At 33.7% G+C, this 57,671-nt stretch carries 49 protein-coding genes (1 of these 49 cut by a window edge); 24 read left to right on the plus strand and 25 right to left on the minus strand.

Annotated features, from left to right (window positions below; translation table 11 throughout):
- Both dnaE and C8N26_RS00995 read left to right on the plus strand, forming a co-directional pair.
- Positions 1 to 1,425, plus strand: partial view of a DNA polymerase III subunit alpha gene (gene dnaE, locus C8N26_RS00990; RefSeq protein WP_120185654.1) — the final stretch only. Its footprint begins 2,949 nt before the window's first position; 1,425 of the gene's 4,374 nt are visible here — the last part of the coding sequence; its start codon lies off the left edge, out of view; the stop codon is at positions 1,423 to 1,425.
- A gap of 6 nt (positions 1,426 to 1,431) precedes the next feature.
- Positions 1,432 to 1,788, plus strand: coding sequence for a hypothetical protein (locus C8N26_RS00995; RefSeq protein ID WP_120185655.1), 357 nt, complete (start codon positions 1,432 to 1,434; stop codon positions 1,786 to 1,788).
- Here C8N26_RS00995 and gldA read toward each other — a convergent pair.
- From gldA to C8N26_RS01030, 8 genes are all read right to left on the minus strand, one after another.
- Positions 1,766 to 2,674, minus strand: coding sequence for a gliding motility-associated ABC transporter ATP-binding subunit GldA (gldA, locus tag C8N26_RS01000; protein WP_120185656.1), 909 nt, complete (start codon positions 2,672 to 2,674; stop codon positions 1,766 to 1,768). The two genes, C8N26_RS00995 and gldA, sit on opposite strands and share 23 nt — an antisense overlap.
- Before the next feature lie 63 nt (positions 2,675 to 2,737).
- On the minus strand, positions 2,738 to 3,229 hold the full coding sequence (locus C8N26_RS01005) for a dihydrofolate reductase (RefSeq protein ID WP_120185657.1): 492 nt from the start codon (positions 3,227 to 3,229) through the stop codon (positions 2,738 to 2,740).
- A gap of 18 nt (positions 3,230 to 3,247) precedes the next feature.
- The gene (locus C8N26_RS13445; RefSeq protein ID WP_170141612.1) at positions 3,248 to 3,424 is read right to left on the minus strand and encodes a hypothetical protein; all 177 of its coding nucleotides are present in this window, start codon (positions 3,422 to 3,424) and stop codon (positions 3,248 to 3,250) included.
- Between the two features lie 64 nt (positions 3,425 to 3,488).
- On the minus strand, positions 3,489 to 4,313 hold the full coding sequence (locus tag C8N26_RS01010; RefSeq protein ID WP_120185658.1) for a thymidylate synthase: 825 nt from the start codon (positions 4,311 to 4,313) through the stop codon (positions 3,489 to 3,491).
- Positions 4,314 to 4,449: 136 nt separating this feature from the next.
- Entirely contained in the window at positions 4,450 to 6,195 is a 1,746-nt protein-coding gene (locus C8N26_RS01015; protein WP_120185659.1) for a NupC/NupG family nucleoside CNT transporter, read from the minus strand.
- A 15-nt stretch (positions 6,196 to 6,210) separates the two neighbouring features.
- Positions 6,211 to 6,828, minus strand: coding sequence for a bifunctional nuclease family protein (locus C8N26_RS01020; protein WP_120185660.1), 618 nt, complete (start codon positions 6,826 to 6,828; stop codon positions 6,211 to 6,213).
- 148 nt (positions 6,829 to 6,976) lie between these two features.
- Positions 6,977 to 7,930 carry an electron transfer flavoprotein subunit alpha/FixB family protein gene (locus C8N26_RS01025; RefSeq protein ID WP_120185661.1) on the minus strand — a complete coding sequence of 318 codons (954 nt, stop codon included), beginning with the start codon at positions 7,928 to 7,930 and terminating at the stop codon, positions 6,977 to 6,979.
- Between the two features lie 82 nt (positions 7,931 to 8,012).
- Positions 8,013 to 8,753: an electron transfer flavoprotein subunit beta/FixA family protein gene (locus tag C8N26_RS01030; protein WP_120185662.1), complete on the minus strand. Its 741-nt coding sequence runs from the start codon at positions 8,751 to 8,753 to the stop codon at positions 8,013 to 8,015.
- Positions 8,754 to 8,966: 213 nt separating this feature from the next.
- Between C8N26_RS01030 and C8N26_RS01035 the strand changes: the two genes are divergently transcribed.
- From C8N26_RS01035 to C8N26_RS01100, 14 genes are all read left to right on the plus strand, one after another.
- Positions 8,967 to 9,947: a pyruvate dehydrogenase complex E1 component subunit beta gene (locus tag C8N26_RS01035; RefSeq protein ID WP_028891312.1), complete on the plus strand. Its 981-nt coding sequence runs from the start codon at positions 8,967 to 8,969 to the stop codon at positions 9,945 to 9,947.
- 77 nt (positions 9,948 to 10,024) lie between these two features.
- Positions 10,025 to 12,529 carry a DUF5686 family protein gene (locus tag C8N26_RS01040; protein ID WP_120185663.1) on the plus strand — a complete coding sequence of 835 codons (2,505 nt, stop codon included), beginning with the start codon at positions 10,025 to 10,027 and terminating at the stop codon, positions 12,527 to 12,529.
- Between the two features lie 102 nt (positions 12,530 to 12,631).
- Positions 12,632 to 13,159: an inorganic diphosphatase gene (locus C8N26_RS01045; protein ID WP_028891314.1), complete on the plus strand. Its 528-nt coding sequence runs from the start codon at positions 12,632 to 12,634 to the stop codon at positions 13,157 to 13,159.
- Between the two features lie 119 nt (positions 13,160 to 13,278).
- Positions 13,279 to 15,717, plus strand: a complete 2,439-nt coding sequence (locus tag C8N26_RS01050; protein ID WP_120185664.1) for a sodium-translocating pyrophosphatase — start codon at positions 13,279 to 13,281, stop codon at positions 15,715 to 15,717.
- Between the two features lie 65 nt (positions 15,718 to 15,782).
- Positions 15,783 to 17,099: an aminodeoxychorismate synthase component I gene (gene pabB / locus C8N26_RS01055; RefSeq protein WP_120185665.1), complete on the plus strand. Its 1,317-nt coding sequence runs from the start codon at positions 15,783 to 15,785 to the stop codon at positions 17,097 to 17,099.
- A 65-nt stretch (positions 17,100 to 17,164) separates the two neighbouring features.
- The gene (locus C8N26_RS01060) at positions 17,165 to 17,674 is read left to right on the plus strand and encodes a hypothetical protein (protein WP_120185666.1); all 510 of its coding nucleotides are present in this window, start codon (positions 17,165 to 17,167) and stop codon (positions 17,672 to 17,674) included.
- A complete protein-coding gene (locus C8N26_RS01065) occupies positions 17,674 to 18,495 on the plus strand; it encodes an alpha/beta hydrolase (protein WP_120185667.1) in 822 nt (273 codons plus the stop codon). The genes C8N26_RS01060 and C8N26_RS01065 overlap by 1 nt, the downstream gene beginning before the upstream one ends.
- A 22-nt stretch (positions 18,496 to 18,517) precedes the next feature.
- On the plus strand, positions 18,518 to 19,831 hold the full coding sequence (gene tilS, locus C8N26_RS01070; RefSeq protein ID WP_120185668.1) for a tRNA lysidine(34) synthetase TilS: 1,314 nt from the start codon (positions 18,518 to 18,520) through the stop codon (positions 19,829 to 19,831).
- Between the two features lie 23 nt (positions 19,832 to 19,854).
- Positions 19,855 to 21,819, plus strand: a complete 1,965-nt coding sequence (locus C8N26_RS01075) for a protein-disulfide reductase DsbD family protein (protein ID WP_028891319.1) — start codon at positions 19,855 to 19,857, stop codon at positions 21,817 to 21,819.
- Positions 21,820 to 21,893: 74 nt separating this feature from the next.
- On the plus strand, positions 21,894 to 22,478 hold the full coding sequence (locus C8N26_RS01080; protein WP_120185669.1) for a DUF4126 domain-containing protein: 585 nt from the start codon (positions 21,894 to 21,896) through the stop codon (positions 22,476 to 22,478).
- 59 nt (positions 22,479 to 22,537) lie between these two features.
- A complete protein-coding gene (locus C8N26_RS01085) occupies positions 22,538 to 24,073 on the plus strand; it encodes a YifB family Mg chelatase-like AAA ATPase (RefSeq protein WP_120185670.1) in 1,536 nt (511 codons plus the stop codon).
- 133 nt (positions 24,074 to 24,206) lie between these two features.
- Complete coding sequence (locus C8N26_RS01090) at positions 24,207 to 25,214, plus strand: TlpA family protein disulfide reductase (protein ID WP_120185671.1); 1,008 nt, start codon at positions 24,207 to 24,209, stop codon at positions 25,212 to 25,214.
- Between the two features lie 104 nt (positions 25,215 to 25,318).
- Positions 25,319 to 25,612, plus strand: coding sequence for a hypothetical protein (locus C8N26_RS01095; protein ID WP_120185672.1), 294 nt, complete (start codon positions 25,319 to 25,321; stop codon positions 25,610 to 25,612).
- A gap of 82 nt (positions 25,613 to 25,694) precedes the next feature.
- Positions 25,695 to 26,201 (plus strand): ferritin, encoded by a 507-nt coding sequence (locus C8N26_RS01100; RefSeq protein ID WP_120185673.1) that lies wholly within the window; start codon positions 25,695 to 25,697, stop codon positions 26,199 to 26,201.
- 72 nt (positions 26,202 to 26,273) lie between these two features.
- Here C8N26_RS01100 and ahcY read toward each other — a convergent pair whose 3' ends face one another.
- Entirely contained in the window at positions 26,274 to 27,590 is a 1,317-nt protein-coding gene (ahcY, locus tag C8N26_RS01105) for an adenosylhomocysteinase (protein WP_120185674.1), read from the minus strand.
- A gap of 62 nt (positions 27,591 to 27,652) precedes the next feature.
- Between ahcY and C8N26_RS01110 the strand changes: the two genes are divergently transcribed.
- The 5 genes from C8N26_RS01110 to arfB all read left to right on the plus strand — a co-directional run bounded on the left by C8N26_RS01110 (position 27,653) and on the right by arfB (position 30,598).
- Positions 27,653 to 28,279 carry a 4'-phosphopantetheinyl transferase family protein gene (locus tag C8N26_RS01110; RefSeq protein ID WP_120185675.1) on the plus strand — a complete coding sequence of 209 codons (627 nt, stop codon included), beginning with the start codon at positions 27,653 to 27,655 and terminating at the stop codon, positions 28,277 to 28,279.
- Positions 28,280 to 28,358: 79 nt separating this feature from the next.
- Positions 28,359 to 28,619 carry a hypothetical protein gene (locus C8N26_RS01115; protein WP_120185676.1) on the plus strand — a complete coding sequence of 87 codons (261 nt, stop codon included), beginning with the start codon at positions 28,359 to 28,361 and terminating at the stop codon, positions 28,617 to 28,619.
- Entirely contained in the window at positions 28,603 to 29,235 is a 633-nt protein-coding gene (pnuC, locus tag C8N26_RS01120) for a nicotinamide riboside transporter PnuC (RefSeq protein WP_120185677.1), read from the plus strand. Before C8N26_RS01115 ends, pnuC begins: the two co-directional genes overlap by 17 nt.
- Positions 29,196 to 29,849 carry an AAA family ATPase gene (locus tag C8N26_RS01125; protein WP_120185678.1) on the plus strand — a complete coding sequence of 218 codons (654 nt, stop codon included), beginning with the start codon at positions 29,196 to 29,198 and terminating at the stop codon, positions 29,847 to 29,849. The genes pnuC and C8N26_RS01125 overlap by 40 nt, the downstream gene beginning before the upstream one ends.
- 347 nt (positions 29,850 to 30,196) lie before the next feature.
- Positions 30,197 to 30,598 carry an alternative ribosome rescue aminoacyl-tRNA hydrolase ArfB gene (gene arfB, locus C8N26_RS01130; RefSeq protein ID WP_120185679.1) on the plus strand — a complete coding sequence of 134 codons (402 nt, stop codon included), beginning with the start codon at positions 30,197 to 30,199 and terminating at the stop codon, positions 30,596 to 30,598.
- 113 nt (positions 30,599 to 30,711) lie between these two features.
- Here arfB and C8N26_RS01135 read toward each other — a convergent pair whose 3' ends face one another.
- From C8N26_RS01135 to C8N26_RS01150, 4 genes are all read right to left on the minus strand, one after another.
- The gene (locus tag C8N26_RS01135; protein WP_120185680.1) at positions 30,712 to 32,448 is read right to left on the minus strand and encodes an ATP-dependent nuclease; all 1,737 of its coding nucleotides are present in this window, start codon (positions 32,446 to 32,448) and stop codon (positions 30,712 to 30,714) included.
- A 431-nt stretch (positions 32,449 to 32,879) separates the two neighbouring features.
- The gene (locus C8N26_RS01140; RefSeq protein ID WP_120185681.1) at positions 32,880 to 34,421 is read right to left on the minus strand and encodes an acyl-CoA carboxylase subunit beta; all 1,542 of its coding nucleotides are present in this window, start codon (positions 34,419 to 34,421) and stop codon (positions 32,880 to 32,882) included.
- Between the two features lie 191 nt (positions 34,422 to 34,612).
- Positions 34,613 to 36,049 carry an acetyl-CoA carboxylase biotin carboxylase subunit gene (gene accC, locus C8N26_RS01145; RefSeq protein ID WP_120185682.1) on the minus strand — a complete coding sequence of 479 codons (1,437 nt, stop codon included), beginning with the start codon at positions 36,047 to 36,049 and terminating at the stop codon, positions 34,613 to 34,615.
- A gap of 1 nt (position 36,050) precedes the next feature.
- Positions 36,051 to 36,536: an acetyl-CoA carboxylase biotin carboxyl carrier protein subunit gene (locus C8N26_RS01150; protein WP_028891340.1), complete on the minus strand. Its 486-nt coding sequence runs from the start codon at positions 36,534 to 36,536 to the stop codon at positions 36,051 to 36,053.
- A gap of 491 nt (positions 36,537 to 37,027) precedes the next feature.
- Here C8N26_RS01150 and C8N26_RS01155 point away from each other — a divergent pair, with 491 nt between their 5' ends.
- Positions 37,028 to 39,370, plus strand: a complete 2,343-nt coding sequence (locus tag C8N26_RS01155; protein ID WP_211327774.1) for a TonB-dependent receptor — start codon at positions 37,028 to 37,030, stop codon at positions 39,368 to 39,370.
- A 143-nt stretch (positions 39,371 to 39,513) separates the two neighbouring features.
- Positions 39,514 to 40,842, plus strand: coding sequence for a TlpA family protein disulfide reductase (locus C8N26_RS01160; RefSeq protein WP_120185683.1), 1,329 nt, complete (start codon positions 39,514 to 39,516; stop codon positions 40,840 to 40,842).
- A gap of 73 nt (positions 40,843 to 40,915) precedes the next feature.
- Here C8N26_RS01160 and C8N26_RS01165 read toward each other — a convergent pair whose 3' ends face one another.
- The 12 genes from C8N26_RS01165 to C8N26_RS01220 form a co-directional block, all read right to left on the minus strand.
- A complete protein-coding gene (locus tag C8N26_RS01165) occupies positions 40,916 to 41,296 on the minus strand; it encodes a rhodanese-like domain-containing protein (protein ID WP_120185684.1) in 381 nt (126 codons plus the stop codon).
- 5 nt (positions 41,297 to 41,301) lie between these two features.
- A complete protein-coding gene (locus C8N26_RS01170) occupies positions 41,302 to 42,711 on the minus strand; it encodes an MBL fold metallo-hydrolase (protein WP_120185685.1) in 1,410 nt (469 codons plus the stop codon).
- A 12-nt stretch (positions 42,712 to 42,723) separates the two neighbouring features.
- Positions 42,724 to 44,454, minus strand: coding sequence for a SulP family inorganic anion transporter (locus tag C8N26_RS01175; RefSeq protein WP_120185686.1), 1,731 nt, complete (start codon positions 44,452 to 44,454; stop codon positions 42,724 to 42,726).
- Positions 44,455 to 44,457: 3 nt separating this feature from the next.
- Positions 44,458 to 45,480, minus strand: coding sequence for a Holliday junction branch migration DNA helicase RuvB (gene ruvB, locus C8N26_RS01180; protein ID WP_120185687.1), 1,023 nt, complete (start codon positions 45,478 to 45,480; stop codon positions 44,458 to 44,460).
- A gap of 153 nt (positions 45,481 to 45,633) precedes the next feature.
- Positions 45,634 to 47,403 carry a cytochrome c oxidase subunit I gene (locus C8N26_RS01185; RefSeq protein WP_028891346.1) on the minus strand — a complete coding sequence of 590 codons (1,770 nt, stop codon included), beginning with the start codon at positions 47,401 to 47,403 and terminating at the stop codon, positions 45,634 to 45,636.
- Positions 47,404 to 47,430: 27 nt separating this feature from the next.
- Positions 47,431 to 48,438 (minus strand): cytochrome c oxidase subunit II, encoded by a 1,008-nt coding sequence (locus tag C8N26_RS01190; RefSeq protein ID WP_120185688.1) that lies wholly within the window; start codon positions 48,436 to 48,438, stop codon positions 47,431 to 47,433.
- A 35-nt stretch (positions 48,439 to 48,473) separates the two neighbouring features.
- Positions 48,474 to 50,045: a quinol:cytochrome C oxidoreductase gene (locus C8N26_RS01195; RefSeq protein WP_120185689.1), complete on the minus strand. Its 1,572-nt coding sequence runs from the start codon at positions 50,043 to 50,045 to the stop codon at positions 48,474 to 48,476.
- A gap of 22 nt (positions 50,046 to 50,067) precedes the next feature.
- A complete protein-coding gene (locus tag C8N26_RS01200) occupies positions 50,068 to 50,616 on the minus strand; it encodes a c-type cytochrome (RefSeq protein WP_211327775.1) in 549 nt (182 codons plus the stop codon).
- 9 nt (positions 50,617 to 50,625) lie between these two features.
- Entirely contained in the window at positions 50,626 to 51,153 is a 528-nt protein-coding gene (locus C8N26_RS01205) for a DUF3341 domain-containing protein (RefSeq protein WP_120185690.1), read from the minus strand.
- Positions 51,143 to 52,543, minus strand: coding sequence for an NrfD/PsrC family molybdoenzyme membrane anchor subunit (nrfD, locus tag C8N26_RS01210; protein WP_028891351.1), 1,401 nt, complete (start codon positions 52,541 to 52,543; stop codon positions 51,143 to 51,145). Before nrfD ends, C8N26_RS01205 begins: the two co-directional genes overlap by 11 nt.
- Before the next feature lie 27 nt (positions 52,544 to 52,570).
- Positions 52,571 to 55,711 carry a TAT-variant-translocated molybdopterin oxidoreductase gene (locus C8N26_RS01215; RefSeq protein WP_120185691.1) on the minus strand — a complete coding sequence of 1,047 codons (3,141 nt, stop codon included), beginning with the start codon at positions 55,709 to 55,711 and terminating at the stop codon, positions 52,571 to 52,573.
- 32 nt (positions 55,712 to 55,743) lie between these two features.
- Entirely contained in the window at positions 55,744 to 57,036 is a 1,293-nt protein-coding gene (locus tag C8N26_RS01220) for a c-type cytochrome (protein ID WP_120185692.1), read from the minus strand.
- A gap of 213 nt (positions 57,037 to 57,249) precedes the next feature.
- Here C8N26_RS01220 and C8N26_RS01225 point away from each other — a divergent pair, with 213 nt between their 5' ends.
- A complete protein-coding gene (locus C8N26_RS01225) occupies positions 57,250 to 57,612 on the plus strand; it encodes an SPOR domain-containing protein (protein WP_120185693.1) in 363 nt (120 codons plus the stop codon).
- Positions 57,613 to 57,671: the final 59 nt, after the last annotated feature.

Consider the following 57,671-nt stretch of genomic DNA (forward strand, 5'->3'; position numbering starts at 1 on the left):
CAAAAACTAGCTGATTTTACCAAAGGTGAAGCCGATGTACTTCGTAAGGCAATGGGTAAGAAACAAGCCGCAGTACTGGCAAAAATGAAACCTAAGTTTGTAAATCAAGCAAAAGCTAACGGTCATGACGAAAAAGCCTTAGAAAAGATTTGGAAAGACTGGGAAGCATTTGCATCCTATGCCTTTAACAAATCGCACTCAACTTGTTATGCGTGGATTGCCTATCAAACTGCTTATTTAAAGGCTCATTATCCTGCTGAGTATATGGCTGCAGTTCTTTCAAACAACATGAACGATATTAAATCTGTTTCATTTTTTATGGAAGAATGTAAACGAATGGGCTTAGAGGTTTTGGGGCCAGATGTAAATGAATCGTATGCTAAGTTTTCTGTAAACAAAGACGGTGCTGTTCGTTTTGGTATGGCAGCAATTAAAGGTGTTGGTGGTTCTGCCGTAAAAGCTATTATTGATGAGCGTAAAGAAAACGGACATTACTCTTCTGTTTTTGATGTAGCAAAACGCGTGGATTTACGTGTAGCAAACAAAAAAGCATTTGAAGGATTAGTATTAGCTGGCGGATTTGATTCCTTTACCAGCACACATCGTGCTCAATATTATGTAAAAGATGAAAAAGGGCAAACTTTTTTAGAGAAAGCTATCCGTTTTGGGAATAAATATCAAGAAAATCAAAACTCTTCGCAAGTATCTTTATTTGGAGAAGCTTCAGAAGTTGACTTGCCAGAACCTCAAGTTCCAGAATGTGAAACATGGGGAACTATGGAATTATTAGCTCGTGAAAAGGAAGTCGTAGGAATGTATATATCTGCTCATCCTCTAGATGATTTTAAAAATGAACTAAAGTTTTGCAACGCTAGCTTAGCACATTTTAAAAACATAGCTCAATATGAAGGTTTAGGTTTATCTTTCGCAGGAATTGTTACTGATGTTCAACATCGTGTGTCGAAAGCTGGAAAAGGATGGGCTTCTTTTATTATGGAAGATTACAATGATAGCTATGAGTTCAGAATTTTTGGAGAAGATTATTTAAAATTCAAACACTTTTTAGTTCCGAATTCATTCTTATTTATAAAAACAACGATCAAACCTGGGTGGACCAACAAAGAAGGAATTAAAGGAGAGCCTAGAATCGGGTTTAATGAGTTTTTACTATTGCATGATATCATGGACAAAATGTGTAAAAAATTGACCATTAAAATTCCGTTACAAGAAGTAAAAGAAAACACTATTAAAGAGTTACAACACTTATTTGCTACTAACAAAGGTTCTCAAAGCTTATATTTTACTATTTGGGATACTGAAGAGAAAATTGAACTAAGTTTACCAAGTAGAACGACTAAAATTAAAGTGTCTAGTGAATTTTTAAAAGCTTTAGACGAGCAATTTATTAATTACAAATTGAATTAACCATAAATGCTACCTAGCTATCAAAATAGCGTTGATTTACTAAATAATGTAGCTAATACCAAGTTATACAAAGATCTTATTATTCAACTTAACAAAGATCTTAACTTAACCGGTATTGACGTTGCTTTTTTAGAAGATTATTCACCTACACAATTAAAAGAAGCGCTTCAAAAATTGATGAAAGAATTAATTCAATATGATTTTAATTCTTATACGAACCTATTATATCGTATTGATGTTTCTGAAAGAGAAATGCAAAATATTGAGTCAACTAATATTGATGAGTATTCTGAAAATGCTACTTTCTTAATTTTAAAAAGAGTTTGGAAAAAAGTATGGTTTAAACATCAGTTTTCTGGGTAGTCAACTCTCTAAACAAGCTTTCTAAATTTTTATTTTCAGTATTTAAACCGAGGATTTTTAATCCGTTTTCTTGAGCAAAATCGAAAATTACAGGACGCATATCTTCAGTAGTCTCAAAAGTTAAAATCCAGTTGTTTTCTACAGTATTTTTAAAGGCTTTAATATTAGGTAATCGTTTAATAAACTGCTCTTCTAGTTTATAATCAAAAGTTACTCGTATAACTTGTTTCGCATCTGTTTTTAATTCTGATATCGGCTTATCAATTACTATTTCTCCTTTGTTTATTATAATGACACGATCACAAACTGCCTCTACTTCTTGCATAATATGTGTAGATAGTAAAACCGTTTTATCTTTACCTAATTCTTTGATTAATTCACGAATTTCAACCAGTTGGTTAGGATCTAACCCCGTGGTAGGTTCATCTAAAATCAATACTTCCGGATTGTGTAAAATAGCTGCTGCTAATCCAACACGTTGACGGTATCCTTTGGACAATTGATTGATTTTTTTATGTGATTCTACCGATAAACCTACTTGCTCAATTACCTCAGCAACCTTAACCTTATCAACCTTATGTAAAGATGCTTGAAATTGTAGATATTCTTTAACATACATATCTAAGTACAATGGGTTATGCTCCGGTAAATATCCTATCTTTTTTTGAGCTTCAATAGGATTTGTAATTACATTTATACCACTTACCAAAACACTTCCATTTGATGGCTGAATAAAACCTGTTAAGATTTTCATCGTAGTTGATTTCCCTGCTCCATTTGGCCCCAAAAACCCTACTATTTCTCCTTTTTTAGCTTCAAAAGAAATAGCGTTTACTGCTTTTTGTGCTCCGTAAGTTTTTGATATTTCAGTAAGTTGTATTGACATGCTTTTAGATTAATAGATTTTTAGATAAAAGATTCGGGGCTTATTTACTTTAACCTTATCCCCTTAATCTTTTCTCTTTTCGTAAGAAACGAAACTGTAATCATATTTATTTTTCTCGTCTGCTTTAAAATCTTCTCTAGCTACTTCTTTCCAAACAGTTTTATCTATCTCTGGAAAAAAAGCGTCTGCCTCAAAATTGTGATGAACAATAGTTATATCTAAACGATCTACTAAGTCTTGTTCTAAAGCTTGCTTATAAATTTGAGCTCCTCCTATGATGAATGCATTATTTCCTTTTGTAAGTTCTATTGCGTGTTCTATAGTATTCGCTATTAAACAACCATCTTTAAAATAATCATTATTTCTGGTAATAATAATAGATGTACGATTAGGTAACGGCTTACCTATACTTTCAAAGGTATTTCGTCCCATTAAAATATGATGCCCAGAAGTAATTTGTTTAAAACGTTTTAAATCGGCAGGTAAGTACCAAATTAAGTCATTATCTTTTCCTAAAGCATTATTTTTTGCAATTGCAGCAATAAGTGTAATCATAAATCTTTGTTGAAGGGTTTACATGCTTTTAACCCACTCTTTAATATATCCTGTAAGATCTCTTTTCTCTATAATCACTTCTTCAGTGCTAATATTATCTACTAAAGTATGAATAGCTTTTAATACATTTTCATCTTGAATATCTGCTATTTTTTCATAGAGAGCATCCTTTAAGGTATCGATATCTGTGGTCATTTTTTATAGATTTTAGCTGGTTTTCTACAAATTTACTAAACAAACTACAAAAAATAAAGTTAAATTATACAGCTACAATTCCTTTGATATGAGGATGCGGGTTATAATCAATCAACTCAAAATCTTCAAAAGTAAAATCTTCTATATTCTTAACCTCAGGGTTGATTTTCATTTTTGGTAACGGCCTTGGGTCACGTGATAACTGTAATTCTAATTGCTCCATATGGTTGTTATAAATATGTGCATCTCCAAAAGTATGAATAAACTCTCCAGCCTCATAACCGCAAACTTGAGCGACCATCATTGTAAACAATGCGTATGATGCAATGTTAAACGGTACTCCTAGAAAAATATCTGCACTGCGCTGATATAATTGACATGAAAGTTTACCATCAGCTACATAAAACTGAAAAAAGGCATGACAAGGAGGAAGTGCTGCTTTACCATTCGCTACGTTTTCTGCAAACGATTTAGATGTATCTGGCAACACTGACGGATTCCATGCAGACACTAACATTCTACGGCTATTAGGATTACTTTTTAAGGTTTCAATTACTTCTTTTAATTGATCTATTTCATCACTATTCCAATTGCGCCATTGATGACCATATACCGGACCTAAATCACCTTTTTCATCAGCCCATTCGTTCCAAATACGCACTCCATTTTCCTGAAGATATTTAACATTCGTGTCACCTTTAATAAACCACAATAATTCATAAATAATCGACTTTAAATGTAATTTTTTAGTCGTCACCATTGGAAAACCCTCACTTAAATCAAATCGTATTTGATAACCAAAAACACTTTTGGTTCCCGTTCCTGTTCTATCTCCTTTTTCGTTTCCGTTGTCTAAAACGTGTTGTACTAAATCTAAATACTGCTTCATCCTTCTCCGTTTAATCGTTAAACCTTTATGTTATAAAACAAAGTAAAAATAAAAAAGCATCTACACAAAATGTAGATGCTCTTTAAAATTATATTAATAAGTTATTAACTTTTTATCTGTCTCTTGCAACTCACTACTAACCTATAATCATTCCTGCTATAGTTGCCGACATTAATGAAGCAATAGTTCCTCCAATTAATGCTTTCATTCCGAATTCTGATAAGTTTTTACGCTGACCTGGAGCTAAAGAACCAATACCTCCAATTTGGATACCAATTGAAGCAAAGTTTGCGAATCCACACAACATATAAGTTGCCATAATAATAGACTTATTGTATGTTAAATGTGTTGCACTCGCTGCATTTTTTAAATCTGCTAACTGAATATAGCCTACAAACTCACTTGCTGCCAACTTAACACCTAATAACTGTCCCATTAACGCCATATCTTCTTTTGCCACACCAATTAACCACATTAATGGTGCAAAAGCATATCCTAAAATAAACTCTAAGGACAATGCCTCATATGGTGTTACACTAGCAATTAACTCATTCAAAGATGTAAACTTCCAACTGAAATACTCAATTCCATCAAAACCTCCAATTCCTCCTAAAATTCCATTAATCATTGCAATAAAAGCAATAAACACTAATAGCATAGCTGCTACGTTCATAGCTAATTGTAAACCTTCTGTTGTTCCGTTTGCAATAGCATCTAAAATATTTGAACCTATTTTTTCTGACGATACTTGTACATCTGTATTTACCTCTTCAGTTTGTGGATATAATATCTTTGAAATAATAATTGCTCCTGGTGCTGCCATAACAGATGCTGCTAACAAGTGTTTTGCATATAGCAATCGTAATGCTTCATCATCTCCTCCTAAGAAACCAATGTACGCAGCTAACACTGCTCCAGCCACAGTTGCCATTCCTCCTATCATTACTAATAAGATCTCAGAACGGTTCATCTTTTCTAAATATGCCTTAATTAATAAAGGCGCTTCTGTTTGCCCTAAAAAGATATTTCCTGCTACCGATAAACTCTCTGCTCCTGAAATTTTAAGGATTTTTGATAAAACCATCGCAAAAATCTTAACAATGAATTGAATAACACCTAGGTAAAATAAAAGTGAAGTTAATGCTGAGAAGAATATAATTGTTGGTAATACTTGAAAAGCAAAAATGAACCCGAAAGAATCCATATCAGCTACCAAACCACTGAATAAAAACTCACTTCCTGCCCTTGTAAAATCTAACACACTTACAAATAAACTTCCTACCAACTCGAATGCTTTTTGTACAAAAGGAATTTTTAATACTCCTACAGCAATCAATAATTGAAAGGCTAATCCTAATCCTACTATTTTCCAATCAATCGCTCTTCTATTAGCACTAAATAAGAAAGCTAAAATTAATAATGAAACCATTCCTAAAACTCCCCTCCACAAACTCTGAAAAGAAAAGCCTTGACTCGGAATTATTTCACTCACTTTTTGTTCAGCTTCTTCAGCTTCAATAACTGAAACTACTACTGGCTCTGTTGTAAACTTATACAACACGTTTTTCTCAGAAAGTATTAATCCGTCTTCTGCTAATTCAACCACATTGTAATACCGAACAGTATCGTTAGGTTGGTTGTAATTAAAAATTAATAAGTTGTTTTGATGAATATAGTTTCCTGAAGCTTGTAAACTATCTTTATCAACTAATGAATAGTTGAATTTTCCTTCTGACAGATTAAGAATATCTGCAGGATTTATCGTAACAATTGAATCTCCTTCAGTTGTTGTGATTGATGAGAAATTCCACTTTTTTTCAATGCTTTGACCAAAAGTTATCATCGTAACGCAAAGCATTATGAAAGTAAATAGTTTCTTCATTTTAAATAATTTTAATTAAGAACGTTTGCTGATTTCATCACGGATTTTAGCCGCCAACTCATAGTTTTCGTTTGTTACAGCTTCGTTAAGTTGTTCGTGCAATTCTTCTAGAGATAAGTGTGAATAGTAGTCTTCTTCTTTTTCGTCCTCATCTAAAGAAAACTCTATTTCATCTTCTTCATCCGACTCCAAATCTTCTTCAATAGTTAACTCTTCATCCATTTTCAGATAAATACCCGCTTTATCTAAAATATTCTCATATGTGTAAATTGGCGCTTCAAAACGAACTGCTAATGCAATAGCGTCTGATGTTCGCGTATCTATCACTTCTTCTACCCCTTCTCGCTCGCAAATTAAACTTGAATAAAACACACCATCAACCAATTTATGAATGATAACTTGTTTTATTAATATAGAAAATCTATCGGCAAATGTTTTAAATAAATCGTGGGTAAGAGGTCTTGGTGGTCGAATCTCTTTTTCTAAAGCAATGGCAATTGATTGTGCTTCAAAAGCTCCTATAATAATAGGTAGCGTTCTAGTTCCTTCCATTTCACTTAGCACTAAAGCATATGCCCCACTTTGTGTTTGGCTATACGAAATCCCTTTTATAGTTAGTTTAATTAAACTCATGTACAATCAATCATCATAAAATACAAAAAAACTGTCTAAATTTAGGCCTTTTGCTTAAAAATTTAGACAGCCTTCTAAAGTGGGCACAATTTACTAAAAATTATGAGTTGTACTCTAATTTATAGAAAAAGAAAAAATTACCACTATTTTATGCTTGTTTAAAAGCTTTTAATTTCTCTACTAACTGAGGTACAACTTCAAAAGCATCACCAACAATACCATAATCTGCAGCTTTAAAGAAAGGTGCTTCAGGATCTGTATTAATTACCACTTTTACTTTTGATGCGTTAATACCTGCTAAGTGCTGAATTGCACCAGAAATACCAATAGCAATGTATAAGTTTGAAGCTACTGGCTTACCTGTTTGACCAACGTGCTCGTTGTGAGGACGCCATCCTAAATCTGACACTGGTTTAGAACATGCTGTTGCAGCTCCTAAAACCTCTGCTAATTCTTCTACCATTCCCCAGTTTTCTGGTCCTTTTAAACCTCTACCTGCAGAAACAACGATATCAGCATCTGCAATTGTTACTTTTCCTGTAGCTCTACTGATGCTTTCAGATTTAACTCCTAATTCTGGCAATGCAGCATCAAAACTTTCAGTTGATCCACTTACTGTATTTTCATGTGCTCCGTAAGAATTTTTAGCTACACCAACTACTTTTTTCTCTGTTGAAATCTCAGTATTATTAAATCCTTTGTTAGAGAATGCTTTCCTCTTAACTACAAAAGGACTTGTACTGCTTGGTAAAGCTACAGCATTAGATGCATATCCAGCCTCTAAAGCTACCGCTACTAATGGCGCTACTGTTAATCCGTCAACACTAGAATCAATAATTACTGTGTTTGCTCCTTTCGCCTCAGCAACTTGTTTAATAATTGAAGCATATGCTTTAGCATTGAATGAAGACAAATTATTCTTTACCTCAACAACTTTCTCTGCTCCATAAGTATATAATTCAGAAGCATCACCTCCATTAATAGTTAAAACTACTAAATCGCTTCCTGATTGCTCTGCTACTTTTTTTCCGTATGAAACAACCTCAAAAGCTGTTTTTTTGAATTTTCCTTCCGATGAATCGGCAAAAACTAATACAGACATATTTTAATATATTTTATATCATTACGAGTACAAATGACAAGATTGCTTCACTTTGTTCGCAATGATGTGTTTTAAATTTTAATTAGATTACTTTTGCTTCGTTGTGTAATAAATTGATTAAATCATCAACATTATCAACTAACTTTACTGCTCCTTTTGGCGCTGGCTTTTCAAAGTTTTGAGTTGATGTTGCCGCTGCTGCTCCAATTGGTTCAACTACACTTAATGGTTTTTTACGAGCCATCATAATTCCACGCATATTAGGAATACGTAAATCTTTTTCTTCTACGATTCCTTTTTGTCCTGCAATTACCATTGGTAACGTAGATGACACTTTTTCTTCTCCTCCATCAATCTCTCTACTTAAAGTTGCATTTGTTCCGTCTACTTCAACACCAACACAACCATTAACAAAGTTAAAATCTAATAAAGATGCTAACATTCCTGGAACCATTTGTCCGTTATAATCAGCAGATTCTTTTCCTGCCAACACTAAATCGTATCCTCCATTCTTAACAACTTCAGCTAACTCTTTAGCAACCATAAATCCGTCTGTAGGTTCAGCATTTACACGGATAGCATCATCTGCTCCAATCGCTAACGCCTTACGTAAAGTAGGCTCTGTAGATGCTCCTCCAACATTCACTACTGTTACGCTTGCTCCTTGCTTTTCTTTAAACCACATTGCACGAGTTAAACTAAACTCATCGTATGGATTTATTACGTATTGAACTCCGTTAGTATCAAACTTTGTGTCGTTATCTGTAAAGTTGATTTTTGAAGTAGTATCAGGTACATGACTGATACAAACTAATATTTTCATATATCGTTGTTTTAAAGAAACTTAATTTTGTGCGACGAAGTTAAGCATTTTTTTTAATTTACTATGCGTGCATAATAAATTTTTTGCTCAACTTTAATCTGCTTCAAATTTAAGGTATTAATATGACTTTATCATTTATTGATTTTAAAGCTACAATATTACCCCTATTTTTATTATTTTTGCACTCTTGATAAACAACTACTTATAAAACGTATGAAAACAGTACAATTTAGAGAAGCCGTTTGCGAAGCAATGAGCGAAGAAATGCGCAGAGATGAAAGCATTTATTTGATTGGTGAAGAAGTTGCAGAGTACAACGGAGCATATAAAGCTAGTAAAGGAATGTTAGACGAATTTGGAGCAAAACGTGTAATAGACGCTCCTATCGCTGAATTAGGTTTTGGTGGTATTGCTGTAGGATCAGCAATGAACGGTAACCGTCCTATTGTTGAATATATGACTTTCAATTTCTCATTAGTGGGTATTGATCAAATTATTAACAACGCTGCCAAAATTCGTCAAATGAGTGGTGGGCAATTTAACTGTCCTATCGTTTTCCGTGGGCCAACAGCCTCTGCAGGTCAATTAGCAGCAACACACTCACAAGCTTTTGAGAGTTGGTATGCAAACTGTCCTGGATTAAAAGTAATTGTTCCTTCGAACCCTTACGATGCTAAAGGATTATTAAAAGCAGCTATTCGTGATGACGATCCAGTAATTTTTATGGAGTCTGAACAAATGTACGGTGATAAGATGGAAATCCCAGAAGGAGAATACATTATCCCTATTGGTGTAGCTGATATTAAAAGAGAAGGTACAGATGTAACCGTAGTTTCTTTCGGTAAAATTATTAAAGAAGCTTACAAGGCTGCTGATGAATTAGCTAAAGAAGGTATTTCAATAGAAATTATCGACTTACGTACCGTTCGTCCAATGGATCATAAAGCCATTTTAGAATCTGTAAAGAAAACAAACCGATTAGTTATTTTAGAAGAAGCATGGCCTTTCGGAAGTGTATCTTCAGAAATTACTTTTAGAGTACAAGACGAAGCATTTGATTATTTAGATGCTCCTATTAAAAGGATAACAACTGCCGATACACCAGCACCATATTCACCAGTTTTATTGGAAGAATGGTTACCTAATGCTGATGATGTTATAGCCGCTGTAAAAGAGGTAATGTATCGTAAGTAATTAAAAGAAAAAAAAGAAATTGAAAAAAATAAAATCCTTTTGGCACTCGTCAAAAGGATTTTGTAGTAAGTACACAAATGAAAAACCTACTAACACTACTATTAATCCTAACAACCAGCTACTTAAGTGCTCAAATAACACTGCAAGGTAAAATTGTTGATGAATTTAACACTCCTTTACCTTTTGTTAATGTAGTTCTAAAAAACACCACTTTTGGAACTACTACCGATGATGACGGTAAATTCTATTTAAAAACCCCTAAAAATAGAGGTCTCCTAGAGATTTCATTTGTAGGTTTTCAAAAACAAACATTAAAAGTAAATCAAAAAACAAAATTTTTAAATATTGTTTTAAGAGAAGAAAGTAATCAATTAGACGAGGTTGTTATTGTTACCAAACCTAAAAAACGCTTGAAAAAGAAAGAAAACCCCGCTTATAAAATTCTAAAAGAAGTTTGGAAACGTAAAAGAAAAAACGGGCTTGATTTAGTTAACCATTATCAATACAAGAAGAATACTTCAATAGAAATTGGTCTTAATAACTTAGACACACTTTTCCTGAAGAAGTTATTTAAAAACGAATACAAACAAGCAATTAAAGAAGTTCAATACGATAGTGATGGTATTAATTATTACATACCTATTTATATAAATGAACAGGTTTCTAATATTTATGGTAATAATGTAAGTAATGCTGTAAGAGAAGATATTGAAGCTGAAAAATCGGAAGGATTAAATGCGCAAGGGTTTGTTTTTGATCGAATGGCTAACACTTTTCAAAATATTGATGTATTTCAAAACGATATTACATTATTAAGAAAGTCATTTGTAAGCCCATTATCTACAGATGGTTTTTCTACTTACGATTATGTTCTATACGATAGTATTGTTGACAACAACCGAAAATTATACAATATTTACTTCTTTCCTAGAAGAGATGGTGATTTAGCATTTCAAGGAAATTTATGGATTGCAGACAAAAGCTTTTCAGTGAAAAAGCTAAAAATGAAAGTACATAAAAGTATTAACTTAAACTTTGTAAGAGGATTAACTTTTGAGAAAGAATTTGAGGTTAGAAATGATAGCATATACATTCCTACTAAAAATGCTTACGAAGGAGACTTTACCTTTCTTGACAAAAACGACAGTAATAAAGGATTAACAATTAAGAAAAACATTACGTTTGAAAACTACATTTTAAACAAACCTCTTTCTGAAAAATTCTACGAGGAAAAAATTGAAAAAATAAGACCTAATCAGTATGAAAAAGGAGACGCATACTGGGATTCTGTTCAAAATGATGAAAGTAAGAAAACGTATAAATTAATCAAAAACGTTAAAAAGAAAAAGCAAATCAAAAACATCACAGGACTTATCAACACTGTTTCTAGCGGATATATAAACACTAATTTAGGTTTTCAAGTCGGTCCTTTTTGGACTCTTTTCGCAAACAATCAAGTAGAAGGATTTAGAACTAAATTAGGATTTAGAACCTTTGTAACTAAAGACGATAGGTTTCGCCTAACAGGTCATGTTGCCTATGGGTTTAAAGACAAAAAAGTGAAATATGCTGCCGAGGGTCGCTATTTATTATCCTACAAACCTAGAATAGCAATAGGAGCTGCTTATCAAAAAGATATTGAACAATTAGGTAGTACCTTGTTAAACACCACACAACTTTTAGGTAGAAGTTTTGGTACTGCTGCTGTATTTTCAAGAGGCGATAACTACTTCTTATCTAATGTAGAAAAGATTGCTACAAATTTTGACTATCAAATTCAACAAAATTTACACTTTGGCATAAATCTTTCTCATGCTAAAATCTCCTCTGCAGACGAAAGATATTTCTCTATGGATTACATTGATGAAAATGGAGATATACAGTCAAAATTAACAGATGTAGCCTCAGACATCTATCTTACATATACCCCAGGTAGATTTGTATATGGTTTAGGGGTAGAAAGACGTTTTGGGAAAAATGTTTTCCCTACCTTAGTTTTAAACTACCGTAAAGGATACAAAGATGTTTTCAACGGCACACATAACTATGACAAAATTCAATTCAAGTACAACCAACCTATTTTACTAAGTAAATTCGGAATTTTAGATGCTACTTTTGAAGCTGGAAAAACTTTTGGAAATGTACCAATAGCTTTACTAAGTCCGGTACCTGCTAACCAATCTTTTTCTTTAGTGAAAGATACTTTTACCTTACTAAATTATTACGATTTTGTTACTGATGAATATTTAGCAGGACATTTTGAACACCATTTTAATGGTTATATTTTAAATAGAATTCCATTATTAAAAAAACTAAAACTTCGAAGTTTAGTAACTTTTAGAGCAGCTTATGGAACCGTTTCAGCAGAAAACAAAGCTATAAACGCTGGAAACGTAAATTATAATGCTCCAAATAAAGTATACTATGAATATGGTTTTGGACTAGAAAATATAGGATATGGTAACTTACGTTTTCTTAGAGTTGATGCTATTTGGAGAAGTAATTACACCCCTCCTGTAGGCTCTACAGTTGCACCAACACCGAAGTTTGCTATTCGTATAGGAATTAAACCTGGCTTATAATCATACAATTAACCATAAAATAAACCACTTTTTTTCTTATAAAAACTAATAAATCGTTACTTTTGCAAACCGATTTTAGAAACGAAGAAAAGTTAAGAATATATGACCGCAAAAGAAAGAAAAACAGTAGATGTTTTAATTGAAATTCCAAAAGGAAGTAGAAATAAGTACGAGTACGATTTTGATTTAGGAAAAATTCGTTTTGACAGAATGTTATTTTCTTCAATGATGTACCCTGGTGATTATGGATTTATTCCTCAAACTTTAGCATTAGATGGAGATCCATTAGACGTATTAGTTTTAGGAGCAGAACCAACTTTCCCAATGTGTGTTATGGAAGTAAAGCCAATTGGTGTTTTTCATATGGCTGATGAAAAAGGTCCAGATGAAAAAATCGTTTGTGTACCTGTATCTGACCCTATTTGGAACAAATACAATGATTTATCTGACTTAAACCCTCACCGTCAACAAGAAATTACTCACTTTTTCCAAGTATATAAAGACTTAGAAAAGAAAAAAGTTGATATTGGAGATTGGGGTAATGCAGATGAAGCTTACGAAATTTTAGATAAATGTTTAGAGCGTTATGAGAATAGCGAACATAAAGCTAATGGAAATTTCAAGATTTAATCTGTAAAAATTATCCTATATAAAACAAAAAACCTCTCAGTTACAACTAAGAGGTTTTTTGTTTAGTTATTGATTTTGTTATATTTACGAACACTTATAACTAATCAAATAACAATAACATGAAACAAAACATGATATATGTGCCAATACTTTTGGCACTTTTAGGACTCATTTTTATGTATATAAAAATGATCTGGGTTAAAAAACAAGATGCAGGAAATGAAAAAATGCAATCCATTTCAAAAAGTATTAAAGAAGGAGCTCTTGCTTTTTTAGCTGCCGAATATCGATTATTACTAATCTTTGTTATTATCGCTTCATTAGCTTTATTCGGAATCTCTCAATTAGTAGAAACAACCAGCATTATGATTGTTCCTGCATTTATCATAGGAGCAATTTTTTCTGCACTAGCAGGAAACATAGGAATGCGTATTGCAACCGATGCTAACGCAAGAACAGCTGAAGCTGCCAAAACTAGTTTACCACAAGCTTTAAAAGTATCTTTTGGTGGTGGAACCGTAATGGGACTAGGAGTAGCAGGTTTAGCTGTTTTAGGATTAAGTTTATTTTTTCTAATATTCGTCGGTCAATTTATTACTGAAGGAGGAAACTTCTACAATGAAATGACTGTCGTACTAGAAGCTTTAGCTGGTTTTTCTCTAGGAGCTGAATCTATTGCTTTATTTGCTCGTGTAGGTGGAGGTATTTATACCAAGGCTGCCGATGTAGGAGCTGATCTAGTAGGAAAAGTAGAAGCTGGAATTCCTGAAGACGACCCTCGTAACCCAGCTACCATTGCTGATAATGTAGGAGACAATGTAGGAGATGTTGCAGGTATGGGAGCCGATTTATTTGGTTCATACGTAGCAACAGTATTAGCAGCCATGGTTCTTGGAAACTATGTTATTAGAGATATGTCAATAGACTCTACTTTTTCCGATGCATTTAACGGAATGGGACCAATATTACTTCCATTAGTAATTGCCGGAGTTGGTATTGTAGCTTCCATTATTGGAACTTTCTTGGTAGGAATTAAAGACAATACAGCAAAAGAAGCAGAAGTACAAAAAGCATTAGATACAGGAAACTGGGTTGCTATTATTTTAACCTTAGCAGCAAGTTTCTTCTTAATTAAATGGATGCTTCCTGAAACAATGCAAATGAAATTCTTTGGGGCAGGTTTTAAAGAAGTGCCTTCTATTAATGTATTTTGGTCAGCCTGTATTGGTTTAGCCGTAGGTGCTTTAATTTCTATGGTTACTTCTTACTACACAAGCCTAGGAAAAAAACCTGTATTAACTATTGTACAAAATAGTGCTACAGGAGCTGGTACTAATATTATTGCTGGTTTAGCTGTAGGTATGAAGTCTACTTTCTTGTCTGTTTTATTATTTGCAGCTGCAATTTACGGTTCATATTATTTTGCAGGATTTTACGGAGTTGCTTTAGCAGCTTCAGCAATGATGGCAACTACTGCTATGCAATTGGCTATTGATGCTTTCGGACCTATTGCTGACAATGCTGGTGGAGTTGCTGAAATGAGCGAATTAGAAGATCATGTTCGTGAGCGTACTGATATATTAGACTCTGTTGGAAACACAACTGCTGCGGTTGGTAAAGGTTTTGCCATTGCTTCTGCTGCCTTAACTGCTTTAGCTTTATTTGCAGCTTATGTAACTTTTACAGGAATTGACGGAATAAATATTTTTAAAGCAGATGTATTAGCTATGCTATTTGTTGGAGGAATGATTCCTGTAATATTTTCAGCATTAGCAATGCAATCTGTAGGAAAAGCAGCTATGGAAATGGTACATGAAGTTCGTCGTCAGTTTAGAGAAATTCCAGGAATTATGGAAGGAACAGGAACTCCCGAGTACGCAAAATGTGTAGATATCTCAACCAAAGCTGCTTTAAAAGAAATGATTTTACCGGGGTTAATTACCATTATTACCCCAGTAATTATAGGGTTAGTTTTTGGTGCTGAACCTCTAGGTGGTTATATGGCAGGTGTTTGTGTATCGGGTGTTATGTGGGCTATTTTCCAAAATAATGCTGGTGGTGCATGGGACAACGCTAAGAAATCTTTTGAAGCAGGCGTTGAAATCAACGGAGAAATGACCTACAAAGGTTCTGATGCTCATAAAGCAGCCGTTACTGGTGATACTGTTGGTGACCCTTTTAAAGATACCTCTGGCCCCTCAATGAATATTTTAATTAAACTTACATGTTTAGTTGGTTTAGTTATTGCTCCAATATTAGGCGGGCATACTTCTTCTGAAACAAATGAAGAGACAGAAAACATTAAAGTTTGGATTGACAAGAATGGTGAAAAACATGAAATAAAACTTTCTACTGATGCTGAATTTACTACAGAAAACAAATTAGAAAACATCGTTAAAGTAAATATTGAAAAGAATGACGATGGTACTGCTAAAGCAACCATTACAACCACTACTATTAAAAATGGTGAAGAAGTAACTGAAGAAAAAACTTTTGAAGGCACTTTAGAAGAAGTTAAACAGAAAATTAAAGAGTACGAAAACTCAAAAAAAGAGTAAACTTCAACCTATATAAAACCCGAACCCGATAGTAGTATTTCTATCGGGTTTCTTATTTTTGTGCGATGTCAAGAACTGTACGCATTTTTCCTATAGATGAGCCAAATAAATTCAAACAAAAACTATTTGTTTGGGCTAAACAATTTGAAACAGCTATTTGGCTAGATTCTAATAATTATGAGCAACAATACAGCTCTTTTGATTGTGCTTTAGCTGTAGAAGAGTTTACTTCTATTAAAACAGATTACTATAACGCTTTTGATAAACTAAAAGAGTATCAATCTTTCACCAAAGACTACATCTTTGGCTACATTAGTTATGATGTTAAAAATGATACTGAAAGACTAATCTCTAATAATTTTGACAGGCTTCATTTTCCTGACTTGTACTTTTTTCAACCTCAAAAATTAATTTTCATCAAAGGAAATACAGTTGAATTTCACTATTTACAAATGATTGATGATGAGCTAGAAGAAGATTTTGAAGACATTATTGAAACCAATCCTATTATTCAAAATCATGAACAAGAAGAAACAGATGAAGTAAAAATAAAACTCCGAATACATAAAGATGAATACCATCAAAAAGTAGAAAAAGTACTGGAGCATATCCATAGAGGAGATATTTATGAAGCTAACTTCTGTCAAGAATTCTATGCAGAAGACACAATCATAAATCCGTATAAAGTATACACGCAGTTAAACAAAATATCAGAACCTCCATTTGCTACTTTTTTTAGAAATGACAATCATTACTTGCTTTCTGCTACTCCAGAACGGTATATTAGAAAAGAGGGGGCTAAAATTATTTCTCAACCTATAAAAGGAACTGCAAAACGACTTATCAATCCTATTGAAGACGAGAAAATTGCTTTTGATTTAGCTCGTGATGAGAAAGAACGATCAGAAAATATTATGATTGTAGATTTAGTCCGTAACGACTTATCAAGAACAGCTAAAAAAGGAAGTGTCCAAGTGGAAGAACTATGTAAAGTATACTCTTTTAAACAAGTACACCAAATGATTTCTACTGTAGTTTCAGAAATTGAAAACACTACACACCCAGTTGATGTAATCAAAGACACCTTCCCCATGGGCAGCATGACCGGAGCTCCCAAAATTTCAGCCATGAAAATCATTGAAGAATTAGAAGAAACCAAACGTGGTTTATACTCTGGAACCGTTGGCTATTTTACTCCAAATGGTGATTTCGATTTTAACGTAGTTATCCGAAGTATTTTATACAATTCAGAAAACAGATACGTTTCATATTCAGTAGGTGGTGCTATTACAGCAAAGTCTACTCCAGAAAAAGAATATGAAGAATGTTTACTAAAAGCCAAGGCTATGAAGTATGTTTTAACACATACTAATAAAAGTTAACTATATTTATAGCAAATACTCACTGAGTATTTTACAATCAAAAAACTATTTAAAAAAATAAAGAGATGAACAACGCCTTTAAAATTTTGCTTTTTGTTGCTGTAATTGCAACAGCAGTTTCTTGTAAATCAAACAAATATTCATTTTTAAATGAGTATCCGACTAAAACTGTTCCTTTAACTGACAGCACTAATTTTAGCAATCATGCAGAAGGTAAACTATTAACAAAATCACAGCAAGAACTTTTAAAATTACCTTCAATTTTTGAAGATCAATTAACTGAAGAAAGTAAAATTGGTGTTTCTTATCTTCCTAAATTATCAGAAAATTTCCAATCAGTTGTTTATTATTTTTATCCAAACAACAACGAGCTTATTTCGATGTTAGTAACTTATGATAAGCAATTCAATATAATTAACAGTCAAATACTAGCTTATGATGAAATTGCTGAAGGAATGCTAAGAACTACCTCTACTCTTAACAAAAACAGTATTGAATTAGTTGAATACATTTCTGATTCTCCTTCTACTATTATTTTTAATATTTTAGAAGACGGAAACATAACCAGAGACTAATGACACACAATACTTTTACATTCAATTTTCATAAAACCGAGTTTTTTGGTCAATATTGGCAACCTGAAACTATTAAAGCTATAGTTGTTATTATTCACGGAATGGGAGAGCACTCTGGTAGATATGACCATGTAGCTCAAAAATTAACTGACAACAATTTTGGAGTAATTGCTTTTGACCACTTCGGTCATGGAAAAACCACAGGAAAAAGAGGTCATAACCCAGGGTTTGAATATGTATTAAAAAGTGTAACCAAACTTATTGATAAAGCTATAGAGGTTTTTGGTGATAAACCAATCTTTTTATATGGGCATTCAATGGGAGGAAATACTGTAATTAACTACACACTTAGAAAAGAACATCAACTACAAGGAACCATAGCTACAAGTCCGTTTTTACGATTAGCATTTGAGCCACCTGCATGGAAATTATCATTAGGAAAGCTTATGCAAAAAATCGCACCTTCAATTACTTTGGGCAATGAGTTAGATGTAAATGATGTATCTCGCGATCCGGTTGAAGTTCAAAAATATATTGATGATCCACTAGTGCACGATAAAGTAAGCCCTAATTTCTCTTTATCTTTTATTGATACTGGCGAATGGGCTATTAACAATGCCAATTCTTTAAAAACACCTATGCTTTTACTACACGGTACTGGCGATAGAATTATTGATTATAAAGGAACTGAAGCTTTTGCTAACAATAGCTCAAAAGCTAGTTTAAAATTATACGAAGGTGGATATCATGAGTTACAAAATGACTTATGTAAAGAAGAAATGCTACAAGACGTAGTAAACTGGTTAAATACTCAATTATAATAGTTACCTACTGTTGTTTTTTATGCTCCAAGAATTAGCTAAACATATTGACAAACATTTTTCTTTTTTAAAAGGTAAAAAACTACTCATTGCTATTTCTGGTGGAGTTGACAGCGTTGTATTAACACATTTATTACATCAACTTAAATTTGATATTTCCTTAGCGCATTGCAACTTTCAATTAAGAAGTGAAGAAAGTGATAAAGATGAAGAATTCGTTAAAAACCTAGGAAAAAAACTAAACCTTAACACATATACAATTCGTTTTAATACGAATGAATATGCTGTTAACAATAAATTATCAACACAATTAGCTGCGAGAGAACTTCGTTATAGTTGGTTTGAAAAATTAAGCAACGAACATTCTTTTTCACATTTACTTACAGCTCATCATGCCGATGATAATTTGGAGACTTTTTTAATTAACCTATCTCGTGGCACAGGATTGGAAGGCTTAACAGGCATCCCTCCTATTAATGGAAGTATTGTACGCCCGTTACTTGTTTTTTCTCGCGAGGAAATTTTAAACTATGCAAAACAAAATAATATTGAATGGCGTGAAGATGAAAGTAATTCAGAAATCAAATATCTTCGAAATAAAATACGCCATCAGGTTACTCCTATATTAAAAGAACTGAATGCTAGTACTTTAAAAAATTTCAATAAAACAATTGATCACTTAAAAGAATCTCAACAAATTATTGATGATAAAATAGAGGAAGTTACCCATGAAATTATTGCAAAAGAGGGTGATTTATTAAAAATCAACATTGAAAAACTGTTAAAGTTATCCAATCCAAAACCCTACCTCTATCAGTTGCTAAAGCCCTATGAATTCAAGGAATGGAACGATGTTTACAACCTTATTTATGCGCAATCTGGAAAGCAAATTTTAACAAAAAATTATACTTTGTTGAAAGACAGAGATTTTTTATTACTTTTACGCACTAGTGAAAAATCCTCTAACGAAGAGGAGGTTTACACTATTAGGGAGGAAAACAAAGAAATTACAGCTCCAATTAGGCTGCTACTGAAAAGGGTTCAAAAAAAAACAGATACTGATCAAAAAAGTATTTATGTTGATAATGAACTTCTTAGTTACCCCCTAAAACTTAGACGGTGGAATTCCGGCGATTTTTTTTATCCTGCAGGAATGCTAGGTAAGAAAAAAATAAGTAAGTATTTTAAAGACGAGAAAATATCAATCATAAATAAAAATAAAATTTGGCTTCTCTGTTCTAGTAAAAATGAGATTATTTGGATTATAGGAAAACGACAAGACAGACGCTTTTTACCAACAGAAAAAACGACCAAACTATTACAAATTAGTATTTAATTAACCCCATCAAACTACATAGAATGAAAAAATTCTTTACTCTATTTTTATTATTCATAGGTTTAGCGGTTTATTCTCAATCTGATGATAACCCTGTTGTTGTAACTCCTAAGGTAGAGAAGATCTCTGATACCGAGTACGACCTTATTTTTGACGTATTAATAGCTGAAGACTGGCACTTATACTCTCAGTATAACCCAGAAGACGCTTCTTTACCTATGACAATTTCACCTGCAGAAGGACAAACTGGATATACCCTAAACGGTAAAGCTAAAGAAAGTGAAACTGAAACACAGTTTAGTGAAATCTGGGGAAAAGACGAAATCTTTTTCGTTGAAGAAGGTAAATTAGTACAGCGAATTACTGTTTCTGACTCTACATTAACGAAGGTAACTTTAAATCTTGATGCTCAAGTTTGTAAGGAATACTGTTTACCTTTTGATGAAGATTTTACATTCTCTTTAACAGGCGAAGTTGTAGAACAAACGGTTGCAGAAGTTGATGATAAAAGTAAAGAGTTATCACAATCTTTAAATTTAGATTTAAAAAATACTGTTTTATTAAAAAGCTCAACAGACACAAGTGCTGATGGAGAAGAAAAGGATAACAGTTTATTAAATATCTTTTTATTAGGTTTTGTTGGTGGATTATTAGCGTTTTTAACTCCATGTGTATTCCCAATGGTTCCTTTAACTGTATCATTCTTTACAAAACGTACAGAAAAAAAAGGTAAAGGTGTTGGTAGTGCAGTTTTATATGGTTTCTTTATCGTATTAATCTACGGATTAATAAGTCTTCCTTTCCATTTCTTAGACACATTAGATCCAGAAATCTTAAATAACATTTCTACCAATATTTGGTTAAACTTATTCTTCTTTGTTATTTTAATATTCTTTGCAGGTTCTTTCTTTGGTTTCTACGAATTAACTTTACCTAGTTCTTGGAGTAATAAAGCAGATAGCGCTTCTAACGTTGGAGGTTTCTTAGGAATATTCTTCATGGCATTAACATTAGCAATTGTATCGTTCTCTTGTACCGGTCCAATTTTAGGTTCTTTATTAGCAGGATCGTTAAGCGGTGGTGCTATGCAATTATCTATAGGTATGGTAGGATTTGGTTTAGCTTTAGCATTACCATTCGCTCTATTTGCAATGTTCCCTAACTGGTTAAACACTTTACCAAAGTCTGGTGGCTGGTTAAACACAGTTAAAGTTGTTTTAGGTTTTATTGAATTAGCTTTCGCTTTCAAATTCTTATCTAACGCAGACTTAGTTGGTCACTGGGGACTATTAAAAAGAGAAATCTTTATCGGTATTTGGGCTTTAATTGCATTCTTATTAGCTTTATACTTATTTGGATTTATTGGAAAAAAATATGGAAAGATGACTCTTTTCAGAGTGTTAGTAGGTATAGGTGCATTAGCTTTATCTGTATACTTAGCTCCTGGAGTAATGGAAAAACCAGCTTGGAATCAAAATGAATTATTAAGTGGTTTTGCTCCACCTAAATTCCATAGTATTTATGAAAAAGACAATCACTGTCCACTTAACTTAAACTGTTTTAAAGATTTTGACGAAGGTATTGCTTACGCTAAATCTGTTAACAAACCAGTTTTACTAGATTTTACAGGATGGGCTTGTGTTAACTGTCGTAAAATGGAAGAAAATATTTGGAGTCAACCAAACATCTACTCTTTAATTAATGATGATTATGTATTAATTTCATTATATGTAGATGACCACCAAAGAATGTTACCTGAAGATGAGCAGTTTGATTTTATCAAATCTAACGGTAAGGTAAAAAGAATTAGAACGTATGGTGATAAGTGGGCTACATTACAAGCAGCTAACTTTAAAACTGCTTCTCAACCATTCTATGTATTAATGAGTCCTGAGTTAGAAGTATTAAACTCACCTCAACAGTATACAGATCATACAACATACTACAATTGGTTAAAAACTGGTTTAGACCGTTTCAATAACAACTAATACAGTATTTCATAATATTTATAAAGCCTCTTTAAAAAAAGAGGCTTTTTTTATATCTTACCATAAAAAAATAGATGACGCCAGAAACAATCATCAGTATCTTTTTAGGTATTGGGTTAGCCGCTTCAGTCGGATTTAGAGTCTTTTTACCCTTATTTGCTTTAAGTTTAGCTGGGTATTACCAAATTATTCCTTTAAATGAAAGCTGGGTATGGGTAGCAAGCGCCCCTGCTATTATTACCTTAGGTGTTGCCACTTTACTTGAAATATTTGCCTATTACATCCCTTGGTTTGATAATTTACTCGATACCATAGCAATTCCGTTAGCTGCTATTGCAGGTACAGCAGTAATGGTTTCAACCCTTGCCGATTTATCACCTGTAATTACTTGGGCTTTGGCAATTATTGCTGGTGGAGGAACTGCAAGTGCTATAAAAGGCACTACTGCTTCGGCTCGTTTAACTTCTACAGCTACAACTGCTGGAGTTGCAAATCCTATAATTTCAACGGTAGAAACAGGCTCTTCTGTAGTTATGTCTGCTTTCTCCATTTTTTTACCTATAATAGCTATCATTTTTGTTGTTCTTATCTTCTTAAGCATGCGAAAATTATACAGATTTGTTTTTCCTTCATTAAAAAAAGAAGAAGATTTACCATAACCAAATCATCAACAACATCTTAACATATTTTTTATATCTTTAACAGAAAGAGAAAAAATATGCTAGTAAAAGTTTATGGAAGCGCTGTTTTTGGTATAGAAGCAACCACCATTACTGTTGAAGTAAATATTGATAAAGGAATAGGTTATCATTTGGTAGGACTACCTGATAAAGCGGTAAGTGAAAGTTCGTACAGAATCTCGGCTGTTTTGGCAAACAATAACTATAAACTTCCTGGTAAAAAGATAATCATTAATATGGCTCCTGCTGATATTCGAAAAGAAGGTGCTGCATATGACCTAACCTTAGCTATTGGAATTTTAGCTGCGTCTAATCAAATCCAATATGAAAACATAGGAGATTATATAATTATGGGAGAACTTTCTTTAGATGGAGGTTTACAACCTATTAAAGGAGCATTACCTATAGCTATAAAAGCGCGGGAAGAAGGATTTAAATACTTAATTCTACCTAAAGAAAATGCGAAAGAGGCTGCTATAGTTAATGACCTAAATATTTTGGGCGCAGATAATATTATGGAAGTTATCAATCATTTTGAAGGCAATAAACTAATAGAGCCGACGACAGTGGATACTCGAGCTGAATTTTATAAACACATGGATTTTCCAGAGTTTGATTTTGCCGATGTAAAAGGACAAGAATCAATTAAACGCTGTATGGAAATTGCCGCTGCTGGCGGACATAATATTATATTAATTGGGCCTCCAGGTGCAGGAAAAACAATGCTAGCAAAACGACTTCCTTCAATTTTACCTCCAATGACCTTGTATGAAGCTTTGGAAACTACTAAAATACATTCTGTAGTAGGAAAAGTAAAGAATACTGGTTTAATGTATCAACGTCCCTTTCGTTCACCTCATCATACAATATCTGATGTTGCACTCGTAGGTGGCGGACAATATCCTCAACCGGGTGAAATCTCTTTAGCACATAACGGAGTCCTTTTTTTAGATGAACTTCCCGAATTTAAACGAACAGTATTAGAAGTAATGCGTCAACCTCTAGAAGATAGAGAAGTTACGATTTCTCGTGCTCGTTTTACAGTAAATTATCCCAGTAGCTTTATGTTAGTAGCAAGTATGAACCCTAGTCCTTCAGGGTATTTTAATAACTCAGACGCTCCTATTACCTCCTCTCCTGCTGAAATGCAACGTTATTTAAGTAAAATATCGGGCCCACTATTAGATCGAATAGATATCCATATAGAAGTAACTCCTGTCCCTTTTGAAAAACTCTCTGAAGAACGTAAAGGAGAAAGTAGTATGGATATTAGAAACCGTGTTACTGAGGCTAGAGAACTACAAACGGAACGATTTAAAGAATTTGACAACACTCATTACAATGCTCAAATGAACGTAAAACAAATACGTAAGTTCTGTAAAATTTCAGAAGAGAGCAAACAACTTTTAAAAATAGCTATGGAGAAACTAAACCTTTCTGCTAGAGCCTACGACAGGATTTTAAAGGTATCTCGAACCATTGCAGATTTAGCAAACTCAAAAGATATTCAATCAGAGCATATTACTGAAGCTATTCAATATAGAAGCTTAGACCGTGAAGGTTGGCTAGGATAATTATAAAGCTAGAATTCAAGCAAGTATACAACTTTAAAACAGTTAGGGAAATGTTAAAAAATTGTGCTTTCATTTAAAATCACTAATTTAGGCGCTTATTATAACGCTGGATAGCAAAATTAAACACACCCTAATGAAAAAACTAGTTTACTTATTGGCATTTTCTTTTGCCTTAGTTTCATGTAAAGAGGAACAAAAAGATTATGTGACTTTTTCTGGAAAAATAACCAACAAAAACTCTGATTCTGTTGTAATATCTAACCCTCAATTTAAATTCAACAGAGTGATAAAAGTTGATGAAAATGGTATGTTTAAAGATACTATGAATGTAAAAGATGGCTTTTACAGACTTTTTGATGGTAAAGAATACGCTACTTTATACTTAAAAAACGGAGCTGATATTAACATGACTCTTGATACTAATGAGTTTGATGAAACTATCACTTTTACAGGAGAAGGTTCTAAAGAAAGTGCTTTCATCGCTAAATCTTCTATAGAGCAAGAAGCTTTATTTGGAGATAAAGAATTAATGGATTTACCAGAATTAGACTTTAGAGCTAAAGTTTCTGAATTTGTTGATGGATTTAACAAAAGAGTAGATGAAGCTGCTTTAGATTCTACTTTTGCTGCAAATCAAAAACAAAGTATTACTGGTTTAGAAAAATACTTAACTAAAGTATATAACGACAAACAATACCTAGCAAAAAACTTAGCTAAAGGAATGGAGTCTCCTAAGTTTGTAGATTACGAAAACAATGCTGGAGGTACTACTTCTTTAGATGATTTAAAAGGAAAATACGTTTATATCGATTTATGGGCTACTTGGTGTCAACCTTGTAAAAACGAAATTCCTTTCTTAAAGCAAGTTGAAGAAAAATATCACGAGAAAAATATCGAGTTTGTAAGTATTTCTGTTGACAGACAAAAAGATTATGAAACTTGGAAACAAATGATTGTTGACAAAGAATTAACAGGAGTTCAATTATACGCTAAAGAAGACAAGTCTTTTATGGATGCTTATAGAGTATCTGGAATTCCAAGATTTATTTTATTAGATCCTCAAGGAAATATTGTAGATGCCAATGCTCCAAGACCTTCTAATCCTAAGTTAGTTGAGTTATTTGAATCATTAAACATCTAAGTCTTAAAAGACATTTATAACTTAAAAAGCCCACTAATTAGTGGGCTTTTTTATTGCTTAAATTATTCTTCTTTAGATTCATTAAAAATAATTATATTTGCCGAATGAATTTTTTTGTAGAAGAATTATCATTTAAAATTTCTTATGGTGGCAGAAACTGTTACCAACTAGATTTAGGCTATAAAGTAATAGACTTTACTTTCTGCCAACTATTAACCTTCAGAAAAAAAGTACTAGAATACGCTTCTTATGAATCTTTAGAAACGATTATCGACGGTGATAACTTCGTACTCCTTTTTGCAGCAGACAACAAACACCTATTATTTTTAGATGTACCTCAACTCATAGAGTTACGAGAACTTCTTTTATCAGTATTTAAGCAGAAAAGTCTTTACTAAGACTAGCTTTAAATTAGCCCCTCTATTCTTTTTAGAGCCTTATAATCTGTATCTTTATAGTATTAAAACTAAACAAAATATTATGGAAACAGCAATAAGAAGAGACATGATTTTAGATGTGGAAGTAGTTGATTTGCTAAACCACCAAATAACGATGGAGCAACAAGCTTCTTCTAAATATTTAGCCATGGCATCATGGTGCGACCAAAGAGAGCTTAGAAATAGCGCAGCATACTTTTATAAGCAAGCTGAAGAAGAAAGAGAGCACATGATGAAGATTTTCAAATTCGTTAACGATAATGGAGGCAGTGCAATGTCACCTGTAGCTACTGAAGTTGCTCACGAATTTGAAAGCTTACGAGCTATTTTTGAAGCTTCTTTAGATGCCGAAATAGAAGTAACTAAATCTATTCACCACGTATTTAAAACCGCAAGAAAAGTAAGTGATTTTACTTCTGAAATCTTTTTACAATGGTTTGTAACAGAACAAGCCGAAGAAGAAGAAAAAGTAAGAGACATTTTAGACTTAATCGATTTAATGGAAGGTATGCCATTAAAAATGATTGATGAGCGTATTCCTACTGAATAAAACTTTTATAAACAGTATAAAAAAATCCCGCAACAATGTTGCGGGATTTTTTTATGTCTTGACTCTATGAATCTAGTATCTATAATGTTCTGGTTTGTATGGACCTTCAACAGTTACACCAATATATTTCGCTTGGTCTTCACGTAACTCAGTTAACTCAACACCAATCTTCGCCAAGTGTAATTTTGCTACTTTTTCATCTAAGTGTTTTGGTAACATATACACATCATTTTCATACTTATCAGCATACTTCCATAATTCGATTTGCGCTAGCGTTTGGTTTGTAAATGAGTTAGACATTACAAAACTTGGGTGACCTGTAGCACAACCTAAGTTTACTAAACGTCCTTCTGCCAATACAATAATATCATTTCCTTTAACTGTATACTTATCAACTTGTGGCTTAATTTCAACCTTAGTATCTCCATAAGTCTCGTTTAACCAAGTCATTTGAATTTCATTATCGAAGTGACCAATGTTACAAACGATAGTCTTATCTTTCATTGCTTCGAAGTGCTCAGAACGAACGATATCTTTGTTACCAGTTGTAGTAATTACGATATCAGCCTTACCTACAACTGTTTCTAATTTCTTCACTTCAAAACCGTCCATTGCTGCTTGTAATGCACAAATAGGATCAATTTCAGTAACAGTAACAATAGAACCAGCTCCACGGAAAGATGCCGCAGTACCTTTACCTACATCACCGTAACCACAAACTACTACTCTTTTACCTGCTAACATCACATCAGTAGCACGACGAATCGCATCTACTGCAGATTCTTTACATCCGTATTTGTTATCAAATTTCGATTTAGTAACCGAATCATTTACGTTAATCGCTGGCATTGGTAATGTTCCATTCTTAACACGCTCGTATAAACGGTGAACACCAGTAGTTGTTTCTTCAGATAAACCTTTGATTCCTTCAGCTAATTCAGGATATTTATCCAATACCATGTTGGTTAAATCTCCACCATCATCTAAAATCATATTTAATGGTTTCTTATCTTCTCCAAAGAATAAAGTTTGCTCAATACACCAGTCAAACTCTTCTTCGTTCATTCCTTTCCAAGCATACACAGGAGTACCTGCAGCAGCGATAGCAGCAGCAGCTTGATCTTGCGTAGAGAAAATATTACAAGAACTCCAAGTAACCTCAGCTCCTAAAGCTTGTAATGTTTCAATTAAAACCGCAGTTTGAATCGTCATGTGTAAACATCCTGCAATTCTTGCTCCCTTTAAAGGTTGCTCCTCTTTATACTCTTCTCGTAAACTCATTAACCCTGGCATTTCAGCTTCTGCCAATTCAATCTCTTTTCTTCCCCAATCGGCTAAAGAAATATCTTTAACTTTGTAAGGAACATATGTTGCGGTTTTTGTGCTCATATTTTTGTATATTTATATATCTTAAATTTGAGTCGCAAAATTACGAAATAACTTTCTAAAATATGCCTCTTTACAAAACATTAACGGTAAACAATCATGCTAAAGCATTGATTTGGAAGATAGATGAACCTTTTGAAGAACTTTCAAAAGGGATTTTTCTTACAGATGAAAATCAACAGCGAGTAAACGGTATGAAGTCCGATTTACATCAGAGGGGTTTTTTAAGTGTGCGCCATTTACTAAAAGAAATTGGCTATTCCGATAACGATTTGGTATATGATGAGTACGGAAAACCACATTTAAAAGACGGAAATTTTATTTCGATAACACATTCATTCATTTTTTCGGCAATCATTATTTCTACAGAACAACCCGTGGGAATCGATATTGAAATGCAGCGCGATAAAATTGTAAAAATCGCACACAAATTTACTCCGATAGAAGAGTACAAATCGATAGCTAACCATGATGCTTTAGTTAGTAAACTCACCATCGTTTGGGGTGCTAAAGAAAGTTTGTATAAAATCTATGGAAAGAAAAAACTACTCTTTTTAGAAAACATTTATATTGAAGATTTCTCTTTCGACACCAATGAAACTACAGGTAAAATTTTATATGAAGGTGAAACTTCCGATTTCGATATTCGCTTTTTGGAAATGGAAGGATTTACCTGTGTGTATGCCTACTAAAAAAAAGGAACTATTCTTTTAAAACATCGTAAACAATTTTGAAACTTTGTAACTTTGTTTCTTTTCAACAAAAAGAACAATGAAAATCTCTGTAGAACTTACGCTAAGTCCACTTCAAAACGAATTTGAAGAACCAATTATCAATTTCATAAAAAAACTACGCGCTTCTGGTTTAACCGTTTTAGAAAATCCGTTAAGCACCCAAGTGTATGGTGATTATGATACCGTGATGCGTTTAGTTACTTCTGAATTAAAAAATACTTTTGAATTAATTGACAACGGATTGCTATTTATGAAAATCGTAAAAACAGATCGTAGCGATTATGAGCCAACTTTTTGATTTCCTTTTTGGGCAGTATGCTGATTACAACCCTATCCATGTTTGGCTAGAAATTATTGCGGTAATCTTTGGTTTTTTATCCGTTTGGTATTCTAAACAGAATAAAATTTGGGTATTCCCTACGGGGATGATAAGCACCGCTATTTTTGTATACCTCCTATTAAAATGGGAATTATTAGGCGATATGATGATCAACGGGTACTACTTTATTATGAGTGTATATGGTTGGTATATCTGGACACGAAAAGTAGACGCCACCCATGTAACTCCTATCTCTAGAACAACATCTAAAGAAAAAAAACAAAGCATAGCCATATTTTTAGCCACCTTAGTTTTCGTCTATGCTGTTTATACCGTTTTTGATAAATGGACGAGCTGGACAGCTTATGTAGACACCGTTACTACTGCTATTTTCTTTGTAGGAATGTGGCTGATGGCAAAACGAAAAATAGAAAACTGGATTTATTGGATTATTGGCGATATTATCTCCGTTCCACTGTACTTTTACAAAGGATTTACCTTTACCAGTTTTCAATATTTATTATTTACCTTTATTGCAATTGCAGGATATTTAGCATGGAAAAAGCACTTACACAACAACCCATCAACCTTGTAAAGGTGGTATTATTTGGACCTGAAAGCACAGGAAAAACAACACTTTCTGGTCAGTTAGCGCGTCATTACAATACTGTTTGGGCTCCCGAATTTGCACGTGAATACTTGCAAGACAAGTGGAACAACGAACGTAAAACTTGTGAGCAGCAAGACTTGATTCCGATTGCTGAAGGACAAATGGGCTTGGAAAATGAATTGGCTAAAAAAGCGGATAAAGTACTCATATGTGATACCGATTTATTGGAAACCAAAGTATATTCTGAAGAGTATTATGGCGGATTCGTAGATCCGAAATTAGATGAAGCTGCGATTGCAAATACCTACGATATTTATTTTTTAACCTATATCGACACGCCTTGGGAAGCTGATGATTTACGCGACAGACCCGAGCAACGCTTGGAAATGTTCAAAGCCTTTGAAAATGCGTTGAAAAAATACAACCGTCCGTATGTGTTGTTGAAAGGTGATAAAGAAACCCGTTTGAAAAAAGCAGTGGAAGTTATTGATGCGTTACTCACTAAAAAAGAAAACTTATACTCTTTTTCCGACACCCTTACCGATTTAGATATGCACTTCATGCACCAATCACCCGACACACCTAATTACGATATGTAAAACACATGTGTTGTCATTGCGAGTGAAACGAAGTAATCTTTAAATTATGAGTTCTCTATATACAGATTACTTCGTCGTATCCTCCTCGTAGTGACGTCCATTTTATTCGTCATTGCGATCCCGATACTTCGGGAGAAGTAATCTGCTTGTCGACAAAAAGATAACCACGTCGTTAACACTCCTCGTTATGACGAACCTAAAAAACATACCTTCATTACTATAATAGATAAACGTCATTACGAACGACAGTGAAATAATCTTTTCCTTTTTATCTTTAACTATTCACTAGGACAAGCCTCTTTACAAACAACAATAGATTTTCTATATTTGAAACATTCACAAACCCTATGAACAAAGAACAACTTTTAAAAGAACTCAATTTTAAAGCCGTACGAAGCTCTGGTGCGGGCGGACAGCATGTAAACAAAGTATCCTCGAAAGTAGAGCTGACGTTTACTATTGAAGACTCTTTAGGACTTACAGATGAAGAAAAAGAGTTGTTGCTTAAAAATTTAGGGAACCGATTATCTAAAGACCATATACTAACCCTAAGCTCTCAAGAAAGCCGTTCACAACATCGCAATAAAGAACTCATTATTGAACGCTTTTTTAACCTTATAGAACAGGCTTTAGTAGTACCTAAAGTACGCAAAGCCACCAAACCTAAAAAAGCAGCGATTGCCAAACGATTGGACGCTAAAAAACAACACGCTGAAAAAAAAGAAAACCGAAAGAAATTTCGGTTTTAACATGGTTTAACTTTTAACTTCTCGAATACGCACCAAACTGGAAATCCGTGAAGATTTTGATAAGTAGGCTCGTAACAAGCAATTAATTATACAAATGTTGTGCGTTCATTATTTTAAAAGGGCAAATCATTCGCTTCTTCAATTGGAATCTCAGGAATGTTATTTTCAGATAATTCATTAATTTCAAGAAAGTTAATTAAACTCTCAGGAAAGAACACATTATCAAATTCAGGAATTTCATTTAGTCTTTCCCAAATGCCTAAACTACTCTTGTTATCTGATTCATAACCTAAAACATTTTCTAATTTTGGAATATTAAAATGAATTTTATCAATATCTGCCGTTTTGATTAATTTCCAATTTGTTGTTACCATACCTTTTCTTGTGACTGACCTATCTTCTCCGTTCTCAGATAAATATAACTGAGAAGCCTTTAATTCTACTTCTGTATCAATAACTGCTAGTTCCTCGATAAAATCTAAATCAAAATCCCAGTCATTGATAACATAATAATCGATTCCAAAATGTTTACATAAGTCAATTAGTAATAAGGCGGTTGCTTTTCCGTGATGAACGACAATCGAAATGTTTTTAAAATTAAGATAAGTATTAGCAAACTTACTGTCATTTTTTATGTCATTAATCTTTTTTTCAATAGCATAATTATAAGCTAATAAATCGTTAGGACCTTCAACTAATAAAACCTTTCGACTAAACAATGTTTTATTTATATTAGGTTCTACAGATTTTATAAAACTATTGAAGTTCTCAATTGATATTATTTCTTCATTTTGAGAATCAAAATCTTCAATATTATTGTATTTCTTTACAGTTCTTTTTTCTTGTTCGTCAAAGTCTATTCTAATAATACTTTTTGTATCGAATATATCAATCATTTTATCAGAATGAGTAGTGTAAATGACTTGATGTCCTTTTTCTGCTAAACTGCATAAAACCATTTTATAAAAATATTCTTGATGATTTTCATGAAGAAAACTTTCTGGTTCTTCGAAAAGAAATAAGCATTTGTCATCGATATTACTTTCTGCTATTGCTTGAATTACAGCCATTACAAACATTGAGATATATCCATCCCCAAAATGGTCTATTGGGATTAAGTTGTTAATTTCTCCATTAAGCCCAATTTTGAAAACCATTTGAAGAAAGATATCTTCATAGTCTGGTAATCCAAATTCAACCTCGCAGTTATTGTTTCTTAAATTTTGCGCATAGTTCTCTTTTATTTTCGAAATAAAATTACTTAACTGCGAATCATTTAAAACTTCTTCAGTTGCTTCTTTAGTACTATTTTTAAAAGCTTCCTTTTTAGCTATCATTCCAGCATCATTGTCAACAATTGACTTTATATGCTTAGCTAAAAATGAAGTTAAGTTACCCCAACTTGTTTTTTTTGTTGAAATTTCTTCTTTTATGTTGTGGAAATTAATGTAAAAAATATTGTAATGTTTATTTGCTCCAAAAAACGATTTACTGATACTCGATTTTATTTCATTATCCTCAAGTGTTGTTTTTATTGTGTAATCGCCTGCTATTGTTTGAGGTCCATAATAATTATGCCCATAAGGTGTTGCTTCTATTCTTGTTTTAATTTCAAGTTGATTTGCTAAATTTAAATTATGTAAATCAGTTTTTTCAAAAGTTTTTGCACTAACAAAATTTTCTCCGATGCCGTACATAATTGCATTCATTAGATTTGTTTTCCCTGAATTATTATATCCGATTATTGAAATTGGTTTGTTATAATCATTTTCAGGAAAGTCAAACGTTTGTTCTTCTCCAAATGAGCGATAATTTTTTACTTTTATTTTTTTTAGTCTTATTTCGGACATAGGTTTTTTTCTAATGATGCACAACTCGTTATATACCAAACTTTAGTTCTTTTATCCCGAAAAAAACATGGAATATCATAAGGTTTAGCAATTTTTTACGCTATCAAATATATCAAATCCAATACTTTACTTAAAATAAAATTATTGTTATTTGTTAATTAATTATAAAAGCTAGTTGCTCTTACAATTCTTGCGAACATAAAAAAACTCCACCACACAATCTTACGGAATCCCATAACCTCAGCTATTTAAGTCATAAAAGTTGTTTTTTAGAGTAGTAACTGTTCTTTATATCATGGTTTTGGGTCGCTGATATCAAGATATACTAACCACTACAAGGGAAGTCACTGAGTAAGCACCAACCCTTAAAAAATAAAAAAGACGCTCCTAAAAAGAAGCGCCTCCTAAAAAAATTGTGTAATCTTTATTTTTTACAATGGGATATTTCCGTGTTTTCTGTTTGGTCGTTCTACCTTTTTACCTTCTAACATAGCAAAAGCTTTGATTAGTTTTCTACGGGTATCTTGCGGTAAAATAACCTCATCTACAAATCCGCGTTCTGCTGCTCGGTACGGATTCGCGAATTTATCAGCATACTCTGCTTCTTTTTCGGCAAGTTTTGCTTCGTGGTCGTCAGCTTCGGCAATTTCTTTTTTAAAGATAATTTCACTCGCTCCTTTGGCTCCCATTACCGCAATTTCTGCACTAGGCCATGCAAAGTTCATATCGGCACCAATATGTTTTGAGTTCATTACGTCATAGGCTCCACCATAAGCTTTACGGGTAATTACACTTACTCTTGGCACGGTAGCCTCACTCAACGCATACAATAATTTTGCTCCGTTGGTAATAATCGCATTCCACTCTTGGTCGGTTCCTGGTAAAAATCCTGGTACATCTACCAACACCAATAACGGAATATTAAAACAATCGCAAAAACGGGTAAAACGTGCTGCTTTTTTAGAACTGTTTACATCCAAACATCCTGCTAAACTCATCGGTTGATTGGCAACAATTCCTACGCTTCTTCCTCCTAAACGCGCAAATCCGACTACGATATTATCGGCATAATCTTTATGGATTTCAAAGAATGAATCTGAATCTGCAATACCATCAATCACCGCTCGCATATCGTACGGTTTATTGGAATTATCAGGAACAATATTGGCTAGTTCTTCTCGAACTTCATCACCTAATTCAAACGATAATTTTGCTGTAGTTTCTTGATTGTTTTGCGGCATATAACTCAACAAAGTTTTAATATCTTCCAAACATTGTACATCGTTTGCTGCCGTTAAATGCGTAACTCCCGATTTAGTTGCATGAGTACTAGCTCCTCCTAATTCTTCCGAAGTAACTTCTTCATTGGTTACTGTTTTTACCACGTTAGGTCCCGTAACAAACATATAACTTGAGTTTTCTACCATAATGGTAAAATCGGTCATGGCTGGTGAGTACACTGCACCTCCTGCACAAGGCCCCATAATCGCTGAGATTTGTGGAATGACTCCTGATGCTTGTACATTTCTGTAAAAAATATCGGCATATCCACCTAACGAACGTACTCCTTCTTGAATACGCGCTCCACCAGAATCGTTCAATCCGATTAATGGCGCACCTACTTTTACGGCTAAATCCATAATCTTACAGATTTTTTCGGCATGTGTTTCTGATAATGAACCTCCAAACACCGTAAAATCTTGTGCAAATACGTACACAAGACGTCCGTTTACAGTTCCGTATCCAGTTACCACTCCGTCACCATAAAACTTCTGATTTTCCATTCCAAAATCAGTCGTTCGGTGTGTTACCAAAATACCTACTTCTTCAAAAGAACCTTCATCTAAGAAATAATTAATACGCTCGCGGGCGGTTAATTTTCCTTTTTGATGATGGCGGTCGATACGTTTTTGTCCACCTCCTAATTTTGCTTCGGTTACTTTATGTTGTAATTCTTCTATTTTAGATTTCATCTATATTCTTTTTTTGGGCGTTCCCCAAGGGTCGGGCTTTCCGCTGTATCTTTTTTGTGAGTCATTGCGAAGCAAATAACTATTTGCTGTGGCAATCTCTTAAATTGATGAGATTACTTCGTTTCACTCGTAATGACGGATTTATTAACACAAAAAAGGATGCCGCTTTAATCCCTAACGCACATTATGTATTAACAAGTTTTTAAAATACGTTGCTCATTTAAATACTGCTGTAAGGCTACTTGTGCAGCAATCTTTGCTTCTTTTTCATATCCTGCTTCTAACAACTCAGGCGTATAATATTTCTTTACAAAATGAGTATCGAAATTCCCTGAGGTGAAAGCTTCGTGTTCGCATACGAACTTTCCAAACGGCAACGTAGTTTCTATTCCTTTTACTTTATAATTACTAATAGCTTGCTTCATTAGCTCGATGGCTTCTTCACGTGTATTTCCGTACGTAATCAATTTAGAAATCATCGGATCGTAATAAATAGGAATTTCCATTCCTTCTTCAAAACCATCATCTACACGAATATTTTCTCCTTTCGGATGTTGATACACTTCCAACACTCCAATACTCGGTGCAAAATTATCTAACGGATCTTCAGCGTACACTCTTAATTCTAGTGCGTGTCCGTTAATCTGTAAATCTTCTTGCGTGAATGATAGCTCCTCTCCTCTTGCTATTTTTATTTGCTGTTCTACTAAGTCTACTCCTGTAATAAGTTCGGTAACTGGATGCTCTACTTGTAAACGTGTATTCATTTCTAAGAAATAGAAGTTCTTGTTTTCATCTAATAAAAACTCTACGGTTCCTGCTCCTAAATAATCACAGGCTTTCGCAACTCTTACCGCTGCGGCTCCCATGGCTTCTCTAATTTCTGGAGTTAATACACTTGATGGTGCTTCTTCAACTACTTTTTGGTGGCGACGTTGTACCGAACATTCACGTTCAAATAAGTGTACTACATTTCCGTGAGCATCTGCCAATACTTGGATTTCAATATGGCGTGGCGACCCTACATATTTTTCTATAAACACCGAACCGTCTCCAAAAGCTGATTCTGCTTCTGAAATTGCACGCTGCATTTGTTCTTTAATATCTGCTTCTTTTTCAACAACACGCATTCCTTTTCCTCCTCCACCTGCAGAGGCTTTGATTAAAATCGGATACCCAATTTCATTCGCTACTTTCGAGGCATACTCCACATCGGTTACCGCTTCATCAATCCCTGGAACCATTGGAATGTCATAGGCTTTTACTGCATCTTTTGCAGCCAATTTACTTCCCATCACTTCAATAGCATGGGTTTTTGGCCCTATAAATACAATTCCTGATTTTGCTACGGCTTCTCCAAAGGGTGCATTTTCACTTAAAAATCCGTAACCCGGGTGAATTCCGTCTACATCTAACTCTTTCGCTACTTCAATAATTTTATCTCCTAATAAATATGATTGATTGGAAGGTGCAGGACCAATACATACTGCTTCGTCTGCAAAAGTTACGTGTGGTGAATTTCTGTCTGCTTCCGAATAAACAGCTACCGTTTTAATACCCATCTTTTTTGCCGTACGCATAACACGCAACGCAATTTCTCCTCTGTTTGCTATTAATATCTTTTTCATATTACTCCATTTCTATTAAAACCGTATTCTTTTCTACTTTATCTCCTGCTTGTATCGCTACCGATTTTACGACTCCGTCTCTTGGTGCTTGTAAGGTATTTTCCATTTTCATGGCTTCTAACACTAAAATCCCATCTCCTTCTTTCACTTCTTGACCAATTTCAACATCAACAGAAACAATTAACCCAGGCATTGGTGCCTTGATATCGTTTTCTTTTTTCTCTGCAGCTACTTCTAATCCTAACTCATCAATTAACATATCTAATTCATCAGCAATATTTACCTCGTAAGTATTTCCATTGATTTGAATGGTATATGTTTTTTTATTGAAATTTGTTTGAAGTATGGTAGCTTGATACGATTGGTTACCCTCAAGTACATGGTAGTTATTTTTTGATTTTTCTACTATATCTAGCGTCTCTATTTGCGCTTCAGTAAAGTCAAAATCATGCGTTTTATTAACGCTCGTTTTAAAAGATTTACTCATAAATATCTGATATTTTCACCACTAAAATATTAAATTTACAATGGAATGCATGAGTTAAATCTATAAATTGATTAGAATGTTTTTTTACTTACTTAATAACTCCTTATTCTTTTATAAACAAGCCTAGAAAAACCCGCTATTTATCGCGCTTAATTCATATTTCATATTTACCTTTGCACCGTTCTCATAAAGGGGTGCCTTTTTGAGTTATTAGTGTTTAGTGAATAGTTGTTAGTTAACTTAAAATTCAACATTTATAACTTATAATTAAAAGTAGGGCTGAGATCATACCCAACGAACCTGGAACAGGTAATGCTGTTTAGGGAGGCGATAATCGCCATTTGGAAAACAATTGTTACAAGAAATTTGTTTATAAACCAAAGAATATTTTGTTGTAAACTACTTGTAATGACAAATTTTAATTATTCAATGTTTAACTAAAGAATAATTACCTCTTTTTATTCGATTTTGTTTTTTATAAAATGAGACCGATGTCTTTTCAAAAGAAAGTGAAAGTAATCGCTTTTTTACTCGTAGTGTTTACAACATTAACAACGAGTGCACAAACATTTATTTTGTCTGGTAAAGTAGTTGATGGAAATCAAGAGCCTTTAATTGGTGCTACCGTTGCTGTTAGAAGTCAAACCAAAGGAACTTCAACCGATTTTAATGGTAAATTCAAATTAAACCTAACTAAAGGAACTCACATTATTGAGGTTTCTTATGTAGGATTTAAAAGTACCTCTCAAGAAGTTGAACTTACCAACAACCAACAAATTACGTTTCAATTAATTTCTAACGAAACAGTATTAGATGAAGTATTAGTTTCTGCTGTTCGTGTAAAAGCAGATGCGCCCGTAACACACTCTAATCTTAACAATCAAGAAATTGAAAAACGTAATTTAGGACAGGACATTCCTGTATTATTAAACTATTTACCTTCAGTAACATCTTCATCTGATGCTGGTGCAGGTATTGGATACACTTATATTCGTGTACGTGGTTCTGACGCTTCTCGTGTAAATGTTACCATTAACGGAATTCCGTATAACGATGCCGAGAGTCAGGGAACTTTTTGGGTTAATATGGGAGATTTTGCTTCTTCTACCCAAAGTTTACAATTACAGCGTGGTGTAGGAACTTCTACGAACGGTTCTGGAGCTTTTGGAGCTAGTTTAAACATCTTAACCGATGCTGTTTCAGAAGAAGCTACTGGAGAAATTTCGAATGCTTTTGGTTCGTATGGAACAAGAAAACACACCGTAAAGTTTACTACTGGAAAATTAAACGATCATTTTGAATTTTCTGGTCGTTTGTCTAACATTTATTCTGACGGATATGTTGACCGTGCTTTCACCGACCTAAAATCGTATTTCTTACAAGGTAGCTATACCGATGATAATACGTTGATTAAAGCTTTAGCTTTTGGGGGAAAACAACAAACTTATCAAGCTTGGTATGGGTTAAGCGCTGAGGAATTACAAGAAAACCGTCGTCAAAATCCGTATACCTACGAAAATGAAACCGATAATTATTGGCAAGATCACTACCAGTTACACTGGAATGAAAAATTATCTAAAAATTGGTCTACCAATATTGGTTTAAATTATACACCTGGTAAAGGATATTTTGAGCAGTTTAAAAAAGATAGAGACGCTGATGATTATAACAAAATAATTGTTGATGGAAGTGATGTTATTGTTCGCCGTTGGTTAGACAATGATTTTTACGTAGCTAATGCTAATGTAACTTATAAAACTAAAAAATTCGAGTTAATCTCTGGTGCTTCTTATAGTAATTATAAAGGAGATCATTTTGGTGAAGTTATTTGGGCTACACAATTTGCCGATGGGGCTAATATTAGAGATCGTTATTATTTTAGTGATGCTAAAAAGGATGATTTTAGTGTTTTCTCTAAAGCTACTTTTAATGTTTTTGACAACTTAAAAGCTTTTGTTGATGTGCAAGGTAGATTTATTGATTATACAACTGGCGGATTTACTTCTGACTTAAACCCTTTAAATATTGACACTTCGTTTAGTTTCTTTAATCCTAAGTTAGGATTTACATATACTATAAATAAAGAAAATAGCATTTATGCTTCGTATGCACGTGCGAACAGAGAACCGAACCGTGATGATTTTCAAAATGGTATCAACGTACAACATGAAACGTTAGATGATTTTGAATTGGGATGGCGTTTGTATAATAAAACGGTTCAATTAAACACCAACATCTACTACATGTCTTACGACAACCAATTAATTCAAACTGGTGGATTAAATGATGTAGGAGAATATTTAAGAGAAAATGTGAAAGACAGTTATCGTTTAGGAGTAGAAATTGATGCTAACTTTAACATTTCAGATAAGTTTAGCATTAACCAAAACCTTACCGTAAGTAGTAATAAAATCAAGAATTTCATGTTGGATCGTGATGGTGTTCAACGTAATATTGGGACTACGAATATTGCTTTTTCTCCAAATATTATTGCTGGAAATGCATTGGTTTATAAACCTACAAAAGGGCTACAATTAGCTTTACTTTCTAAATTTGTTGGTGAACAATATTTGAGTAACACTAATACAGAAGCCTCTAAACTAGATAGCTATTACGTTAGTGATTTTAATGTTAGTTATGAACTTGAAATGAACAAAATTTTTAAATCAATTGTGTTTACAGGATTGGTTAACAATCTTTTTGATAAAGAATATGTTGATAGAGGATACACCTATTTAAATACTTGGGATACTCCTGGAACTTCTTTTGAAGTACAAGGATACTATCCGCAAGCTACTAGAAACTTTTTAGTAGGCGCAACCTTAAAATTTTAAGTGGGAAAAGAGCTAAGAAAAAGTAAAACCGAGACAATTGTCTCGGTTTTTTTTATATCTTACAATTTATAAAAACAAATTGCTAAAGATTTAATTAGAATCTTATTCTTGAATTATTTAATCATTATTATTAAGCTAAACATATGAAAAAGGAAGTATTATTCATCTTTTTGTATATTTTTTCACTTCAAGTTACATCACAACAATTAACTTTTGAACTAGAAGAAAATCCTAGTACTATTAAATACAATGTGAATAAAGAAGATATTGAAATTCATTTAAATGAAAAGGGAATTATAAACTTTAAAATTTCAAAACCTCAATTTTTTGGTATTAGTACAGAGAATTATAGAGTTATTTATTTAGAGCCTTTGTTTGATCTTAGAATTAAAGGGAAATCATTAAATGATTCCATTAGTTTTGAAGGAATTGGAGCTATAGAAAACAACTATTTAATTAGTAAAAGAAAAATAATAGACTCCCTTAATAAAGAATTAGATTTTTTCACTTTAAAATCACTCTCTAAAGATGATTTTTATACAAGAATTTTAAAATTCCGAAATTTATTCTTCGAGAATCTGAATAATTTTAGTTTTGATTCTAAAATTTTTAAAACCTTAGAAACGAAATCAATAAATCTAGAAATTGCCCGTAGAGTATTATTTTATCAGGGTAGAAAAAAAGAGGTTTCAAAAGAAATTTTAGAAAAATTCCCTATTGAAATAACCAATCCCTTTTATAAAATCAATCTTAATGATACAGAAGCACTTGCTTTAGAAGATTTTAGATATGAAGACTTTCTGTCTAAATATTTCGATAGAAAAGTTAAAAAATATTACCATCAAGGTCTAGGTACCGATTACAACCAAGAAGTTCAATCATATGCCAGTAAAAACATTTCTGACGAACAAGTTCTAAATAGTTTTTTGTTTAGTTACTCTTGGCAATTGATTAAGTACCTTCCTAAAAAGGATGTTTACTTCGATACTTTTATAAATTTATCTAAAAATGAAAATCATAAAAAAATTATTTCGAAATTATATCTTTCATTTTCTGAAGTATCTAAAGGAAAACAGTCTCCCGATTTTATGCTCACTGATAACCAAGGGAACATTTTAAGTTTGAAAAATTTTAAAGGAAAAATAACATACATCGATATTTGGGCTACATGGTGTAAGCCATGTTTAGCAGATTACCCAAAGATGGAGGAATTACACAAAAAATATGGTGATCAAATTAATATAGTGAGTATTGGCTATTTAGATTCTAAAGATAGATGGAGTGAGTTTATCGAAGCTCATAAGCCAAAATGGACTCAATTATTTTTTCTTCCAAAAAGCCAAGAATTTTTCGATAAATATACTGTAACAGGAGTACCAAGATATATACTTCTTGATTCGGAAGGTAAAATTATTTCTGCTAGTGCACCTCCACCTTCTTCTATTGAAAAAACCTTAAAAGAAAGGTTATAAAACATAATTAATTACTGAGTGGATTTCCTAATAACAAAACACAAAAAATCCCGAGCAAATGCTCGGGATTTTTTTATTCTTTATTTTTTTCTTCCCATTCTAAAATTCCTCCTAAAACATTGTAGGCTTTATACCCTTTTTTGGCTAGGAGTTCCGTAGCTTTTTTACTTCTACCCCCTGAGCGACAGTAAATATATACAGGTTGTGTTTTGTCTAACTTTTCTAAAACCTTTCCTTCAAAATCATCTCCTGTAATATCTATTTTTATCGGATCTTTAATTACTCCCTCTGCCCATTCTTGCGGTGTTCTAACATCTAATAACTGTACGTTATCTTCATTTTCTAAAACTACTTGTAGGTTTTCTACCGTGATATCTTTTGCCTCATTGGTTTGTGGCTTACACGACAATACCAGTGTTAAAAATAAACCTACTAAAAATATACCTCTCTTCATTATTCTTATTTTAAAGTTGATGGACAAACAGCTGCTGTTCTTGGAATATCAGTTTCTTTAATAGCCTTATATCCTCCAGCAACATCAATTATATTATGGAATCCTCTTGCTTTTAAAATAGAAGCTGCAATTACTGAACGATACCCTCCTGCACAATGCACATAAAAATCTCCTTTTGTTGGAAACTCTTCAATATAATCGTTTAAGAAATCTAGTGGTGTACTTGGTGCATCTATAATATGCTCACTTGTATATTCACCTGGTTTACGAACATCAAAAACTGGAGCTCCTTTGGTAAGTTCTTCTGCTAGAACAGTTGCAGGAACCGAACGCAAAGTATCTACTTCTTTCCCTGCTGCTTTCCATGAATCAAAGCTTCCATCTAAATACCCTAACACATTATCAAAACCAACACGAGATAAACGTGTAATAGTTGTTTCTTCTTCTCCTTCAGGAGTAACTAATAAAATTGGTTGTGTAACATCTTTAATCAATGCTCCTACCCATGGGGCAAATGTTCCTCCTAAACCAATAAAGATTGATTGAGGAATAAATCCTTTAATAAATTCTGCTTGATTACGAACATCTAACACTAATGCATCTGTTTCGTTAGCTATTTTTTCAAAATCTTCTACAGATAAGGCTTTTGCTCCACTCTTGATAACTTCATCAATAGATTGGTACCCTTCCTTATTCATTTTTACATTTAAAGGGAAATATTCTGGTGGAGGTAATAAACCATCAGTCACCTCTTTTACAAATTCCTCCTTAGTCATATCTGCACGAAGTGCGTAATTGGTTTTCTTTTGATCACCAATTGTTCCAACTGTTTCTTTGCTTAAATTCTTACCACAAGCTGATCCTGCTCCGTGCGCTGGATATACAATTACTTCATCTTCCAACGTCATGATTTTTGTACGTAAACTATCGTACAATAACCCTGCTAACTCTTCTTGTGTTAAGTTTGCTGCTTTTTGCGCTAAATCAGGACGACCTACATCACCTAAGAATAAGGTATCACCACTAAAAATTGCGTGGTTTTTCCCGTCTTTATCTTTTAATAAATAAGAAGCACTCTCCATGGTATGTCCTGGTGTATGTAGTACGGTAAGAGTAATATCTCCTAATGTAAACACTTCTCCATCTATGGCTATATGAGCCTCATAATTTGTTTTTGCTGTTGGTCCGTATACAATTGTTGCCCCTGTTTTTTCAGCAAGCGTAACATGACCACTTACAAAATCTGCATGAAAATGCGTTTCGAAAATATATTTGATTTTAGCGCCATCTTTTTCAGCTCTGTTTATATAAGGATCTACTTCACGTAATGGATCAATAATTGCAACTTCTCCGTTACTTTCAATATAATAGGCTCCTTGTGCTAAACAACCTGTATAAATTTGCTCTATTTTCATAATATTATATAGTTATTTATACGCTTGATGTATGTATTGTGCGTATTTTTTTTGGTTTTGATTATCTCCTGTTTTATAAAAATTTACGGCTCCGTTGGCACGCATAAAAAAGTGATCTAAACTTACAACGTCTAATAAACCTCCTCTAAAAAAGGCATCTCTTACTGGCCCTTTCACTCCTGCAAAATAGAATTGAATATTATGCTTGTTAAAATAAATAATGCGTTCTTTTAACATATCAATACCTGTACTATCTACTCTGTTAATACTCTCTGCATCTAAAACAATCAACTTTAATGCCTTTCCTTTTTCTGCTGCCATTTCGTCTAATCTATCACGAAAATAGTTTGAATTGGCATAAAATAATTGCGCATCAAAACGGAACACTAAGATTTCTTCTTCTATGATAACTTCCTTAAATCTGTTTTTATTACGATAGAAATCTGAATTTGGCACTTTTCCTAACTCAGCCACATAAGGTCTTGACGTTCTAAAAATTAAAACAATTAACGATAAAACTACTCCTATTAAAATTCCGTACTCAATTCCAAAGAAAATCGTTGCTAAAAAAGTAGCTAGCAATAACCAGAAATCTAAATTATTCGCTTTCCATAACCTTCTTGCTTCTTGTACATTTATCAAGTTAAAAACTGCAACTATAATAATTGCTGATAAAATAGTTTTAGGCAAATGATAAAACACCGGTGTTAAGAAAAGTAAGGTGATTACTACTAATAATGCCGAAACAATTGCTGAAACTCCTGTAGTACCTCCTGATTCTGCATTGATAGCCGAACGAGAAAAACTTGATGCCGAAGGATATGATTGAAATAATGACCCAACCATATTACTTAAACCTAAAGCTACTAACTCCTGATTTGGTCTTACTCTATATTCGTCTTGTTTAGCCTCCAACGTTTTTCCGATAGAAATGGTTTCTAAATATCCTACCATAACTAAGGTTGCTGCTATAGGCATCAATTCACGTATTAATGCTACATCTATAACTGGTATTGAGAATTTAGGAAGTCCTGAAGGAATATCCTTTACAATAGCTACATCTGTAAGTTGATCTCCAAAAAGACGTATTGTTACAATTCCTAAAATCACAACAATTAATGCATTTGGAATCTTCCTATTAACTTTTCTAAAAATTATAATAATTATACAGGCAATTAAACCTATGATGGTAGTATTTGTTTTAAAGTATTGAAGTCGGAATACAATATCTTCTAACAATACATGTATTTGATCACTTTGTACAAAATCTACCCCGAATAAATTTCTAAATTGATTTAGTCCAATAATTAAAGCTACGGCAGATGTAAACCCTGTTATTACAGGTCTCGACAAGAAGTTAACTACAAACCCTAAGCGGAAAATTCCCATTAAAAATTGAATAGAACCTACCACCAACGCTAGCAATATTGCTATGCCTATATAACTCTCAGAACCTGTTAATGCTAAGGTAGAAACCCCTGTTGCTACGATTAATGAATCCATTGCCACAGGACCAATTGCTACTTGGCGTGATGTACCAAAAATAGCATACATTAATTGAGGCATTAATGCTGCATATAACCCATAAATAGGTGGTAAGCCAGCAATAAGTGCATACGCTATACCTTGTGGTATTAACACAATAGCAACGGTAATACCTGCAACTACATCTCCTCTTAATTGTGATCTTTTATAGTTAGGCAACCATTCTAGTATCGGTATGAGTTTTTTTAACAGTTTCATTTTTTAAAAGAGCTCTCCTTGACTACTTCCTTTAATTCTACCTAAATGTTTATATGCCAAATCGGTTACTTCTCTTCCTCTTGGCGTACGCATAATAAACCCTTGTTGAATTAAAAAAGGTTCATACACTTCTTCTATTGTTTCTGAATTTTCTGCAACAGCTGTAGCTAAGGTGGTAATTCCTACTGGACCACCTTTGAACTTATCAATAATCGTAGATAGTATTTTATTATCCATTTCATCTAGCCCATGCGCATCTACATTTAAGGCTTTTAGCGCATATCTAGCTATTTCAATAGTTATGGTGCCATCTCCTTTTATTTGTGCAAAATCACGTACTCTACGCAATAATGCATTGGCTATACGTGGTGTTCCTCTACTTCTTCCTGCAATCTCAATAGCAGCTTCCATAGAAATTGGTACTTTTAATATAAAGGCACTTCGTTGGATGATGTTTGTTAACAGTTCAGTTGAGTAGTAATGCAATCGGCTACTGATTCCAAAACGGGCTCTCATTGGTGCCGTAAGCAATCCTGATCGTGTTGTAGCTCCAACTAAAGTAAACGGTTCTAAATTGATTTGTACTGTACGCGCATTAGGCCCAGATTCAATCATAATATCGATTTTATAATCTTCCATAGCCGAATACAAATATTCTTCTACTACAGGGCTTAATCGATGGATTTCATCTATAAAAAGCACATCTCGTTCATCTAAGTTAGTTAGTAACCCTGCTAGGTCTCCTGGTTTATCTAAAACAGGACCTGACGTAACTTTAATTCCTACTCCTAACTCATTCGCTAAAATGTGTGCTAAAGTCGTTTTTCCTAATCCTGGAGGGCCATGAAATAAAGCATGATCTAACGCTTCATCTCGTTGATTCGCTGCTTCAACAAAAATCTTAAGATTTTCTATTGCCTGATCTTGACCTGTAAAATCATCAAATGACAGTGGACGTAGCTTTTTTTCAACGTCTAATTCTTCATTAGAATAATGTTTATTTTCAGGGTTTAGGTTTTCATTCATATAGTTGCAAATATACTTGAAATAAAACGGTTGTTTTGTAATATATGTTACTTAGCTCTTTACTATGCTAAGATACGTATTATAAGGATTTCTTATGCTTATAAAAATAAAAAGCCTCCCAAAATTGGGAGGCTTTTTATTTTTTACTTTTTATTAAGATGGCTCTTCTCCATCTAATAATGGTACTGTTTGCGGCACGAAATCTTTTCCGTGAACATACTCACCATTTTCATCTGTTTTACTGTAATCGTAAGCCCATCTGTGAACTTCAGGAATTTCTCCTGGCCAGTTTCCGTGGATATGCTCTACAGGAGTAGTCCACTCTAATGTATTTGCATTCCAAGGGTTTTGCGTAGCTTTTTGACCTCTGTACATAGAGATGAAGAAGTTAGCAATAAAGATTAACTGAGCAGCTCCACCAATAATTGCCATGATAGTCATGAATACGTTGATATCTGCTAAGTCATCAAACATTGGGAAACTTGTATTTGTATAGTAACGACGTGGTAAACCAGCTAAACCAATAAAGTGCATTGGGAAGAATACTCCATAAGCTGTAATAATCGTTAACCAGAAGTGCCAGTAACCTAATGTTTTATTCATCATTCTACCATACATTTTAGGGAACCAGTGGTAAACACCAGCAAACATTCCTAATAAGGCAGATACACCCATTACTAAGTGGAAGTGAGCTACTACGAAATATGTATCGTGTACGTTGATATCTAATGCTGAATCTCCTAATACTAATCCTGTTAAACCTCCTGTTACGAATGTAGAAACTAATCCTATAGAGAACATCATTGCAGGATTTAACTGTAGATTACCTTTCCATAACGTAGTAACGTAGTTAAACGCTTTTACTGCTGATGGAATTGCAATTAATACTGTAGTAAAAGTAAATACTGATCCTAAGAATGGGTTCATTCCTGATACGAACATATGGTGACCCCATACGATTGTAGATAAGAATGCAATTGCCATAATAGATCCAACCATTGCACGGTATCCGAAGATAGGTTTACGTGCGTTAGTAGAAATTACTTCAGAACTAATACCTAATGCTGGTAATAAAATGATATATACCTCTGGGTGACCTAAGAACCAGAATAAGTGTTCAAATAATACTGGTGATCCTCCTTGGTAGTGTAATACTTCTCCAGAAATAAAGATATCTGATAAGTAAAAAGAAGTACCAAAGCTTCTATCAAAAATTAATAATAATGCTGCAGATAATAATACTGGGAATGAAATTACACCAATAATTGCTGTAATAAAGAAAGCCCACATTGTTAATGGCAATCTTGTCATTTTCATTCCTTTAGTACGTAAGTTTAAAACTGTTACGATATAGTTTAATGATCCTAGTAAAGATGAAGCAATGAAAATTGCCATAGATACTAACCATAATGTCATACCTGTACCTGAACCTGGAATTGCTTGTGGCAACGCAGATAATGGAGGATAAATTGTCCAACCTGCAGATGCTGGTCCTGCTTCAACAAACAATGAAATGATCATGATTACAGATGATAAGAAGAATAACCAGTATGATACCATGTTTAAGAATCCTGAAGCCATATCACGTGCTCCAATTTGTAACGGAATTAAAAGGTTAGAGAATGTACCACTTAAACCTGCCGTTAATACAAAGAATACCATGATTGTACCATGTATTGTAACTAACGCTAAGTACATATCTGGGTTCATAATTCCATCTGTTTGATGGTTACCTAAGAACGCTTCAACAATTGAAAACGACGTATCTGGCCATGCAATTTGTAAACGAAACAACATAGACATAAAACCTCCTATGATACCCATAAATATACCTGTAACTAGGTACTGCTTAGAGATCATTTTGTGATCTTGACTAAAGATATATTTAGTTACAAATGTTTCTTTGTGATGATGATCTGACATAATCTTTATATACTTTTAAAAAATACCTTATTTAATTACTTGAGCTAATGTTTTTTGTTCTGACAACCACTTGTTGTATTCCTCTTCTTCTACAACAGTAATTTTCATTTGCATATTGTAGTGAGACGCTCCACAAATTTTATTACATAATAATACATAATCAAACTCATATGGGTCTTCTCCTTTAGCTCTTCTAATTTTGTTAATTCCATCCGTTTTAGCAACTACTTCTGAATTCTGACGCATTTCAGCAGTTGTATACTTTGGTGTGAAAGCAAATTGAGTAACCATACCTGGAACACAGTTCATTTGCGCTCTAAAGTGAGGCATATAAGCAGAGTGTAATACGTCTTGTGAACGGAACTTGAATAATATCTTTTTACCTTTTGGTAAATACAATTCTGTTACTTGCTTATCGTCTTGTGCACTTGGGTCAGACATGTCTACACCCATAGTGTTAATTCCTTTGATAAAGTTTACATTACCAAGACCTAATTGGTTGTCTTCACCTGCATAACGAGCATCCCAACGGAATTGTTGAGAGTAAACCTCAATAACAATTGGGTTTTCATCGTCTCCAACATACATAATGTTGTTCCAAGCCCATAAACCGTATCCAATTAACAATACAATTGTTACTGCAGGAATTGTTGTCCAAATTAACTCTAATTTGTGGCTATCAGCATAAAATAATGCTTTGTTGTTTTTATTTCCTCTGTACTTATAAGTAAAGAAGAAAATTAAAAACTGCATTCCGAACTGAACGATTCCAATTAACCAAAATGTAATATTGAATAAGTTATCGTCATGCTCTCCTTCAACAGAAGCAGCTTCAGGTAACATGATTACATTCATTGCTATTAAGCAATAAATCATCATTGCATAAAGGAATGCTAGGAAAGCTAACGAGTATTTAGCTTGTTTTTCGTTGTCTTCATCTGTAGCAATTACAGAACGGAAATTCATTATACGAGTAATTTGCCAAAAACTTACTCCGATTGCAACTGCTATGAAAATATAAAATAAAGCGAGCATATTATCTAAACTATTTGTTTATTAATTCTTTTTAATTAATGATGATTACTATCTTCTCCTGTGTGTTCGATGTTGTAGTAATGATAGGTTTCACTTTCGTGTAAGTAAGGGTTTCCTTTTGGTACTGGATTAGCTTTAGCAAAAGCACTAAACGTAGCAAAGATGAATAATCCTGTAAAGAATAATAATCCGCTTATTTCACCAATTCCGAATCCCCATTGACCACCAACGGTTCCTGGCATAATCATTACAAATAAGTCAATATAGTGACCTGCTAAGATTACAACACCTCCTAAGATTACAAACCAAGGTCTGCTCTTAAAATCACTGTTGATTAATAATAATACTGGGAAAATAAAGTTCATTACAACCATTGCTAAGAATGGTACTTTATATTCGTTAAAACGTAATAAGAAATACGTTGTTTCTTCTGGCATATCTGCATACCAAATTAACATGAACTGAGCAAACCATAAGTATGTCCAGAATACTGAGAAACCAAACATAAACTTCGCTAAATCGTGAATATGACTATCGTTTACTAATGGTAATACTCCTTTTGAACGCAAGTAAATAGTTACCATAGCAATCACTGTTAAAGCTGATACTAAGAAAGTAGCTAATACATACCATCCAAATAATGTAGAGAACCAGTGTGGGTCAATACTCATAATCCAATCCCATGACGCCATACTTTCAGTAATCATAAAGAATACTAAGAAAATAACTGTAGCGTTGTAGTTTTTCTTGTGCTGTTTTAAATCACCATTATCTTGTGCTAAAGACCACTTTCTGATAAGGAAATAGTAAACATTCCAACCTGCTAAGTAGATAATACTTCTAATTAACCATCCTGGTGTATTTAAATACCATTTCTTACCGTCTACAATAGCATCGTAGTTTGGACTTGTAGGGTCGGTTACTCCTTCTCCCATCCAAGTAAATAAGTGGTTCATGTGCATTGCTGTTGCAATTAAGAAAACTAACATTACTAAACTTACATAATGTAAGTTAGAAGAGATAGCTTCCATTACTCTATGTAATACTACTGACCATCCTGCTTGAGCAACGATTTGAGATCCGTAAAAAGCTAATACTAATAACGTAATTCCTAAAGAGAATAATAAAGCTACATACATTGCAGACCATGGTCTGTTTTGCATTTGGTGTAAAGCATGTTCTGCGTGAGCATCTCCATGATCTTCACCGTGTGCTTCAGCTACTGCATGTGTTTCTTCTTTTGCTTCTGTGTGTGCTACTTCTTCCTTAACTTCAGCTTCATTAGCTTGAACATTTGTTGAATCTTGTGCTTGTTCTGCAACATTTACTACATGTTCTTCTGCTTGTGTTGCTGTGCTATCTGCTTGAGTTTCTTCAGTAACAACTTCTTCTACATGCTCTTCAACTTTAGCTTCCTCTACATGCTCCTCTTCTGCGTGAGTAGCTGTTGCTTCATGACCACCATGGTGAGCATCTTGTTTTGCTAAAATTTCTTTTGCGTCATCTAATGTTTTAGGTGCTGAAAAGAAACTATAACCTGTTCCTAAAAGTCCTACAGCCATTAAAACAATAGCTAGCATTTTTAATTTTCCTGAAAACTGGTACATATCTTAACTATCTATTATAGACTTATTTTAATTCGCTTCTTAATTTTTCTACGTATTGTACAACTTGCCAACGCTCGTTGTATTGTAATTGTGATGCGTGAGATCCCATTACTCCTTTACCATACATGATTACATGGTAAATATTTCCTGGAGTTAACTCTCTATCAGCGTAATTTGGGATACCGTTGAATTTATCTCTTTGAGATAATACTCCATTACCATCACCTTTTGTTCCGTGACAAGAAGCACAGTAAATATCGTATAACACCTTACCTTTTTCTAAGTTTACCTCAGTTGTTGGTAATGGGTTTTTTAATTCAGCTTTTGCTTTTTCATATCCATCGTTAGTATCAGGAATATCATAAGCTACTACACCGTTTCTGCTTACAGTACCTGCAACAGGTAATTTGTTAACCATTTTACCGTTTATCCCTTCTGCTCCATTTACGTTGTAAGGAACAGACTCATACATATCAGGCATGAATTGTACTTGTGGTTTACGTTTATCGTTACAAGAACTTAAGCTTGTTGCTACTACAGCTAAAGCGATAATTATTTTTAAACTCTTCATATCTCTTTATTAGTGCGTTTCTACTACGTTAATTTCTACAGCTCCTGTTGTTTCTAACAATGCCATTAACTCTTCTTCGTTTCCATGAACTGGAACTTCCATTAAGAAGTGATCATCTGTAGTTCTTGGATCTGGGTTTTCAGCTTCTTTAAATGGCCAAATTCTACTTCTCATATAAAAAGTAATTACCATTAAGTGTGCTGCAAAGAATACTGTTAATTCGAATAAAATTGGCACGAAAGCTGGCATGTTAGCAGCCCAAGAAAAGTTTGGTTTACCACCAATGTCTTGAGGCCAATCAGCAATCATAGTATACCATGTTAACCAAACTGCTACTGATAAACCTGTAATACCATATAAAAAAGCAGTAATTGCTAAACGTGTAGGAGCTAAGCCCATTGCTTTGTCTAACCCATGAACTGGGAATGGACAAAATACTTCTTCAATGTGATGATTTTCTGACTTTACTTTCTTAACGGCATCCATTAAGATATCATCATCATTATATAATGCGTGAATTACTTTATTAGTGCTCATTGTTCTCTTCTCTTGATTTTTTAAAATTCTCACCTGATGATTTCAAAATAGTCTTAATCTCTGCTGTAGGGATTACTGGGAAAGTTCTTGCATATAATAAGAATAATACAAAGAAGAACCCGATAGTTCCTATGAAGATACCTACGTCTACAAACGTTGGCTCAAAACGCCACCAAGTAGATGGTAATTGTCCTTTACTTAATACAATTGCGATAATATCAAAACGCTCAAACCACATACCGATATTAATTACAATCGAGATAATGAAAGACCAGATAAAACTTCTTCTGATTTTTTTAATCCATAATAACTGTGGTGTGAAAATGTTACAAATTAATAACGACCAGAATGCCCATCCATAAGCTCCTGCTTCTGCACCAAACGATAAGTATGTGTAATTTTCATAAGGAGACCCTGTATACCATGCAATGAAGAATTCTGTTGCATAAGCTACTGCTACGATACCTCCTGTTAAAATGATTACGATGTTCATATACTCTACGTGTAAACGTGTAATATATGCTTCCATGTTCGTAACCTTACGCATAATACCTAATAAGGTTTGTACCATTGCGAATCCTGAGAAGATCGCCCCTGCTACGAAATAAGGAGGGAAAATTGTTGAGTGCCATCCTGGATTGATAGAAGTTGCGAAGTCCATCGATACAATTGTGTGTACTGAAAGTACTAATGGAGTTGCTAAACCTGCTAATACTAACGACACTTCTTCAAAACGTTGCCAGTCTTTTGCTCTACCTGACCATCCGAAAGATAACAATGCATAAATTTTCTTTTGGAAAGGTTTAACAGCTCTATCACGAATCGTTGCAAAATCAGGTAATAAACCAGTCCACCAGAATACTAATGATACCGATAAATACGTAGAAATTGCGAATACATCCCATAATAATGGTGAGTTAAAGTTAACCCATAATGATCCGAATTGGTTAGGAATTGGTAATACCCAGTATCCGTTCCATGGACGTCCCATGTGGATAATTGGGAACAATCCTGCTTGGAATACCGCAAAGATTGTCATCGCTTCTGCAGAACGGTTAATTGCCATTCTCCATTTTTGACGGAATAATAATAATACGGCAGAGATAAGTGTACCGGCGTGACCAATACCTACCCACCATACGAAGTTGGTGATATCCCATGCCCAACCGATGTTTTTACTTAATCCCCAAACACCAATACCTGTTCCTACGGTGTAGAAGATACATCCAAATCCCCATAACATTGCTGCTAAGGAGATATAGAATGCTATATACCAATTTTTGTTTGCTTTCCCTTCAATAGGTCTAGCAATATCTTCAGTAATATCATGGTAACTCTTGTCACCAAGTATTAAAGGTTCTCTATAAGATGATTCGTAATGAGACGACATAAATCTATATACTTATTAATTTTACTATTAAGCTTCGTTTGTATTTCTTACTTTCACTTGATACACTACGTTTGGTTTTGTACCAATATAATCTAACACGTGGAAAGCTCTTTTATCTTCTTTTAACGCTGTAACTGTATCTTCAGAGTTGTTAATATCTCCAAATACCATAGCTCCAGTAGAACAAGCAGATGAACATGCTGTTTCAAACTCATCTTTGTTAACAGCTCTACCTTCTTTCTTAGCTTTTAAGATAGTAGCTTGCGTCATTTGGATACACATAGAACATTTTTCCATAACTCCACGAGAACGAACTACTACGTCTGGGTTTAATACCATTTTTCCGTATTCATTGTTCATATTGAAGTCAAACTCGTTGTTTTCAGCATAGTTAAACCAGTTGAAACGACGAACTCTATATGGACAGTTGTTTGCACAGTAACGAGTACCTACACAACGGTTATATGCCATTTGGTTTTGACCCTGACGACCGTGTGATGTTGCTGCTACTGGACATACTGTTTCACAAGGTGCGTGGTTACAGTGCTGACACATCATTGGTTGGAAAGCAACCTGAGGATTCTCAGCTGGGTTTTCTAAAGCATCAAATAAATCTCCCTTGCTTAATTCTAATACTTTTTCAGTATATCTTCTTTCAACTTCTTGGTTCGCTAAATTAGGATTCTGTGCTTTGAACTCTTCTAACGTCATTGTTGCTTCGTGTTGCTTATCAACAACAGTTGAAGAATAATAACGATCAATACGTAACCAAGCCATATCTCTACCAACTCTCATTTCATCTTTACCAACAACAGGAACGTTGTTTTCTGCGTGACATGCAATAACACAAGCCCCACATCCTGTACAAGATGTTAAGTCGATAGATAAGTTGAAGTGGTGTCCTAAACTTCTATCATGCTCATCCCATAAGTCGATTTTACTTCCTTCAACTTCTTGGTGATCGTAAGAAACCATAAATGGTTTGTTCCATGTATGTTTAGGGTCTAAACTCTTATCGTTTACTTCTTTTAATGAAGCTTCTTTTAAAATATCATGACGACCAGCTAAAGTACTTTGTACTTGCATACAAGCAAATTTGTGCCATCCTGAAGCTTTTTCAATAGAAACATTGAATTGTACGTTGTTTCCATTTTGGTAGAAAGGATATGCATTGATACCTACTTGCATCTCTGGTTTTAATCCTTGAGTTCTACCATAACCTAATGCTAAACCAATTGATCCTTTAGCTTGCCCTGGTTGAATGATTACTGGAATTTTATTAATTGTAACTCCATTAACCGTTACATTAGCATAGTTACCATTAATTGCTCCGTTATCTTTTACTGGATTCTCAAAACCTAACTCTTTGGCATCAGCCATAGACATAGTTAAGTAGTTATCCCAAGAAGCACGGGTAAGAGGATCTGGTAATTCTTGTAACCAAGGGTTGTTGGCTTGTTTACCATCTCCTAATGCAGTTGATGAATATAAGTTTAACTCAAATCCTGATGCGCTGTTAGCAGATCTTACTAATCCTACTGCTGCAGCATTTACATCTACTGTAGATTCAAAAGTAGTTGCTTCTGCAATAGTTGTAGCTTTAAAGAATCCATCATGTAATGCTTGATTCCATGAAGCTCCTCCTAAAACATTAGTACTCCAAAATTCTTTTAAAGTATCATAGTAATTTACAGTACTACCTGTCCACTTTAATAACACATCTTGTAACTGACGTGTATTAAATAATGGTTGAATAGTAGGCTGCATTAAACTATAAACACCTTCTTTCGCCATAACATCTCCCCAACTTTCTAAGTTATGAGGTGCTGGCAATGTATATTGTGTAGCATTAGCTGTTGCATCATTCTGAGTAGATAAAGCAACAGATAATTTTAAGTTTTTAATTCCTTCTGCAAAATCAGCGGCATTAGCTAAAGAGTAAACTGGGTTTACGTTGTAAGTAACTAAACCTTTTACTTTTCCTGCTTTAATATCTGCTACTAATTGTGCAACTTCAGTATCGTTACCTTGGCGAGTTAAGTTTACCGCTTGTGTATCGATTACTTGACTGTTTAATGCTTTGTTAATTGCTAAAGCAATTAATTGTGCATTTTTATCATTTAACCCAGTAACTACAACTCCTTTTGAACCTGCTTTTTTAAGATCATTAGCTAATTGCTTAACTTCTGCATCAAAAACGGTTGCTTTAGAAGGAAGACTACTTCCTGTTACTGCATTATATAAATTGATTAAAGCGAAAATTTGTTCAGATGGCTTAGCAACAATTCTTTTATCGGCACTAGCACCTGTTAAAGACATGTTACTTTCAATTTGAACGTGGTAAGACATTTTACCTGTTGCTACTCTACGACCATCTGCATAAGATTTCTCATATCCACCTTGCCAATCCCCTAAGAAATCTGCTCCGATAGATGCGATAACTCCTGCTTTGCTAAAATCGTAGTCTGGTAAAGCTCTTTTACCATACATAGCTTCAAAGGCATCAGCTGTAGCACTTTCAGAAATTGCATCATATACTACATGCTTAACGTTTGGATAAGCTGCAATAAAATCTGCAATAACTTTATCAGTAGAAGGACTTGCTAAAGTTCCTGTTAATAACACTACTGGTTCGTTAGCGTTCTTTAACTCGTTTAACTTAGCCACGATTTCTTTATCAGCATCAGCCCAAGAAATTTCAGTTTCACCTTTTCTTGGTTCTCTTAATCGTAATTTACCATCGTATAATGATAAAACCGATGCTTGCGTACGTGCGTTGGTTACTCCTCCTGCCTCTTTGTTAGGCATGATTTGAATTGGACGCCCTTCACGTGTTTTTACTAATACGTTTGCGAAATCAAAACCGTCTGCGATTGTAGTTGCGTACCAATCAGCAACACCTACTACGATATCATTAGGTTGCACTACATAAGGAATTGATTTTCTTACTGGACCTTCACAAGCCGCTAAAGAAGCTGCTGCTGTGGTAAATCCAACATATTTCAAGAAATCTCTACGCGATGTTGATGAAGTTTCTAAGGTCTCTTTATCACCTAAAAACTCATCTGTAGGGATATCTTGTACAAACTCATTATTACGTAGCGTTTCAACAATAGAACTTCCTTTAAGTTCCTCAACACTTTGCCAGTATTTTTTGTCTGAAGCCATTTATATATGTGTTTTTCTACTTTCTAATTTGATTAATAGTGGCACTTACCACACTCTTTTCCTCCTAATTGTGCAATTGTTACTTGCTCAACACCGTACTTTTTAGCTAAATCTTCATGAATCTTAGCATAGTACTCATTACCTTTTAAGTCTACCTTAGTATCCTTATGACAGTCGATACACCAACCCATTGTTAATGGAGAATGTTGATATACTTCTTCCATTTCTTCTACTGGTCCGTGACATTTTTGACAAGCAACTCCACCTACTGTTACGTGTTGTGAGTGGTTAAAATATGCAAAATCTGGTAAATTATGAACTCTAACCCATTTTATTGGCTTAGTATTACCTGTGTACTCTAATTTATCAGGATCCCACCCAGCAGCTTCGTAAATCTTAGCGATTTCTTTATCTAAATCTGCTTTTACTAAGGTATGATCATCCATTACAACTTTAGTGTCATCTGCTACTTCTGAAATATTTTTATGACAGTTCATACAAACATTTACTGAAGGAATTCCAGATGTTTTACTATGTTTAGCAGAAGAGTGACAGTACTGACAGTCAATCTTATTATCTCCTGCGTGAATTTTATGTGAAAATGCGATTGGTTGAATTGGCTGATAACCTGTATCAACACCTACTTTAAACAACGTACCGAATAAGAAGTATGCCGCCACTAAAGCACCAAAAATTACCGTTAATACTTTTAAGAATGTATTGCGCTTAATTCCTTCCCATAATTCAGCAGTTTGCCCCATTAAACCTGGAGTTTTCGGAGCTCCTTTTAATTCACTAATAGTCTTTAATAAACTACCAATAATTAAAAATGCCACAACGATTGCTGCTGCTAATATATAGATTAGCCATTGAGGAGCTTGATCTCCTTGAGGTTGACCAGCAACTTCTGCACCTGCAGCAGGAGCCTTCTTCAACTCACCAACAGTTGTATAGTACAAAATATCATCAACGTTCTGATCAGTTAACTGAGGGAATGCGTTCATACTAGAACCGTTATATTCCTCAAAAATCGCAATAGCATCTTTATCTCCAGAAGCTCTTAAAGCAGCATTATCTTTAATCCATGCTTTTAACCACTCATTGGTTCTTTTGTCTTCAATACCAGCTAAAGCAGGCCCTACAAGTTTTTTATCTAATTTGTGACAAGATGCACAAAGAGACTTAAATAATTTTTTTCCTTCTTTTTGACGCGCTTCGTCTACATCTTGCGAGAACGCCGAAAAACTTACTAAGAAAACTAAAAAGAAAGCTAAACTCCTTACTAGAGTTTTGGTTAACCGACTGTGATGATTCACACTTTTCATACTATAAAATATAAGTTTTGTATCTATTTTGGTACAATTTTTTCTGTACAACTAATTTTAATTTAGCACACAGAAAGTTGCACAAAAGTACTACTTCTGTCTAAATTGTGAAATGCAAAGAGATTGCTTATTTGCAATTTATAACAATTCTAAATAATGAACATTAACAATCTATTAACGGACAAGTCGTTACTTTTGTAAAAAGATTCAAAAATGAAGAATAGTAGTTTAATAATAACACTTATATTTCTATTATCAGCTGGTGTTTTTAGCGTAAATGCACAATCTAAATATGCTGACAACAAAAACATTAACTCTTTAATAGAAAAAAAGAGAGCTTACAATAAGCACAACGGAACTGGTTATAGAATACAATTATACAATGGTCAGGAAGGACGCGCTAGAAGCTTACGAAATAGATTTCAGGTTGAGTATCCTGGTATATATACCAAACTAACATATTCTGCTCCTGAATGGAAAATACAAGTTGGAAACTATAAAACTCGTTTACATGCAGACAGAGCTTTAAATGAAATTCGCGAGAAATTCTCTGGAGCCATTGTTGTTCCTATGTAAAACAACGCTTAAATAAATAAAAAAAAAGAGTGATCGTTTGATCACTCTTTTTTTTATAA

It is taken from the genome of Tenacibaculum lutimaris (assembly GCF_003610735.1).
GTDB classification, from domain to species: domain Bacteria; phylum Bacteroidota; class Bacteroidia; order Flavobacteriales; family Flavobacteriaceae; genus Polaribacter; species Polaribacter lutimaris.

Bases quoted from the DNA above. Each gene is read 5' to 3' on its own strand.
- C8N26_RS00995 (WP_120185655.1), top strand. From the start codon at position 1,432: ATGCTACCTAGCTATCAAAATAGCGTTGATTTACTAAATAATGTAGCT.
- gldA (WP_120185656.1), bottom strand. From the start codon at position 2,674: ATGTCAATACAACTTACTGAAATATCAAAAACTTACGGAGCACAAAAA.
- C8N26_RS01005 (WP_120185657.1), bottom strand. From the start codon at position 3,229: ATGATTACACTTATTGCTGCAATTGCAAAAAATAATGCTTTAGGAAAA.
- C8N26_RS13445 (WP_170141612.1), bottom strand. From the start codon at position 3,424: ATGACCACAGATATCGATACCTTAAAGGATGCTCTCTATGAAAAAATA.
- C8N26_RS01010 (WP_120185658.1), bottom strand. From the start codon at position 4,313: ATGAAGCAGTATTTAGATTTAGTACAACACGTTTTAGACAACGGAAAC.
- C8N26_RS01015 (WP_120185659.1), bottom strand. From the start codon at position 6,195: ATGAAGAAACTATTTACTTTCATAATGCTTTGCGTTACGATGATAACT.
- C8N26_RS01020 (WP_120185660.1), bottom strand. From the start codon at position 6,828: ATGAGTTTAATTAAACTAACTATAAAAGGGATTTCGTATAGCCAAACA.
- C8N26_RS01025 (WP_120185661.1), bottom strand. From the start codon at position 7,930: ATGTCTGTATTAGTTTTTGCCGATTCATCGGAAGGAAAATTCAAAAAA.
- C8N26_RS01030 (WP_120185662.1), bottom strand. From the start codon at position 8,753: ATGAAAATATTAGTTTGTATCAGTCATGTACCTGATACTACTTCAAAA.
- C8N26_RS01035 (WP_028891312.1), top strand. From the start codon at position 8,967: ATGAAAACAGTACAATTTAGAGAAGCCGTTTGCGAAGCAATGAGCGAA.
- C8N26_RS01040 (WP_120185663.1), top strand. From the start codon at position 10,025: ATGAAAAACCTACTAACACTACTATTAATCCTAACAACCAGCTACTTA.
- C8N26_RS01045 (WP_028891314.1), top strand. From the start codon at position 12,632: ATGACCGCAAAAGAAAGAAAAACAGTAGATGTTTTAATTGAAATTCCA.
- C8N26_RS01050 (WP_120185664.1), top strand. From the start codon at position 13,279: ATGAAACAAAACATGATATATGTGCCAATACTTTTGGCACTTTTAGGA.
- pabB (WP_120185665.1), top strand. From the start codon at position 15,783: ATGTCAAGAACTGTACGCATTTTTCCTATAGATGAGCCAAATAAATTC.
- C8N26_RS01060 (WP_120185666.1), top strand. From the start codon at position 17,165: ATGAACAACGCCTTTAAAATTTTGCTTTTTGTTGCTGTAATTGCAACA.
- C8N26_RS01065 (WP_120185667.1), top strand. From the start codon at position 17,674: ATGACACACAATACTTTTACATTCAATTTTCATAAAACCGAGTTTTTT.
- tilS (WP_120185668.1), top strand. From the start codon at position 18,518: ATGCTCCAAGAATTAGCTAAACATATTGACAAACATTTTTCTTTTTTA.
- C8N26_RS01075 (WP_028891319.1), top strand. From the start codon at position 19,855: ATGAAAAAATTCTTTACTCTATTTTTATTATTCATAGGTTTAGCGGTT.
- C8N26_RS01080 (WP_120185669.1), top strand. From the start codon at position 21,894: ATGACGCCAGAAACAATCATCAGTATCTTTTTAGGTATTGGGTTAGCC.
- C8N26_RS01085 (WP_120185670.1), top strand. From the start codon at position 22,538: ATGCTAGTAAAAGTTTATGGAAGCGCTGTTTTTGGTATAGAAGCAACC.
- C8N26_RS01090 (WP_120185671.1), top strand. From the start codon at position 24,207: ATGAAAAAACTAGTTTACTTATTGGCATTTTCTTTTGCCTTAGTTTCA.
- C8N26_RS01095 (WP_120185672.1), top strand. From the start codon at position 25,319: ATGAATTTTTTTGTAGAAGAATTATCATTTAAAATTTCTTATGGTGGC.
- C8N26_RS01100 (WP_120185673.1), top strand. From the start codon at position 25,695: ATGGAAACAGCAATAAGAAGAGACATGATTTTAGATGTGGAAGTAGTT.
- ahcY (WP_120185674.1), bottom strand. From the start codon at position 27,590: ATGAGCACAAAAACCGCAACATATGTTCCTTACAAAGTTAAAGATATT.
- C8N26_RS01110 (WP_120185675.1), top strand. From the start codon at position 27,653: ATGCCTCTTTACAAAACATTAACGGTAAACAATCATGCTAAAGCATTG.
- C8N26_RS01115 (WP_120185676.1), top strand. From the start codon at position 28,359: ATGAAAATCTCTGTAGAACTTACGCTAAGTCCACTTCAAAACGAATTT.
- pnuC (WP_120185677.1), top strand. From the start codon at position 28,603: ATGAGCCAACTTTTTGATTTCCTTTTTGGGCAGTATGCTGATTACAAC.
- C8N26_RS01125 (WP_120185678.1), top strand. From the start codon at position 29,196: ATGGAAAAAGCACTTACACAACAACCCATCAACCTTGTAAAGGTGGTA.
- arfB (WP_120185679.1), top strand. From the start codon at position 30,197: ATGAACAAAGAACAACTTTTAAAAGAACTCAATTTTAAAGCCGTACGA.
- C8N26_RS01135 (WP_120185680.1), bottom strand. From the start codon at position 32,448: ATGTCCGAAATAAGACTAAAAAAAATAAAAGTAAAAAATTATCGCTCA.
- C8N26_RS01140 (WP_120185681.1), bottom strand. From the start codon at position 34,421: ATGAAATCTAAAATAGAAGAATTACAACATAAAGTAACCGAAGCAAAA.
- accC (WP_120185682.1), bottom strand. From the start codon at position 36,049: ATGAAAAAGATATTAATAGCAAACAGAGGAGAAATTGCGTTGCGTGTT.
- C8N26_RS01150 (WP_028891340.1), bottom strand. From the start codon at position 36,536: ATGAGTAAATCTTTTAAAACGAGCGTTAATAAAACGCATGATTTTGAC.
- C8N26_RS01155 (WP_211327774.1), top strand. From the start codon at position 37,028: ATGTCTTTTCAAAAGAAAGTGAAAGTAATCGCTTTTTTACTCGTAGTG.
- C8N26_RS01160 (WP_120185683.1), top strand. From the start codon at position 39,514: ATGAAAAAGGAAGTATTATTCATCTTTTTGTATATTTTTTCACTTCAA.
- C8N26_RS01165 (WP_120185684.1), bottom strand. From the start codon at position 41,296: ATGAAGAGAGGTATATTTTTAGTAGGTTTATTTTTAACACTGGTATTG.
- C8N26_RS01170 (WP_120185685.1), bottom strand. From the start codon at position 42,711: ATGAAAATAGAGCAAATTTATACAGGTTGTTTAGCACAAGGAGCCTAT.
- C8N26_RS01175 (WP_120185686.1), bottom strand. From the start codon at position 44,454: ATGAAACTGTTAAAAAAACTCATACCGATACTAGAATGGTTGCCTAAC.
- ruvB (WP_120185687.1), bottom strand. From the start codon at position 45,480: ATGAATGAAAACCTAAACCCTGAAAATAAACATTATTCTAATGAAGAA.
- C8N26_RS01185 (WP_028891346.1), bottom strand. From the start codon at position 47,403: ATGTCAGATCATCATCACAAAGAAACATTTGTAACTAAATATATCTTT.
- C8N26_RS01190 (WP_120185688.1), bottom strand. From the start codon at position 48,438: ATGCTCGCTTTATTTTATATTTTCATAGCAGTTGCAATCGGAGTAAGT.
- C8N26_RS01195 (WP_120185689.1), bottom strand. From the start codon at position 50,045: ATGTACCAGTTTTCAGGAAAATTAAAAATGCTAGCTATTGTTTTAATG.
- C8N26_RS01200 (WP_211327775.1), bottom strand. From the start codon at position 50,616: ATGAAGAGTTTAAAAATAATTATCGCTTTAGCTGTAGTAGCAACAAGC.
- C8N26_RS01205 (WP_120185690.1), bottom strand. From the start codon at position 51,153: ATGAGCACTAATAAAGTAATTCACGCATTATATAATGATGATGATATC.
- nrfD (WP_028891351.1), bottom strand. From the start codon at position 52,543: ATGTCGTCTCATTACGAATCATCTTATAGAGAACCTTTAATACTTGGT.
- C8N26_RS01215 (WP_120185691.1), bottom strand. From the start codon at position 55,711: ATGGCTTCAGACAAAAAATACTGGCAAAGTGTTGAGGAACTTAAAGGA.
- C8N26_RS01220 (WP_120185692.1), bottom strand. From the start codon at position 57,036: ATGAAAAGTGTGAATCATCACAGTCGGTTAACCAAAACTCTAGTAAGG.
- C8N26_RS01225 (WP_120185693.1), top strand. From the start codon at position 57,250: ATGAAGAATAGTAGTTTAATAATAACACTTATATTTCTATTATCAGCT.